Origin of the sequence: Caballeronia sp. LZ029, assembly GCF_031451275.1 — a bacterium.
Taxonomy (GTDB): domain Bacteria; phylum Pseudomonadota; class Gammaproteobacteria; order Burkholderiales; family Burkholderiaceae; genus Caballeronia; species Caballeronia jiangsuensis.
In genome coordinates, this window is the sequence record NZ_JARUXO010000003.1 from 1 (window position 1) to 57,040 (window position 57,040).

Here is a 57,040-nt window from a genome sequence, read left to right on the forward strand (position 1 = left end):
CGTGGAGATCGTGAGCGCGGATGGGTGGATCAATCTCACCGCCGCCAAGGGCGTGCGCATCAATGGCGGTGGGAGCGTCATCGAGATCAGTCCGCAAGGCCTGCGCGGCTTTACCGGTGGAGAGTTCCGGGTTCATGCGGCGAGCCATGCGACAGACGCGCCGCAGGAAAAGCCGATGAAGATGCCGCTGACCGATACCGAAGATGCGAAGGTGGCCGAGGCGTTCGCGCTCGTGGATAACCGCTCGGGGTTGCTTATCGCCAATCAGCCGTATCGCATTACGCTCGAAGATGGACAAGTCATCGAGGGGCGTACTAACGACGCCGGTGAGATGACGCTTGTGCTGGCTGAATCGGTGCAAGCGGCGACGGTGGAAATTCTGCATAACGATGGAACAGGTAACCCGGTTGCGGTTATGTCAGTGATGCTCACTCAAGCCGCCGATCAAAGCGTGCCGCCCAGCATCGTTTCCGAGAAGAGGACACAGCGGGTTGGGGACCGCGTTCTTCAGGTGAACGATGTCTCGCCCGCGCAATCTGGTCACGGCATGTTCTATGCGTTGTGCCAGCCGTACAACTGGGGAATGCGCTACAGCACTGCGAGCATCGACAATCCCAAGCAGCTCGATTTCCCAATTGCCCGCCAATATGCACTTGATCTCGCAGATGCGCTGATCCAGCAGGTTAAATATGGGCCGAACTATTTCGGCGCGGGAACGCCGACAATTGAACTCGACAGTCTTCCCCTTGGACCACGGAACTGCTTGGATCTTAGGCGACTTATACGGCCAATTGTTGAGAGCGTGCTCACTTCGAGTGCTTCGGGCCGCTTCGCGCTGCCTACGCAAGCAGTTCCAACCGTTATCGTCACCGATGACTCGCTTGTCGGTAATGCGAAAGGGGTATTCGGAGGAGACACGTGGAGGCTTTCAATTAACACTGCGGCGCTTGCAAACTTGTTTGAGCCATGCAAAATCACGGGTACCGTCCAACGTGGAACGTATGCTCGAAACAGTTTGATGGATTTTGCAGACACGATCTACCATGAAACTCGGCATAGCCAGCAGTATTTTTGGATTTGCGCGCTGGTGCAGCAGAAAAAGGAAAGCTTTCAAGAAACATCGCGCATTGCTGAATGGCCAGGCGTGTGTGCGAGTCCCGCGGAACTGCCATCACTCGAACCCTCGCTGGCTCAAAAAATGGTGAGCCTTACCGCTGAGATTCCGATCCCGGATGATACGTTAGCCTTGACCGGGATCAAGCAAATGGCGGTTGGCATGTATGTACGGACCCTCGCGGCTTGGAAGCAATATAACGTTTCGGGAAAACCCAAGTGGTATCCGCCGTTTGGGCCGAATGATGCCACCTTAGAAACCGAATATCAGCGGGCATTTAAAGAGGCGCAAACAGTGCTCCAAAACGTGGGGGCGGGAGGTAATGCAATTGACATCGACGATATGGTGGCAGAGGGCGTGGGCGAGGGCTACACATCTCGCCCTTGGGAGAACGACGCCTTTTATTGTGGCGAAGTTGCGGGGTCGTATTGGGCAAACGGTCATGCGCCTGATGGCCTGTCTGATGCTCAGTGTAGCCATCAGTATTCCATCGCTTACCATAGCAACCAGCAAAACGGCAGACCACGCAAAGGCTAAGTTAATGAACGCGCAATCCGACTTCGCGTCGCGTAAAGAAAGAGACTTAACATCCGAACAACGTGAACAATTGATACGCGTGGCGAATATAGGGTTACAGTGGACCGCTGGCAACATCACGATTGAAGATGTTTTTCATGAACTCGGACGCCCCCAAAGTACATGGCACACGGACGGCGACAGCTATATCTACGATTTCACCGATTTTGCGGCTAGCTTCGATTGGCATCAAGACCGGGAGCGGCAGAAGGATGGCTTCGCACGAGTTTTCGACATCCAACTTGCTGTTTGGATCAAATCGAATATACCGCGCGAAATATTCGATGAGAGGCTCAAGCTTCGTCGACTCGTTCCTGGTGATGTTGTCGACGGAGAACGGAAAGTTGGCAGTCCATACTTTATTCCGGGCGGCCTCTCTATCGACTCAGATCCCAGTCTGGGCTATTTTTTTTATCGCCTTCCACTGGCCGACGACTCGCCATATGATGTCACTGCGGAACTTACTTATCGCGCCAACTATAAGGAACAGAACCTCGAAGATACGATGAATCTTCGGCAGTTGAATTTCAACCGCATCTACCTTTCGCCTAAAGAACTAGGGCAGCGCAATCTGGCCAAGCGCCAGAAGTACGGCTACATGAACTTGCGCACAGGCATGGTATGTCCGGAGACCGGTTGGTGGGAAGGATGGACGGCGCAGGGCCATATCGATAAGGAGGTCGTGCGCGCAGGGCAGACTTTTCCCCAAGCCAACGTACCGCGAAGCGCCGATGCGCCGCAAGGCGCCTGGTTTGCTGATGCACAGTGGATGTGGCGTAGCCCCTACGACGAACAACCAGGTCATTAAGCGTTAATCAGGGCTTGCTTCGGCTGTAATCGCGAGTGAGTACGAGTGCACCCCGTCACGGTGGCGGGATAAGTGTCACCCGCTCCAGTGTTCAAGTGCAGCCGTCAGCATGCACTCGCTTACAACGGCCGCCAGCGAAACAGTAGCGCAAGCAATAGAGACGAACGCAATGAACTCGCCCTCAAACGCTACGTTGCATAAAGAACGAGGTTTTTGATTTCACTGATTTAGCGGGCAGCTTTATTGGCTTCAAGACCGAGAAAAACAGAAATATTGGTTTGCACGTTTAGCCAATATCGGGCCTTCCGTTTGGATCAAGCCGGAAATACCGCGAGAAATGTTTGATGAGAGACTAAAACTTCGTCGACTCACTCCCGGTACGCTTGTTGACGGGGGCGTAAAGTAGGCAGCCCGTATTTCGTGCCTGGTGGCCTTTTCATAGGTTCAGATGCGAATTTGGGTTACTTCTTCTATCGCCTCCCATTGCCGTATGATTCCCTATTCGATGTAACTGCCGAGTCTGTTAATCATGGGGACGACTGAACAGCGCGACGATTGAGGGCGGATCAGGATCTACTCCATCTATAGCCGCGTGTGACTACGCGCGGCGTAGTCCTTTTCAGGTCTGAGCGCTTGAAAGTTAATTTCCTGTTGTTCCATCCTTCTAGCTACAAACTCGTCATTGCCGCGCGCTTCGCCTTCAGCAGTGCCAGCATGACTTGATCACGCTCCGTCTCCATCGACGCCGACGACCGGCCATCGAGCGCCGTCTTCATCTCTTCGACCACTTTCCTCTGAAGTTCCGGCGTCAGTCGCGGCGTGCCGAGGTCATCCCACCAATCCTGCATGGGCGGGCCGAGATGATCGAGGGTATGCGCAATGCCTGCTTCGCCACCCGAAAGATGCAGGTTGGCGAACGGTCCGGACACCGCCCATCGCAGGCCGGGACCGTAAGCGATGGCATCGTCGATATCCGCGACACTCGCCGCGCCGATCGACACGAGATGAAACGCTTCGCGCCAGAGCGCCGCCTGCAACCGATTGGCAATGTGGCCCTTCAGCTCCTTTCGCGGATGGATGGGACGCTTGCCGATCGCCGTGTAGAAGGCCATCGCGCGTTCGAGCGACTTGGCCGACGTGCCTTCGCCGCCGATCACTTCGACGAGCGGAATCAGATGCGGCGGATTGAACGGATGCCCGAGCACGACACGTTCTGGATGAAGGCATGCGCGCTGCATGCGGCTCATCAGGAGACCGGACGTGCTCGACGCGATCACGACATCTTCGGGCAGCGCCGCATCGATTCGCTTGAGCAGATCGAGCTTCAGGTCTTCGCGCTCGGGCCCGTTCTCCTGCACGAACTGCGCGCCGGACAGCGCGCTTTCCAGGTCGTCGTGGAACGTGAGATTCGCGATGGAAGCACCTTTCTCCAAACCGATCTCTTCGAGCGTCGGCCAATGCCGTGCGACGGCCGCAATCAGCCGCTCGCGCGCGCCGGGCGCAGGGTCCGTCGCCGACACCGCGAGCCCGCGCGCCAGAAAATACGCGGCCCAGCTCGCGCCGATGACGCCCGTGCCGACGACCGCCACGCGTTCGATACCGTTCGCCGTCATGTTCAATGCTCCAGGCAGGCAACGCCCGCTTCCGCGCGCAAGGGCTTGAGCCCGATGATCTCGCGTGCCTCTTCGGGCGTGGCCGGTTCGTATCCCATCTCGCGCACGAGCCGCACGAGCCGTTCGACCAGTTGCACGTTCGTCGCCAGTTGGCCGTGCCGGTAGTACAGATTGTCTTCGAGCCCGACGCGCACGTGCCCGCCCAGCAACAGCGAGTTCATCGCGGCGGGCAATTGCGCCGCGCCGATCGCGCTGACATTGAACACGGTGTGCGCCGGAAGATGATCGACCATCGTCTGCAACAAACGCGGCGTGTAAGGCAGCGCGCCCTGAAAGGCATTCGCGCCGATGACGATGTTGATGAAATGCGGCGCATCGCCGAGGCCTTCGTTAAGGGCGCGCTGCACGTCCTGAACGATATCGGCGAGGCCGAACACTTCCCATTCGGGCTTGATGCCGCGTTCCTTCATCATGCCGGCGATCTGCCGGATGCGCGACGGCGGCGTCGCAACGAGAATCTCCTTGCCTTCGAAGCTTGCGATCACGGTTTGCGCATCGAGCGTGCACATTTCGACGCCATCGCCCTGCATGCCTTTCAGGCGCTCTTCCCACATGATCTCCCACAAGCCGTTGTCCAGCTCGCGAACCATGTCGCCGTTGATGCCGCCGCCCGTGGAGTTGTTCAGGATGATGTCGCATCGGTCGCGGATCAGCCGGTTGATCTCGCTGTAGATCGCGGGATCGCAGGTGGCCTGATCGTCCGGACGGCGCGCGTGCACGGCGACGACGCTCGCGCCCGCGTTGTAGCAGCGGTAGGTATCGTCGGCGATTTCGCGCGGCTGCGTCGGCAGGTTCGGGTTCATCGTCTTTGTCGCCATGCCGCCCGTGGGCGCCACCGTCACGATGACTTTGGGTTTGCTCATGATCTTTCTCTCCGGAAATAGGTTTTGATTCGTGGACGCTTCAGTTCGCGCCCGGACCGACGCGAAGCGCGCGCTTCGGCAAACCGATCAGCGTGGTCAGGCAACCGGCGAGCACGACCGCGGTCAACGCGAAGAGACCGAGCTGAATGCTGCCCGTCGCGCCCTTGATCCAGCCGATCAGCGTCGGGCTGACGAAGCCGCCGAGAATGCCGAGCGAGCTGATCACCGCGATGCCCGCAGCCGCTGCATTGCGGCCGAGGTAGGTCGGCGGGATCGACCAGAAGAGCGAGCCGCCGCCGAAAATGAAGAACGATGCGATGCACAGCAGCGTCATCACCGCGCCGACGCCCAAACCGGCGAAGGACGTCGATGCCAGCGCGATCACCCCGATGGCGAGCGTGCCGCCCACATGCCAGCGGCGTTCACCGAAACGATCCGAACTGCGGCTGACGATGAGCACGCCGAGCGCGCCGAAGAAATACGGCACCGCGGTGAACCAGCCGATCGTCGACAGACTGGCGATGCCGATGCCCTTGATCATCGTCGGCAGCCAGAAGGTCATCGTGTAGACGGCGCATGCGCAGCAGAAGTAGATGAAGGCGAGCACGTAGGTCATCGGGTCGGCCAGTGCTGCGAGGAGCTTGCCGTGGCCGCCGTGTGCGGCGTCGTCCTTGTGATCGGCGCTCATGGCCGCGCGCACCGTTTCCTTCTCGGCAGCGTCGAGCCACGACGCTTCGGCGGGCTTGTTCGGCAACATGCGATACAGCAGGAAACCCATGAGCACGGTCGGCAGTCCTTCGACGATGAAGAGCCATTGCCAGCCGTGCATGCCGCCCAGTCCTTCCATGCCGCTCATGATCGTGCCGGACAACGGGCCGCCGAGCACGCCGGTAATCGGCATGCCGAAGAGAAAGAGTCCCGTCACGCGGCCGCGTCGCTGGCTCGGATACCAGTACGTGAGATACAGGATGATGCCGGGAAAGAAGCCGGCCTCGAAGATACCGAGCATCAGGCGGATCGCGTAGAACTGCCACGGCGCCGAGACGAACGCGGTGGCCGCCGAGGTGAGGCCCCAGAGCACCATGATTCGAAGGAAGGTCAGCCGCGCGCCGATCTTTTCGAGCAGCAGATTGCTGGGCACTTCGAACAGCAGATAGGTGACGAAGAAGATGCCCGCGCCGAGACCGTAAACGGCATCGGAGAACGCGAGGTCCTGCTTCATCTGCAATTGCGCGTAACCGATGTTGATGCGGTCGAGAAACGCGAACACGTAAGCGATCAGCACGAGCGGCATCACACGCAGGCTGATCTTGCGAAAGACGGCGTCTTCTTCCGAGCGGCCGGCTGTACTTTCGATAACCGCCGCGCTGCTCAGCGAACGAATGCGATTCATTGCGTGTCTCCCTGTCTTGTATGACACGCATTATTTCGACATCCGTTTTTGGCAACTGTCGATCGGGCGACAGTCCGGGTCAGCGTATACGCGAAGCACTCATTGCGCGATGTCCTGCAACCCCGGCAGGTCGAGTATGACGATTTCGCCGTATTCGGCGCGCACGAGGCCGGCGCTCTTGAAGCGGCTCATCGCCTTGTTGCAGGTCTGACGTGACACAGCCGCGAGGTTCGCGAGTTCCTCCTGGGAAATGCGCAAATGATTCGTGCCGCCCGGATTCGACAGCGGATGAATCATGCCCACGAGCGCCCGTGCCACGAGGCTATCGGTATCGAGCAGTCCGTGCGCGGCGGCGACCGCCATGAACCAGTGCAGGCGTTCGTTGACCTGCAACAGCAGGAACTCGTTGAACGAGGGCTGACGTTCGCGCAGCCAGTTGAACGTGGCGGACGGAATCTGTGCGACGCGGCTGTCGCGCAGCGCGATGAGATCGGACTGGCGCGGCGCATTGCGAATCAGCGTGCCTTCGCCGAACCAGCTTCCGACGGACTGGCCGCCGAGGGTCACGGTCTGTCCGTCGCGCGCGGTGATCGACCACTTGATGAGGCCTTCGAGCATGCCGAACCACATGTGCTGCCGCTCGCCATGATGCCCGAGCACCTGACCCATCGCGACGACGCGCTCCGACGCCTCCGCACGCACGCGCGCTTGCGCGGATTCGTCGAGCCGCGCGAACCACGCCGACTGCGCGAGCAGTTCGTCGAGCGTGAGCGATGGAACCGGCAAGCGCTTGGGCCGCGTCATGGGATCGCGCTCACGATTGTCGCGGGATCGACAGTGTCGCGAAACCGGGACGGGCACAATGAAGGTAATCGAAGGGAGGCCATGAGCTCATGAGCAAGGAAACTATCTACCGTATCGACGTGCAGTTCGGCGATTGCGACCCGGCGGGAATCGTCTTCTTCCCGAACTTTTCGCGCTGGATGGACGCCGCCTCGCACGATTATTTCATCCAGTGCGGCCTGCCGCCGTGGCGCGCGATGACGGACCTGCCGAACTGCATCGGCGCGCCGCTTCTGGAGATGCATACGCGCTTCCATACTTCCGTTACCTACGGGGAAACCGTGGAGGTTCATAGCAGTATCGAGGAATGGCGCGGCAAGGTGTTCATCCAGCAGCATCGCATCATGCGCGGCGACACGCTGATCTGCGAAGGCCGAGCGACGCGCGCATTGTGCGTCAAGCACGCGGACGGACGCCTCAAAGCCGTTCCCATCCCCGAGTTCATCCGCGCTGCCTGCGCCTGATGGAGACTTCCATGACGATATCGACGGCTCAACGCGTGCTGGTGACCGCCGGCGCGAGCGGCATTGGCCGTGCGATCGTGCAGGCGTTCGTGTCCGCGGGCGCGAAGGTCTGTGTCTGCGATCTGGACGAAGCCGCGCTGGAGCAATTGCGTGCGCAGATGCCGGACGTCGTGACCCTGACATGCGACATCGGCGATCGCATCGCCGCCGCGCGCATGGTCGACGAGGCCGCGGCCGCGCTCGGCGGCCTCGATGTGCTCGTCAATAACGCGGGCATCGCCGGTCCCGCCGCCAGTGTCGCGGACATGGACCCGGACGCGTGGGAAAGCGTGCTGCGCGTGAATCTCACCGGCACCTTCATCGTGACGCAACATGCGATTCCTCATCTGAAGCAGTCTCCCGCGGGCGCCATCGTCGTCATGTCCTCGCTTGCTGGCCGGTTCGGCTATCCGAACCGCAGTCCTTATGCCGTGACCAAGTGGGGACTCGTCGGGTTCACGAAGACGGTGTCGCGCGAGCTCGGCGAATTCGGCATCCGGGTCAACGCCATTCTGCCCGGCGCAGTGGAAGGTCCGCGCATTCAGCAGGTGCTCGCGGGACGCGCGTCGGTGAGCGGCCGCAGCGTGGCCGAGGAGGAAGCGGCGGCGCTCGCGAATCAGTCGATCAAACACTTCGTCGATCCGGCCGATATCGCCGCGCTCGCGGTATTCCTCGCATCGAGCGCGGGACGATCCATCTCCGGTCAGATCATTCCCGTCGATGGAGACTCGCAAAGCGCCTCGTGAGTCAGCGCGTGTGCTTCGCCCGTCCGAGAATCAGATGGGCGAGCGTGCCGAACACGATCCCCCAGAACGCGGAACCCAGCCCCAGAAAACTCATGTTGGACGCCGTGGCGATGAACGTGATGAACGACGCCTCGCGGTGCGCCTCGTCCTGCACCAGCCCGACCACGTTCGCCACGATCGCGCCGAGCAGCGCAAGCCCGGCGAGCACGGCGACGAACGCATTGGGCAGCGCGGCGAACAGCATCACGACCGTTCCCGCGAAACATCCGCCCACGAGATAGAAGAGCCCGTTCGCGATGCCCGCGATATAGCGGCGCTTAGGATCGCGATGCGCATCGGGCCCGGTGCACAGCGCCGCCGTGATCGCCGCGATGACAATCGTGATGCCGCCCGAGAACGCGACCAGCATTGACGCGAGGCTGGTCGTGAGGAGCACAGGCCGCGTCGGCGTGTGATAGCCGGAGGCTCGCAGGATCGCGAAGCCGGGAAGGAACTGACCCGTCAGGCTGACGATGACGAGCGGCACCGCGAGACTCACGGTCGATTGCCAGGTCCACGTCGGCATCGTGAAGACGGGCCGCGTGAGATGAATGCTGACCGACGAAAAATTCGTCAGGCCGAGCGCCACGGCGAGCGCGCCGCCAGAGAGCAGAACCAGAATGAGGCAGTAGCGCGGCGCCCATCGGCGGAAAACGAGGAAGCTCGCCACCATCCCGAGCGCGAGCCACGGCGTGAGCGCCACCGACTTGAACACATTGGTGCCGAACTGAAACAGGATGCCGGCCATCATCGCGCAGGCGATGCCTTTCGGTATGCGCTTGACGATCTGGTCGAACCATTTCGACACGCCGAGCGCGAAGATGCACGCCCCCGCGACGATATACGCGCCGATCGCCTCGCTCACCGGCATGCCGGGGAACAGCGTGACCAGCAAGGCCGTGCCGGGCGCGGACCACGCCGTGATGATCGGCTGCTTCAGCCACCAGCTCAATGCGATGCCCGAGACGGCCGCGCCCATCGAAATGGACCAGACCCACGACGCGACCACGTCGTTGCCGACATGCGCCGCGTGCGCAGCCTGAAAGAAGATCGCGAGCGGCCCGGCATACGAGATGATGACGGCAAGCAGCCCGGCGCTCACCGCCGCCACGGACCCGCTGCCCTTCGGCGCGGCCGACATCAGACCGGGTTCCGGGTCGCGCTTCATGAAATCCTTTCGCCGTGTCAGCGGATGGACGAAGGATGACGCGCGAGCGCCGTGACCTTCATCGTCATAAAGGGAAACAAGGGCAGGCCCGAAAGGATGGTGTGCAGTTCATCGTGCGAATCGACATCGAAGACGCTGTAGTTCGCATACTCGCCGACGACGCGATGCAACTGCTGCCACTTCCCTTGCCGTTGCAGTTCCTGCGAGTATTCCTTCTCGCGCGCCTTGATTTCATCGGCCTTCGCGGCGGGCATGTCGTGCGGCAGATGTACGTCCATTCTTACGAGATAAAGCATAGTGTCCTCGATCAGGTGTTGAGTGTGAGCGTTCAGTGCTTGTCGCGGCGATAGAACGCGAGCTTTTCTTCGTCGATCTGAAGACCGAGGCCCGGTCCTTCCGGCATGTGCAGATCGAAGTCGCGATACTGCGGCCGCGCCGTCACGATGTCGTCCTTCAAGAGCAGCGGCCCGAACAGTTCGGTGCCCCACGCGAGTTGCGGCAGCGCGCTGAAACCATGCGCCGATGCAATCGAACCGATGCTGCCTTCGAGCATCGTGCCGCCGTAGAGCGATACGCCCGCCGCATCGGCGATGGCGGCCGTGCGCATCATTCCGTAGATGCCGCCGGACTTCGCGATCTTCAGCGCGAACACGTCGGCGCATGCATGACGCACGAGTTCGAGCGCGTCTTCCGGGCCCGTCACCGCTTCGTCGGCCATGATCGGCACGATGAAGCGCGCCGAAAGCCGTGCGAGTGCGCCGCGCTGCTCACGCGGCGTCGGCTGCTCGATCAGGTCGATGCCCGCCGCTTCCAGCGCTTCGATGCCGAGCGCCGCATCGGTTTCGTTCCAGGCCTGGTTCACATCGACGGTCACCTTGGCGCGGTCGCCGAGCGCGGCCTTGATCTTCGACACATGCGCGACATCGTCGCGAACGCCGCGCCGGCCGATCTTCAGCTTGAACGTGTTGTGACGGCGTTCGGCCAGCAGCATTTCGGCTTCTTCGATATCGCGCTGAGTGTCGCCGCTCGCGAGCGTCCAGAGCACGGGCAGCGTCTTGCGGACCGCGCCGCCGAGCAATTCCGACACCGGCACGCCCAGGCGCTTGCCCTGCGCGTCGAGCAGCGCCGTTTCGATCGCGGACTTGGCGAAGCGGTTGCCGCGCGCGATCTTGTTCAGCCTGAGCATCGCGCCGTTGATATTGGTCGCATCCTGTCCGACGAGCGCGGGCGCGAGGTAAGTATCGATGGTCAGCTTGATCCCCTCGGGACTTTCATCGCCGTAAGACAAGCCGCCGATCGTCGTGGCTTCGCCAAGGCCCTCGATGCCGTCGCTCGTGCGCAGACGGACGATGACGAGGGTTTGTTGCTGCATCGTCGCCATGGCGAGCTGATGCGCGCGAATGGTCGGGAGGTCAACCAGAATCGCTTCGACGGATGTGATTTGGGCGTTCATACCTGGAATGTCGGAATGGAAGGGTTGCTGAAGTATTGCGCGCCCATTTGCCGCCTGTCCAACACCGTTGACGTCTAGTGCCATACCCCGAAGGTATGACGCGCGTCATCACCCGCGATCGGTGCGCGGCGTATAGCTGATGTGCTCCTCCTCGTACAGCCGGTAGACGAGTTCGAGCATTTCCTTGATGTCGCGCGATTCGTCGAGCGCGCGCATGCTCATGATGACGGGCGAAGTGAGCGTCGGGTCGTCGAGTTCCCGGTAGATCACGTCGTCGCGCTTGAGGCCATTGACGCTGCTCGGCACGATGGAAATGCCTTCGCCCGCCGCGACCAGACCCAGCGCGATCTGCAACTCGCGCACTTCGTAGATCTTGCGCGGCGCGAGCGCGCGGTCCTGGAAGGCCGCGAGCACCTGATCCGCATAGCTTGGGCGCGGCGCCTTCGGGAAAATGATGAGGGTTTCGTTGGTCAGGTCGCGAAGCGAGAGAATGGGCTTGCCGAGCGAGAGCGCATGACCGACGGGAAGCGCGACGATCATCTGCTCCTCGCGCAGAATCACGCGGCGGATATTCGCATCCTCATGACGAATGCGGCCGAAGCCCACGTCGATGCGGCCATCCTTGAGCGCGCGGATCTGGTCCATCGTCGACATTTCGTGCAGACTGAGTTCGACGGTGGCGTTCTCGTCGCGAAAGCGCCGAATGATCTTCGGCAGCATCCCATATAGGGTCGAGCCTACGAAACCCACCGAAAGACTGCGTTCGATATTGCCTACGCGTCGCGTCATCGATTCCAGCTCGGCGGTCTGCGCGAGCAGTTGCACCGCGTGCGAATAGAAGAACTTGCCCGTCTCCGTGAGCTTGAGCGGCCGGGAGTTGCGTTCGAATAACTGCACGCCGAGCGTCTCTTCGAGCTGCTGTATCTGACGGCTCAAAGGCGGTTGGGCGATATGCAGTCGCTGCGCGGCGCGCGTGAAATTGCGTTCTTCTGCCACCGCTACGAAATAGCGGAGATGCCGCAGCTCCATCTCTATACCTCCTGGATATGGCCCAATACTAAATCAGTGTTGGACTGGCCTTCTTTGCGTCCATTATCCTGCCTTCACGCTCTGTTTCAACACCCGACCATACCTTCCGAGCATATTCGTACCGGTGTTGAAGCAAGGGTTAACCCCCACCATAAAATTGCGAGATTCAGGAGCAGACATGAGCATCAAAGTGTTCGATACGAAGGAAGTGCAGGACCTGCTGAAGGCTGCTGCCAACCTCGGAAGTCAGGACGGCAGTGCTCGCGCGAAGGAGATCACGCATCGCCTGTTGAGCGACCTCTTCAAGGCGATCGACGACCTCGATATGACGCCCGATGAAATCTGGGCCGGCGTCACCTATTTCAACAAGCTGGGTCAGGACGGCGAAGCGGCGCTGCTCGCCGCCGGCCTCGGTCTGGAAAAGTATCTGGACATCCGCATGGATGCCGAGGACCGCGAGGCGGACATCCACGGCGGCACGCCGCGCACCATCGAAGGCCCGCTGTATGTGGCCGGTGCGCCGGTGCGCGACGGCGTGTCGAAGATCGATCTCGATCCCGATGAAGACGCTGGTCCGCTCATCATTCGCGGCACGGTCACCGGCGCGGACGGCAAGCCCGTCGCGAATGCGGTGGTCGAATGCTGGCACGCCAACTCGAAGGGCTTCTATTCGCACTTCGACCCGACCGGCGCGCAGAGCGACTTCAACCTGCGCGGCGCAGTCAAGACGGGCGCCGACGGCACCTACGAATTCCGCACGCTCATGCCCGTGGGCTACGGCTGCCCGCCGCACGGTGCGACGCAGCAATTGCTGAACACGCTCGCACGTCATGGCAATCGTCCGGCGCACGTGCACTTTTTCGCGACGAGCGAGAACCATCGCAAGCTGACGACGCAGATCAATATCGAAGGCGATCCGCTGATCTGGGATGACTTCGCCTACGCGACCCGCGAGGAACTGGTGCCGCACGTCGTCGAAAAGACCGGCGGCACGGCGCTGGGGCTCAAGACCGACGCTTACAAGGAAATCGCGTTCGACATCCAGTTGACGCCGCTGTTGCATGGCAAGGACAACCAGCTCGTCCATCGCCCGCGCGTCTCCGCCACTGCGTAATCGCCCGGCACGCGCCCGGAGCGGCGACAGTTCTGTCGCCGCTCGACACTCCGCAAGAATCATTCGACACCGATGCAAGCGCTCCATGACCGGAGCCGCATAGGGAGAGCACACATGTCCGCCATTACCAACAAAGTCAGCCAGCTCGACGAACTGCTGCAAACGGCCGTTCAGGACGACAAGGAAAACGGTGTATTCCGTTGCCGCCGCGATATCTTCACCAACGCCGATCTGTACGAACTCGAGATGAAGCATATCTTCGAGAGCAACTGGGTGTATCTGGCGCACGAAAGCCAGATTCCCAACAACAACGATTACTACACGACGTGGATCGGCCGCCAGCCCGTGGTCGTCACGCGTGACAAGACCGGCGAACTGCACGCGGTGATCAATGCCTGCGCACACAAGGGCGCGATGCTGTGCCGCCGCAAGCACGGCAACAAGGGCAGCTTCACGTGCCCGTTCCACGGCTGGACGTTCTCCAATACCGGCAAGCTGCTGAAGGTGAAGGACGAAAAGACCACCGAATACCCGATTCAGTTCAATACGCACGGCTCGCACGATCTGCGAAAGGTGCCGCGTTTCCAGAGCTATCGCGGTTTCCTGTTCGGCAGCCTCAACGCGGATTCGATGCCGCTCGAAGACTATCTCGGCGAGACCAAGGTCATCATCGATCAGATCGTCGATCAGGCGCCGGACGGACTCGAAGTGTTGCGCGGCAATTCCTCGTATATCTACGACGGCAACTGGAAGATGCAGATGGAGAACGGCTGCGACGGCTATCACGTCAGCACCGTGCACTGGAACTACGCCGCGACGATGGGCCGCCGCAAGGTCGAAGGCACGAAAGCCGTCGATGCCAATAGCTGGAGCAAGTCGGTCGCGGGCGTGTATGGCTTCGATCATGGTCACATCCTGTTGTGGACCAAGACGATGAACCCGGAAGTGCGCCCGGTCTATCAGCATCGCGAGGAAATCAAGGCGCGCGTGGGCGAAGAGAAGGCGGACTTCATCGTCAATCAGACGCGTAACCTGTGCCTCTATCCGAACGTGTTCCTGATGGATCAGTTCAGCACGCAGATTCGCGTGGTGCGCCCGCTGGGTGTCGACAAGACCGAAGTCAGCATCTTCTGCTTCGCGCCGAAGGGCGAGAGCGCCGAGGACCGCGCGATTCGCATTCGTCAGTACGAAGACTTCTTCAACGTCTCGGGCATGGGCACGAGCGACGACCTCGAAGAGTTCCGCGCCTGCCAGTCGGGTTATGCCGGCATCACGGCGATGTGGAACGATCTGTCGCGCGGTGCGCCGCTGTGGGTTCACGGTCCGGACGACAACGCGAAGAACATGGGTCTCAAGCCGCTCATCTCGGGCGAACGCAGCGAGGACGAAGGCCTCTTCGTCGTGCAGCATGAATACTGGGTGAACGTGATGCGCGACGCCCTGAAGAAGGAACAAGCGGAGGCACTGGCATGAGCTTCGATTACCACACAATCTGCGCGACGCTGTATCGCGAAGCACGCTTTCTCGATGACCGTCAGTGGGACGAATGGCTGGGCTGCTACGCGGAAGACGTCACCTACTGGATGCCCGCCTGGGACGACGACGACCGCATCACCGACGATCACGAAAGCCAGATCTCGCTCATGTATTACCCGGATCGCGGCGGCCTCGAAGATCGCGTGTTCCGCATCAAGACCGAGCGCAGCGGCGCATCGATGCCCGAGCCGCGCACGAGCCATAACGTCACCAACGTGGAAGTGCTCGCCGAGCGCGAGAACGAAGTGGATGTGCGCTACAACTTCGACACGCTCAGCCATCGCTACAAGATCACGGACCATTTCTTCGGCACGATCTTCGTGACGCTGCGCAAGGTCGGCGACATTCTGGTGATCGCGCACAAGAAGATTGTGCTGAAGAACGACTATATCCGTCAGGTGCTCGACGTCTACCACGTCTGATGCTCCCGGTGATGAGACAGTAAGTAGGAGGCAACATGTCCAGCTACAACATTGCACTGAATTTCGAAGATGGCGTCACGCGGTTCGTCGAATGCAAGGCGGGCGAGAAGGTTCTCGACGCCGCTTTCCGCGCGAAGATCAATCTGCCGATGGATTGCTCCGACGGCGTGTGCGGCACCTGCAAGTGCCGGGCCGAAAGCGGCAGCTACGATCTCGGCGACGACTACATCGAAGACGCGCTCTCCGAGGACGAGAAGGAAGGCGGTCTCGTGCTCACCTGCCAGATGGTGCCGTCGAGCGATTGCGTGATCGCGGTCCCGGCGTCTTCCACGGCATGCAAGACGGCGCAGAGCAAGTTCGCCGCGGCGGTCACGAAGATCGAGCCGCACAACGATGCCGCCGTCGTGCTCGAACTGGACGTGGATGCCGCCACACCCGCACCGGTTTTTCTGCCGGGCCAGTACGTGAATATCGATGTGCCCGGCAGCGGCCAGCATCGTTCGTATTCGTTCTCGTCCGCGCCGGGTCAGACGAAGATCAGCTTCCTCATCAAGAAGATTCCCGGCGGCGTGATGAGCACGTGGCTCGAATCCGCGCAGGCGGGACATGCGGTGGAACTGACCGGCCCGCTCGGCAGCTTCTATCTGCGCGCGGTGGAGCGGCCGCTCTTGTTCCTCGCGGGCGGCACGGGCCTGGCGCCGTTCCTCTCGATGCTCGAAGTGCTCGCGCGCACCGGCTCGCAGCAGAAGATTCACCTGATCTACGGCGTGACGCGCGATCTCGATCTGGTGCAGGTCGACGCGATCGAGGCCTACACGGCGAAGCTGCCGAACTTCACGTTCAGCACCGTCGTCGCCGATGCGGATTCGAATCATCCGCGCAAGGGCTGGGTGACGCAGCACATGCCGGCTGAATCGTTGAACGACGGCGATGTCGATGTGTACCTGTGCGGTCCGCCGCCGATGGTCGATGCGGTACGCAAGCACTTCGACGATAACGGCGTGAAGCCCAACAGCTTCCACTACGAGAAATTCACGCCCAACGCCGCGCCGGTGACCGCATGAGCACACAACGATTTGCCGGCAAGGTGATGGTCGTCACGGGCGCGGCGCAGGGCATCGGACGCGGCGTGGCGCTGCGTGCGGCTGCCGAGGGCGCGAAAGTGCTGTTCGTCGATCGTGCGGACTTCGTATCCGAAGTGGCGGCCGAAGCAGAGGGCGCGGATACCGCCGGTTTCGTCGCCGACCTTGAGACTTATGAAGGCGCGGCATCGGCGATGGCGTTTGCGGTGAGCAGGTTCGGCGGCATCGATATTCTCGTGAACGGCGTCGGTGGCGCGATCCGCATGCGGCCGTATGCGGAGTTCGAGCCCGCGCAGATCGACGCCGAGATTCGACGCTCGCTCATGCCTACGCTCTACGCCTGCCATGCGGTATTGCCGCATTTGCTCAAACGCGGCGGTGGAACCATCGTGAATGTGTCTTCGAATGCTACGCGCGGAATCCGACGCGTGCCGTATTCGGCCGCGAAGGGCGGCGTCAACGCGATGACGCAGGCATTGGCGATGGAATACGGCGAGCGCAATATCCGCGTGGTTGCGGCAGCGCCCGGCGGCACCGAAGCGCCTGCCCGACGCGTGCCGCGCAACGCGAGCGGCGACAGCGAGCAGGAAAAAATCTGGATGGGCGAAGCGGTGAAGCAGGTCACCGAATCGACCTTCTTCAAGCGCTACGGCACCCTCGAAGAGCAGGTTGCGCCGATTCTATTCCTCGCTTCGGACGAAGCGGGCTATATCACGGGCGCGGTGCTGCCGGTCGCTGGCGGCGATAACGGTTGATAACGTTTGAGTGTGCAGGAGACGCATGCCATGAGTGAACACAAAGCTATCGTTCCACCGGGAATGGAAGCGGTGTACGAGAAGATTCGCTACGCGCCCGCAGTCAGGGCCGGCAATACGATTTACGTGTCCGGGCAGATCGGTCGCGATGCGGCGATGCAACTGGTCGAAGACCGCGAAGCGCAGATCGCGCAGGCCTTCGAGAATCTGAAGCTGGTGCTGGAAACGGCGGGCGCGTCCTTGAGCGATGTCGTCGACGTGACCACGTTCCACACCGACATGCGCGATCTGCCCTTGTTCATGCAGGTGCGCGAGCGCTATCTCAACACGCATCCGCTTCCCGCGTGGACGGCCGTCGGTGCGCACATGCTGGGCGGCGCGGCGGGTTATATCGTCGAAATCAAGGCGGTCGCGGTTTTGCCAGAAGCGGGGAAATGAACGCGCGCGGCGGGGCATTGCATGAGGTCGTGTCCGTGCTGCCGGATCGCGCGGACGACATGGCGCGTCTCGCGATCCTGCTCGCGGACGGCGAGCCGATCGTCACTGTCATCGGCAAATACAATCACGGCAAGAGTCGTCTGCTGAACGAGTTGATCGGACGGGACTCGTTTGCCGTCGCGGACAAACGCGAGACGGTGAAGCTATCGGACAGCGTCCATCAGGGCGTGCGCTGGCTGGATGCTCCGGGGCTCGATGCGGATGTCGGCACCGAAGACGATCGTCACGCGTTGCACGCTGCGTGGCTGCATGCGGATATCCGCCTGTTCGTGCATGCCGCGAAGGAAGGGGAGCTCGACGCGAAGGAACTGGCCTTGCTCGCCGAACTCTGCGCGGACGGTGATCGGTCGAAACGTCAGACGCTCTTCGTGCTGTCGCAAGTGGACCAGCTTGCCGACGATGCCGAGTTGCAGAAAGTCAGTCACGCGATCGGTGCGCAATGGCCTGATATCGATTTGAACGCCGTATCCTCGACGCGTTATCGAAAGGGGCGGGACGAAGGCAAGAAGCTGATGCTGGAAAAGAGCGGCATGCCTTCGCTGCGCGCGACCATCGACGCCGCGCTCGCTCGCGTGCCGGAAGCACGCGCGCATGAAGCCGCGCTGTTGTTCGACGAAACCCGCGAGGAACTGACGCAGCTTCTGATCGCGCAGGAGAAGTTGCTCGGTGATTTGCGTGAGACGCAGCGGCAACAGCGTGTGGACTTCGATCACGGATTGAAAAGCGTCATCGACAAAGTAAGCGGCGATATCGAAGCGATGCTGAACGCGCTCGGTACAGACCACGCTTCAGTGCCGGATACCGCGAAGGACGCTTATGCGATCACCGCGGGCAAGCTCGAACGCGCGCATATACAGATCGCCTATTCGCGTGCGTGTATCGCAATCGATAGCTTTCTCGCGGGGCACGGCGTCATCGGCTTGCCATCGGAACAGGAAACGGTGGCGCGTGCGCTCAATTCCGTGATGGTGGCGGTCATGGGCGTGTCGGTGAAATTTCGCAAGGACTTGCGCAGGATATTCTGTACGGACGCGGGCCGCGAACGGATGCAGCGCGACTTCGTTCATTACTTCGAGTTGTCGTCAGACAGGAAAGTATTGGCGGCGCGGATTGCGCAAAGCGAATCGATGATTGATGCTTTAAATAAGGCGTCGAATGCATTGCGCGCGCTGGAAGGCGCCACATGAAAGCGGACGCGAGCAACGAGCAACGCTTTATCGCCGATGTCGATGCGTTCGAGTTCATCGCGCATGATCTCGGGCGCATTCTGCATTCGATGGAAGACTGGCTCGCGCAATTGGGCGCGAATCTTCAATCCAGCCGTCTCTTGTGCCAAGGGCTGAACGAGCAGGGCGCGCTGGCGAAACATGCGGCGACGATCAACGCCGTAGTGCATAAAAGCATGCTCGCCTGGACGCAGCAATGGGCGCATCTCGAACCCGCGCAGGCGCTCGCCGAAACCTTCGACGATAAAGTTCTGCTGCTCGTATTCGGCAAGTTCAACGCGGGCAAGAGCTCGTTCTGCAATCTGCTTGCCGATCGATTCGCGGCGCACGGCAAGACCGTGGAGTACTTCTATCTCGATGCGGGGCGAATCGTCGAGACGCTGGAACGTTTCAGGGAAGGCGTGACGGAAACCACCGCGCGACTTCAAGGCGTACGTCTCGCGGGAAAGCTGGTTCTCGTGGATACGCCGGGATTGCATTCGGTCACGCCGGAAAACGCGGCGCTCACTCAACGCTTCACCGATAGCGCCGATGGCGTGTTGTGGCTGACGAGTTCCACATCGCCGGGACAAGTGCAGGAACTGGATGAACTCGGCCGCGAACTGCATCGCAACAAGCCGCTGCTGCCCGTGGTCACGCGCAGCGACGTGTACGACGAAGACGAGATAGACGGTGAAATCGTCAAGTGTCTGCGCAACAAGACGCCGGAGAATCGCGCCGAGCAGGAGGCTGACGTAAAGATGCGCGCTGAAGAAAAGCTCGTGTCGATGGGCGTGTCCACTAGCCTGCTAAAGACTCCTGTGTCGATCTCCTCATATCTCGCCCGCGAGCAGCGACAAACACAGGCGGCAATGAGCGACGCGGGATTCGAAAAGCTCTACGCGGCGCTGATGGCGATTGCCGAAGAGACGTTGGCTTATAAGCGGCGCAAGCAGGCCGAAGTGTTCCTGCATCATCTGGAAGAAAACGTGATGAGCGCATTGTGCCGCGACGTATTCGCGTTGCTCGCAAATCTGCGCGCATTATCGGATGCGGCTATCGTGGCGCTCGAACAGCGGCAGGAGCAGATCGCGAATGCCGTGTGGCGCAGCGTCGCTCCGACCTTGCCGGCATTGCTCGATGCGCATTCGTCCTCACGCGATGTGAAAGCTATCGTCGATTGCTTATCGCAGGCGATCTTCGAATCGTTTTCGCGCGAGGCGAACGAGCGGCTTCATGATTACGTCGTCGAGCCGGATGCCTCGCTCGCGCTTATTCACCTCGATGACGATGCCGCGTTCGAAGACACCGTCGCCGGTATCGACTATCAGCGCCTGCATGCCGCGCTGGGCAATGCGATTCGTCAGCATATCCTGCGCCTTTGCCGCAACGCGGCCGCGCAATGCGAGGCTTCGATCGAACGATTAATCGTTCAGGCCGCGCGATTGCAGGACGTTTTGCAAACCCATGAAACGAACCTGCTCCATCTGAAAGACCGGCTTCGCGCCGAATTCAACTGAGCGCAAGCGGATAGCTTCTTTCATTCCCGAAAGGTATAGCCGGGCACCAATTCGGTATTGGACGGTGGATAACCGGCTCGCCTATCCTGAGCCGACTAACACATAAGAACGTCAGCGCAGGAATTCATCAGCCAGCCTCGACTTTTGCTGTTCTTCGAATGCGGCAAGGGAAACGCGCGCGCGTGCATCGAGCCGTCGAATCAATCGAATTAGAAAACGCGGATTTAAAGCAAGTCCTACATTAAAGGAGACACCATGCGTCATATCGACGTTCAAAAGTTATGCGACGAAGCCCGGTTCAGGAAGTTTCATTTGCTGCTTCTCTGCTGGTGCGCGCTCATCATTATTTTCGATGGATACGATCTCGCCGTCGTTGGAATCGCGCTTCCATCGATCATGAGCGATATGGGCATTCAACCGACGAGCGCCGGATTCATGGTCAGTTCCGCCTTGCTCGGCATGATGCTCGGCGCGGTGTTCCTCGGAACGATAGCCGACAGAATCGGCCGGGTGCCCGCAATCGTGATTTGTCTACTGCTGTTCAGCGTATTCACGGCGGCCGCGGGATTCACACGCGACCCCGTGATCTTCGGCATTGCGCGCTTTCTCGCGGGACTCGGCATCGGCGGTGTCATGCCGAACGTCGTCGCGCAGATGACGGAGTATTCGCCGCGCAAGATCCGCAGCACGATGGTGACAGTGATGTTCAGCGGATATTCTATCGGCGGCATGCTTGCGGCGCTCGTCGGCAAGGCGATGATCGAGCGCTACGGCTGGCAATCGGTGTTCATTGCCGCGGGCTTTCCGGCTCTGCTCGCGCCCGTGATCCTGAAGTACATGCCCGAGTCGCTTGCGTTCCTGATTCGAAACAATCGCGCGGATAACCTGAAACGGATTCTTCCGCGCGTTGACCCCGCATACGTGCCGCAGCAGGCCGACAGCTTTGCGCTTTCCGACCGCGAAGCCGTTCCCGGCTCGACGATAGCGCGACTCTTTGCCGAAGGTCGCGGCCTGAGCACGGTCATGTTGTGGATCGCGTTCTTCATGTGCCTCTTCATGGTCTACGCGCTGAGTTCATGGCTCACAAAGCTTATGGCGAGCGCAGGACATAGCCTCGGCTCGGCCCTCACGTTCGTGCTCGTCCTGAACTTCGGCGCGATGATCGGTGCGATCGGCGGCGGATGGCTCGCCGACCGCTTCAACATCAAGTACGTCCTCATCGCGATGTACGCGCTCGCGGCCATCTCTATCAGCCTGCTGGGCGTGAAGGTTCCGATCGGCGTGCTGTTCTTCCTCGTCGGGCTGGCGGGGGCATCGACCATCGGCACGCAGATCGTCACCTATGCGTTTGCCGGCCAGTTCTATCCGATGGCCATTCGATCGACGGGCATCGGCTGGGCGTCGGGCATCGGGCGCAGCGGTGCGATTCTCGCGCCCATCGTGATCGGCTTTCTCGTGAGCCGCGCGTTGCCGCTTCAGCAGAACTTCGTCGCGATTGCCATTCCTGGCGTTATCGCGATGCTGGCGGTATGCCTGATCGATTCGCGCCGATCACCGCAGAAGGCCGGCGCTATCCCCGCTGCGCAAGCCGATCCGGTTTGAAGCAATTGCACGAGCGCGCGCCGCAATCATTCCTTTCGGGGTTTGGGCTGCCGGGGCTTCTGTGGCTCGGACGGGGCGCCGCGTTGCGTCGGCGCCCTCGTGCATGCATCCGGCGGCGTGGAATAAGGCACGTCGTCGCAACAGCACGCGTAGACCGGAAAGCCGTACGCGTTCGTGCGGACGATGGTCGTCGGCCCGTGCAGCGGGCATACCGCTTTCATGGCGCCTCCTGAAATCCGATAGTCGACGTCTCTATCGTACACGGCGCACATCAATGCGACATCAGCACCGGCACGGTCATCGATTGCAGGAAGGTGCGCGTCGCGCCGCCGAGCACGAGTTCGCGCCAACGCGCATGACCGTAGCCGCCCATTACGACGAGATCCGCGCCGAGATCGGCGGCGCGCGATAGGAGGATGTCGCCCGCCGATGCATCCGCGCCGCTCGCGGCCGACACGATATCGACCTCCACGCCATGCCGCGCGATGCACGCGGCGATGTCCGCGCCCGCGATGCGTTCGTCCGCTTTCTCATCGACCCTGACGATGGTCGCGCGCCCGGCCGCCTTCAGCAACGGCAACGCGTCGTGGACCGCGCGGGCGGCTTCGCGGCCGCCATCCCACGCGATCATCGGAAACCGGCCGATGGAGGGAAAGAAACCGGTGCAGGGCACGAGCAGGACCGGACGTCCCGCGGACAGGATGAGATTTTCGCGAAAGCCGTCGCCGATATAGGACTCGGGATCGGAGGGATCGTCCTGGCCCGCGATCACGAGATCGGCGCAGCGCGCGTGATGCGGCACCGCATGATCCGCCGGTTCGCCCGGCGCGAGCCATTCGCCCGATACGCCCGCACGGTTCAGCTCCGCGTGAAAGAGCCGTTCCAGCGCGCCGGCCTGTTCGCGGCGCACGGCCGCCCGCGCTTCGTAATAGGCGGCGGTGCCGGCCATCACATTGAACGCGCGCGCGTTCGGCTCGAAAACCGAAAAGAGGCCGATTACATACGCGTCGAACTGCCTCGCGAGTTGCAGCGCGGTTTCCAGACGGGGATGGGCGCGCACGCTCGTATCGAGGTGCACGAGGATGGTCTTGTAGCTCATCGAATGACTCCTGGAGTCCGCTGAGAGTTGATGGCCCCGAGTCTAAGGAGACGCCGCCATTGTTCGCTTGACTCAGATCAACGGAAGCGGGGTCGCGCGCCGATGCGCTTGCGCTTGATTCAGGTCAATTGCGCAGACAAGCACCGCGATAGAGTGAGTGCGTTGGCCGCGCCGTGTGCGCGAACGCATCGCACAGACGTGAAGGACGAAAGACGATGTACCGCAATATCCTGGTTGCGCTCGATGGCAGTGAATGCTCGCAACGCGCGCTCGACGAAGCGATCCGTATCGGCGCGCTCGCCAGGGTGAACATCGTCTTCGTCATCGACGTGGCCGCGCTTTCGTCGTATCCCGCGCAGTATCGCGTGAGCGTGCGCGAGGACGGCACGCGCACGCTGGAGATCGCGTATGCGCGTGCAATCGCGGCCGGCATCGACTGCGAAACCGAACTGGCCGAGACGCGCAACGTGACCGACACCATCGCGAAATGCCTGCAGCGACGCGCGGCGCAGATGCCCGCCGATCTCGTCGTGATGGGCACGCATGGCCGGACCGGATTGCGGCGGCTTGCGCTCGGCAGCGTCGCCGAAGCTTTCGTCAGACGCTCGACGTGTCCCGTGCTGCTGATGCGGGCGCCGAATGGTGAGGGCAAGGATGGGTGAAGATCAGCGGCCTGACAGGAGAAACAATCACATGGGCCTCGGAATGCAGATCGCCTACCTCGGCTTTTCCGGCTCGAACGTGATCGAACGGGAAGCGGGCGTCGAACTCGTGCGGCTTGCGGGCGTCGCGACGGATATCGTCGATTGCCGCCTCACGATCAAGGCCTGTCCCGACCCGTCAGGGCAACCCGTTTACGACGCGCAACTCGTGCTCCTCACGTGCGACGCCGAGCAGGTCACGGTGCAACGCCATGCCGACGCCGACCCGACCGTGGCGATGCATCACGCCTTCGACGACGCCGTGCGGATCCTGCGCGAGCGGTATTGATCCAGATCAATACGCAGCGCGATTTCATGGCAGAGACTCAGTGGATATGCGCCGCAGGTCGAAACCATTGCGAGGTATCGGCATGAACATCACCTTTCCCAGCCAGCCGCCCGTCTATCAGGGCGATGTCCCTTCACTCACGTTCGCCGCCTTCGCCGATGGCGAGCGCATCGCGTGCACCATTTCCGCCGAGGCGCTGGAAGATCACTTCGGCGCGGCGTCGTGGCGGGAGGAAGATTTACAGCAGGCTTTCGAGAGCCATCGCTCGTCGATCGAAGGGGCCGCCGAGCATGTGCTGAGCCGCGTCGGCGGTACATCGGTCATGCTGCGCAGCGGATTTTTCCGCTTCCGCCAGGCGCGCGCTCAGACTTCTTCCAGCCGGGCCTGATCGAGAATCCGCACGTCGCGGCCACGCGCATCGATCACGCCCGCTTTCTGCAGCCTGGAGAACATGCGGCTGACGGTTTCGATCTTCAGGCCGAGATAGCTGCCGATTTCCTCGCGCGTCATGCGCAGGACGAACTGCGCCGGCGAATAGCCGCGCGCTTTCATGCGCGTCGAGAGATTGAGCAGGAACGCCGCGACGCGCTGCTCCGCCGTCATCGTGCCGAGCATCATCATGAGGTTGGATTCGCGCACGATTTCACCGCACATCACGCGATGTACGTGATGCTGGAGCGCCCTGACTTCGCGGCACAGCAATTCGAGCAGGTCGAACGGAATGATGCAGACGACGCTGTCTTCCAGCGCGATCGCATCGCACGTGTGACGATCGGCGCTCACGCCGTCGAGCCCGAGCGCATCGCCCGGCAGATGAAAACCCGTGACCTGCTCGTGGCCTTCTCGGTGCATGACGACGGTCTTGAAGCAGCCGCTGCGCACCGCGTAGAGACTCTGGAACGGATCGCTGCAACGGAAGAGCGTTTCGCCGCGACGCACGGAACGCGTCGAGCAGATGATCGCGTCGAGGCGTTCGTATTCGACCGGCGATAGATCGGACGGCATGCAGATGCGCTGCATCGAGCATGTCGAACAGCGTGTGGTCGTGCGCTTTGCGTCGGCTCGCGCGCCGAGCGTGTCTGCGCTCGCGGGAATCATGCTGCGCCTCCTGTCGGGCGGATCGCGCATCGATGCGCGATCCTGAATGCCACGCATCGAATTATTGAGCGCTTCATCTCGAAAATAAATCGGCGCAGGCGGATCGTGCTGTAGGCGTTCGGGAAGCCGTGTAGGGAAAGGCTGACAGGCGTCGATCGGGATCAGGCGCCGTCGTCGTCGAAAAGTTGATGGCGCATGGCGTAGCGCACGAGCGCGGCTTCGTGCGGCATGCGCATCTTGTCGAGGATGCGCGCCTTGTAGGTGCTGACGGTCTTCGCGCTCACGCACAGCGCCTCGCCGATATCGCTGATCGATTCGCCCGCGCACAGCCGCCGGAACACCTCGAACTCGCGGTTCGACAGGCGCTGATGCGGCAGCGCGTCGGCGGGTTCGCTGAGGCTCTGCGCGAAGCGTTCGGCCATCGCGAGGCTCACGTAGACGCCGCCCGACGCGACCTTGCCGACCGCCGCGACCAGTTCCGCGCTCGCGCTTTCCTTGGTGATGTATCCCGACGCCCCCGCCTTGAAGGCGCGCGCGGCGTATTGCTGTTCGGCGTGCATGGTGAGCACGAGAATGCGCATGTCGGGCTTTTCGTCCTTGATCTGCTTGAGCAGGTCGAGGCCGCCGCGCCCCGGCATCGAGAGATCGAGCACGAGGACGTCGGCATCGGTCGCGCGTGCGAGCGCGAGGGTGGCGGGTCCGTCGCTCGCTTCGCCGGCGACCTCGAAGCCGTGTGCGTTCGCGAGAATGTGGCGCAGGCCGTCGCGCACGAGTGCATGGTCATCGGCAATCAGCACTCTTATCGTCATCGATGCGATTCCTTTTGTCGATCGACTCGCGCGGAGTTCGAGTTTACCGACGACAGCCTCGTAGCGCTTGACTCAAGTCAAGGGAGGCCGTCGGCGGCGCGATACCCGAGCGGAATCTCCACGCGAATGCGAAAGCCTTCGCCGGGCGCGCTGCGAAACGCGATGACGCCGCCCAGTTGACGCACGCGCTCGCCCATGCCGAGCAGGCCGAACGCGCCGGCGGCGCGGCCGCGCGTGACATCGGCGCCGCAACCGTCGTCTTCTATGGTCAGCGTGCAGCGCGACTGCGTGCAGACGATCGCGATGCGCGCCTCGCTGGCCCGCGCATGGCGCACGATGTTCGTGAGCGCTTCCTGAACCAGCCGGAAGACCGAGGTGGAGGCGGTCGTGTCGAATCCGTCTTCCTCGCCTTCGAGATCCAGAAGAATCGTCAGATCGTAGCGGCGGCGAAAGTCGCAGGCGAGCCAGTCGATGGCGGCGAAGAGACCGAGGTCGTCGAGCACGGGCGGGCGCAGGCCTGCCGCGATGCGCCGCACCGATCCGATGATCGTGTCGATCTGCGCGAGCGATTGCTTCGCGATATGCGCATCGTGCGCGCCGGTGTCGAGAAGGGAGATCTGCATCTTCAGCGCGGCGAGTTGCTGGCCGAGATCGTCGTGCAGTTCGCGGGCGATCGACGCGCGCTCGTTTTCGAGCGCGCTCTGCACGTGCGCGGAGAGTTCGCGCGCGTGTTGCAGTTCGGTGAGCCGCAAGCGGTCGGTCATGTCGCGCGTGACCTTGGCGAAGCCGAGCAGATTGCCGTGCGCGTCGTGCAGCCCGGTGATGACGACATTCGCCCAGAAGCGGCTCGCATCCTTGCGAATGCGCCAGCCTTCGTCCTCGACGCGCCCGGCCTGCGCCGCTATCGCGAGTTCGCTTTGCGGTTTGCCTGCCGCGATGTCCTCGGGCGGATAGAAGACGGAAAAATGACGGCCGACGATTTCCCGCGCGTCATAGCCCTTGATCCTTTTTGCGCCGTTGTTCCATGTCGCGACGTTGCCGTGCGCGTCGAGCAGGAAGATCGCATAGTCTTCGACGGCCTCAACGAGAAGCCGGAACGACGCATCCGTCTGCAGCGAGGGCGAGAGCGGCGCGCGGGGATCGTCGGGTTCGGTCGCGGGTGCGTTCGTCATCGTTGCAAGGGGCAGGCGCGCAGGCAACGTGCGACGCGTTGCAATGCTATTGCGTAGTCAGCCGGAAAGGCGGCATGGGCAGTTCGTCGCCGTCGAGAAAGGCGGTCGCGCAGCGCACCGCGAAACCGAGCGCGCCATCCTTGCTTGCGAACGCGCCGAGATTGCCGAGCGAGGTGGCGTGGCCGTCCTCTTCCAGAATCGATGCGGTCGCGACGAACGCATTGCCCACACGAGTGGCGGAGGGCTGAAAGGCCGCTCCCCGATGATAGATGATCATAGGTTTGACTTGTCGGAATGGTCGGAGGCGCGGGCGGCGTGCGTGCCGCGAAGTGCGCCCGGGATCAGGCGTGCTGGTCAACGCGGGCGCCGCTCGAATGGCGCGGGTGCTGCATGGACTGCCGGTGATCGATTTCGGCCATGCCATATGCAAACGCGTAGCGGACCGCGCCGGTCGCGCTGGCGAATTCGCCGAGCATGCCGCTCGAGCGGCGCGTGCCGTCCGGCTCCCGGACGATGAGCATCGCCGCATAGCGGTCCTGCTCCAGCACGGCGGTCGCGCTCAGCACATGGCCTTTGTAGATGACATTTTCTGATTGGGTCATCGTTCTCTCAGGTTCTATGTTTTCGATGAAGCGGCACTTGTGATGCCCTTCATTCCGTAAGCAATAAGCCTAACCGTTCAATTTTTGTCGGCTTATCCGATTTAAGCTTTTTTACTTTTCTCCGGCGTGTGCTTAACTCAGAGGGAAGGGCGCGCCGAGCGAAACCGACTGGTCCGCCAAATCATAGCCGTCCCCCGACGATCTTTTCCCGTATTAAGCCGCCGCAGACAATAATCGCGAGCACCGGGGACCGGCCGCTCGTCCCGAAACGGAGATCCGCAGATGAAAGGGCATTTATCGGTTGGCGTGACCGCAGTTGCCATTGCAGCGATCATCGGCGGATGCAGCGGAGGCAGTTCCAGCTCCGATCCGTCCGCGACTTCCGGAGGCGCGGCGTCGGCATCATCGCCGGCCGCGGCGTCGAGTCCCGCGACGCCGGTATCGCCGGCATCGTCGGCGTCACCCGCATCGTCGGCATCGCCGGCAAGCGGCGCGAGCGCACCGTCCGGCGCGAGCACGCCCGCGACGACCCGGCCGTCCGCATCGACGCCGATGGACGTCACCACGTATCACAACGACATCCGCCGCACCGCGCAGCAGCTCGCCGAAACCAAACTCACGCTGGCCAACGTCAACAGCTCGACATTCGGCAAGCTCGGCGTCTATACCGTCGATGGCGCCGTCGATGCCCAGCCGCTCTTTCTCGGCAACGTGCCGATCGCGGGCGGCACGCATAACGTGCTGTATGTCGAAACGGAGAACGCAAGCATCTACGCGTTCGATGCCGACACGGGCACCGTGCTCTGGCACGTCTCCACGCTGCTCGCGGGTGAAGTTCCGAGCGACGATCACGGCTGCGACCAGACCACGCCGACCATCGGCATCACGGCGACGCCCGTCATCGATCGCACGCGTGGGCCGAATGGCGCGATGTATGTCGTCGGCATGTCGAAGGACAGCGGCGGCGCGTATCACCAGCGCATTCACGCAATCGACATCGCGACAGGCGTCGAGCTCTTCGGCGGCCCGACCGAAATCACCGGTTCGTATCCCGGCACCGGATCGGGCAGCGTGAACGGCGTCGTGCCCTTCACGCCCGGTCAGTACATCGAGCGCGCGTCGCTGCTGCTCATGAACGGCGTCGTCTATACGGCATGGAGCTCGCATTGCGACGCCTTGCCGTACACCGGCTGGGTCATCGGCTACAGCGCGGATACGCTCAAGCAGACAGGCATCGTCAACGTGACGCCGAACGGCCAGATGGGCGGCATCTGGATGGGCGGCGCGGGCCTCGCATCGGATGGCACGTCGATCTATTTCCTCGACGGCAACGGCACCTTCGATCCGACCACCAACGCGCAGGAGATGCCCAACAAGAACGACTTCGGCAACGGCTTCCTGAAGGTCACGCCGACCCCGACGCTGGCGCTTCAGGTGAGCGATTATTTCGAGCCGTCGGATACCATCGCGGAATCGAACGCGGACCTCGATCTCGGCTCGGGCGGCGTGCTGGTCCTGCCCGATGTCACCGATATCAACGGCAACGTGCAGCATCTCGCGATAGGCGGCGGCAAGACGCGCGTGCTCTACGTCGTGAATCGAGACTCGATGGGCAAGTTCGATTCGAACGCCGATCACATCTATCAGCCGCTGTATTCGACGATCACCGGCCCCGTGTTCACCGCGCCCGCGTTTTACAACAATACGATTTATATCGGTCCGGCAGGCGATCACCTCAAGGCGCTGCCGGTCGTGAACGCGGTGGTGGCGACGGTCGCGTCGAGTCAGACCACGAGCCCGGCGGGCAACTGGAATTTCCCCGGCCTCGCGCCCGTCATCTCCGCGAACGGCAACACGAACGGCATCGTATGGGGCGTCGAGAACACCACGCCCACCGCCGTGCTTCATGCGTACAACGCGGGCAATCTCGCGACCGAGCTCTACAACAGCAATCAGGCGGGCACCCGCGATCAGTTCGGCAACAACAAGTTCATCTCGCCGACCATCGCGAACGGCAAGGTGTATGTGGGCACGAAAACGGGCGTCGTCGTATTCGGCTTGCTGTGAAGCGTTCCGCGCGAGGAGGTTCCGCATCGGGATAAGATCGCGGAACTTCAACCCGTGGAGCGTTTTCATGCAACTGACCCGTCTTCTCGTTCCGACCTTCGTGCAGACGCTGAAGAATCTGTCGACATGGCTCGACAAGGCCGCCGCGCATCAGCAGGAAAAGGACGCGAATACCGATGCGCTCGTGACCCTGCGTCTCGCGCCCGATATGTATCCGCTCGCGGCGCAAGTGCGCTTCGTGTGCTTTCAGGCGCAGGAACCGGCGTATCGATTGCGCGGAGAAGTCGTGCCGCCGACCTTGCGCAATGTGCGTGAAGAAGGATGGAAGTCGAACGAGCAGCCCGGCTCGTTCGCCGACGCGCAGGCGCGCATCGCGGAGGCGATCGCGTTTCTTTCGGGCCTTGCGCCCGATGCCCTCGATGCCGGAGCCGATGCGCAGATCGCGCTCGATCTGCCCAACGGCATCGTGTTCGATATGACCGGCGAGCAATACGCACGCGACTGGTGCTTGCCGCAGTTTTACTTTCACGCCGTGACCGCGTACGCGATCCTGCGCAATCACGGCGTGCCGCTCGGCAAGCCGGATTACGTAGCGCACATGTTCGCGTATATCCGGCCCGGCACCTTGCCGCAAGGTTGAAGCGTCGGCGTATTACGCGTTCGACATCACGCCGCGTTTGTCGTCGGCGCAATCCTCGTTGCCGTGACGCAGGCGCGTGCTGCACACCGCGGCGAACAAGAGCGCGATCGCGAGACACACGAGCCCGTTCATCGCGCGGCCGGTCGTCTGCTCGATGATGCCCATCACCGTCGGTCCGACGAAACCGCCCAAGAGGCCGCACGAATTGACGAGCCCGAGACCGCCCGCGAGCGCACTGCCCGACAGGCGCGATTGCGGGAACGTGAAGATGATCGACTGCACGACGAAGAACATCAGCGCCGACAGGCACACGCCGAGCAGTCCGATCACCGGCGACGCCCATGCCGCGATCAGCATCCCCGACGCCATGATGACGAGTCCGGCGATCAGGATGCGACGGCTCTTCGACGAATCGCTCGCGAAGCGCGGCAGCGTGGCTGCGCCGATCGCCGCGGCGACCCAGGGCGTCGCGCTGAGCAGGCCGATCGTCAGCGGAGAAAATTTCCCCGACGCGCCGATGATGCCCGGCAGGAAGAAGATCACCGTGTAGATCGTCAGCTGATGGCAGAAGTAGACCAGAATCGCGAGCCACACCTGACGATCGCCGAGCACGCTGCGCAATGCGCCCGCGCCGTGGCCGCCGCCTTGCGCGTCCTGTTCGGCGGCGAGTCGGCGTTCCAGCGCGACGGCTTCATCGCGTGAAAGCCACGACGCGCTCGTCGGACGATCGGGAAGCATCTTCCACACGACGAACGCCAGCAGGATCGCGGGCACGCCTTCGATCACGAAGAGCCATTGCCAGCCGTGAAAGCCGAGCCGGCCGTCGAGTTCGAGCAGCGCGCCGCCGAGCGGGCCGCCGACGATATTCGCCACGCATACGCCGAGCAGGAAGTAGCCGGTGGCGCGGGCGCGTTCCTCGCGACCGAACCAGTACGTCAGATAGAGCATCACGCCGGGGAAGAGTCCGGCTTCGGCCGCGCCGAGCAAGAGGCGCATCACATAGAACGACGTCTCGCCGGTGACGAAGGCCATCGCGACGGACAGCGCGCCCCATGTCACCATGATGCGCGTGATCCAGAAACGCGCGCCGACCTTGTGCATGATCAGGTTGCTGGGAATCTCGAAGGCCGCATAGGTCAGGAAGAAGAGACCCGCGCCGAGTCCGTATGCGGCGGCGGAGATGCCGAGATCGATGCTCATCGAATGCTTCGCGAGCGCGATGTTCGTGCGATCGAGAAAGCTGATCACATAGACGATCACCAGCAAGGGCATCAGCTTGCGCAGCATCAGGCTGTTGAGCGATGCGTGCGACGCGCTCGTCGTGTTGGGCTTGGACATGATGACTCCCGGAATCAGAAGGGGCGCGCGAGGCGCGCGGGCAATGCGGTGTCGGGAAGGCGTTTCAAGAAAGTGTCTCCGTTAAGCGTTGTATTTTTAATGGCGAGCGCACGCGCCGGTCACGCGGCGCGTGCGTTTGAAAATCAGAAGTTCACGTTGTCGCCGCCTTTGAGCGACAGCATCTGCCGCGCTTCGGCAGGCGTCGCGATGTCGAGCGACAAACCTTCGATCACTTGACGGATCTTGCGCACCTGCGCCGCGCTCGACTCGGCGAGCTGACCCGGCCCGATCCACAGCGAATCTTCGAGACCCACGCGCACGTTCGATCCCTGCGCGACGCCGATCGAGCCGAGCGGAATCTGATTGCGGCCCGCGCCGAGAATCGACCACACATAGTCGTTGCCGAACAGGCGATCGGCGGTGCGCTTCATGTGCGCGAGATCTTCCGGATGGCCGCCGATGCCGCCGAGCAAGCCGAATACGCTCTGCACGAAGAACGGTCCCTTGACGAGCCCGCGATCCACGAAGTGCGCGAGGTTATACAGATGCGAGATGTCGTAGCACTCGAACTCGAAGCGCGTGCCGTTGGCCGAACACGACGTGAGGATGTATTCGATATCGGCGAACGTGTTCTTGAACACGAGATCGCGGCTCTTCTCCAGATGCTGGCGTTCCCAGTCGTGCTTGAGATCCTTGAAGCGGTCGAGCATCGGATAGAGACCGAAGTTCATCGAGCCCATATTCAGCGACGCCACTTCCGGCTGAAAGTGATGCGCGGGCTTGAGGCGCTCCGCGACGGTCATATGCGGACTGCCGCCCGTCGTCAGGTTGATGACGGCATCGGTTTCAGACTTGATGCGCGGCAGGAAGCGCTGGAACACGGCGGGGTCTTGCGTCGGGCGTCCGTCTTCGGGATCGCGCGCATGCAGATGCAGAATCGCAGCGCCTTCCTTCGCGGCCGCGAGCGCGGCTTCGGCGATCTGGTCGGGCGTGACCGGCAGATGCGGCGACATCGACGGCGTATGGATCGCGCCCGTCGGTGCGCACGTGATGATGACCTTGCGTTTCGTTGCCATGTTTTCCTCTTGCTTCAAAGCGTTTCGACGTTGCCGCAGACGGAGAGCGCCTGACCCGAGATAGCGCTGCCGGCGGGCGAGCTGAGATACAGCACGCTCGCGGCGATTTCCTCCTGCGTGACCATGCGGCGCAGCGAAATTTTCGCGAGATACTGCTTCTCCATTTCCTCATAAGCGATGCCGAGCTGTTTCGCGCGCGCGGCGATCACGCCTTCCATGCGCGGACCCTTGACGATGCCCGGCTGCACCGCGTTCACGCGAATGTTGTCCGGACCGAGCTCGATGGCGAGACTCTTCGCGAGGCCGACCACGGCCCATTTCGTCGCGGAATAAGGCGTGCGAAAGCCATAGCCGAGACGTCCCGCCACCGACGACATGAACACGATCACGCCGCCATCGGTCGCGTCGCGCAGCATCGGCACCGCCTCGCGCGAGAAGTAGTACTGGCTGTTCAGATTCACGTCGATGGTCTTTTCCCAGTCGTCGGAATCGATCGCGTCGATGCCGCCCGTCGGGCCCGCGATACCCGCGTTGTTGATCAGCACGTCGAGGCCGCCGAGCTCGCGTCGCACGTCTTCGAAGACGCGCTTCACATCGGCCTTGCTCGCGACATCCGCACGCGTGCCGGTGATCGACGGTGAAACGGTCGACACCGCGTCGATGGCTTTCGGATCGACATCGCAGACATGCACGCGCGCACCCGTCGATACGAACGCCTTCGCGATCGCGAGACCGATGCCCGACGCGCCGCCCGTGATCAGCACACGCAGGCCTGCGCGCGGGACGAGCATTTTGGTGAAATCCATCGAAAGACTCCTTTCTGGTTATGTTTTGCGGGACGTGCGCCGTCCTCGCTCAAGCGATTAGTGATACTGATGATCGTATGAAGAGGCGCGCGTTGCGCCTTCGTCGTTCAGCTTTGCGCGTGACGCCGCATACGCGGTTCCTGCGAACGCAGACGCGCTTCGAGGTCGCTCGCCGCGTCGCGAATGTCCTTCGCGATACCTTCGCGCGCGGCGGCGCCGTCGTGTTTCCACAGCGCGTCGATGATCTGCCGGTGCGCCTGCATCGACACGCGCATGTGCGCCACGTCGGGCGCGACCATGTTCAGGAACGGACCGATGCGCATCCACATGTTCTGGATCGTCGCGAGCGTCATGTCGCTTGCGCCGTGCCGGTAGATGCTCGTATGGAACGCGAAGTTGCAGCGCAGATAGGCGCGGGCATCGTCGGCTTCGACGTGGGCATCCATTTCGTCGAAGATGCGCTGCACGGCGGCGACGTCGTCGTTCGTCATGCGCGCCGTCGCGCGTTCCGCGACGCAGCCTTCCAGCGCGATGCGCACGTCGCGCAGTTCTTCGAGCAAGTCGAGCGTCATCGGCGGGACCATCAGGCCACGCGACGGGCCGTCGACCAGTGCGCCTTCCGCGCGCAGTCGCGTGAGCGCGGCGCGCACGGGCATCGTCGAGAGGCCGACTGCTTCGGCGACGCCGCGCAGGCTCAGCGGCTGGCCGGCGGCGAAACTGCCGCTCATGATCGCTTCGCGCAGTTGCTGATAGACCTTGGTCGCCATCGTTTCCGTGGCGATGACTTCGAGTTGCGGCATGGGTTGCGTCAGGGATCGGGGCGACACGTGCATTTCCTTGCTGATCTTTGATCTGTGATCACAGTTTGATTTCGGCATCGTTTTAAGTCAATGCGGAGCGCATCAGGGATAACCCGACATGGCCCGCGACACATTCAAGCCGAAAGCGCGATCGTTGGGCACAATGCTTGCGAAATCCCGAACCGCGACATCGTTTCCATCCAATCCGCAATGCGACCCGCCGACCCCGACGTTTCTCCCGCCCTCGAATGCCGCCGCCTCTCGAAGAAGTACGGCAGCGGCCGCATCGTGCTCGACGCGCTCGACTTCGCGCTGGGTGCGGGCGAGTTCGTCGCGATCATGGGCGATTCGGGCGTCGGCAAATCCACGCTGCTCAATCTGATCGCGGGTCTCGATACGGCCGACAGCGGCGACGTGCTGATCGACGGCACATCGATCTCCACGCTCTCCGACGACGCCGCCACGCGCTTGCGCCGGCAAAAGCTCGGCTTCGTGTTCCAGGCGTTCCATGTTCTGCCGCATCTGACGCTCTATCAGAACGTGGCGGTCCCGCTTCTGCTGAACGGGATGCCGCCCGCGCCGGCGCGCGCGATGCTCGCGGCGGTCGGCCTCGACGGACGCGGCGACGACATGCCGCGCCAGCTTTCCGGCGGCGAACTGCAACGTGTCGCGATTGCGCGGGCGCTGGTGCATCGGCCGCGCCTCTTGCTCGCCGACGAACCCACGGGCAATCTCGATCCGCAGACCGCGCACGAAGTGCTCGAATTGCTGCGCGCCGAAACGAAGGCGACGCAAGCCGCGACCGTGATGGTCACGCATTCGGAAGCGGCCGCCGCGTTTGCGGACCGCATCGTGATTCTGAGCGACGGCGCATTGCACGCCGCGACGCTCGCACGATGAGCGCTGTCGCCGTCACGCGCCGCGGTTTCGACACGCTCACGCGCTGGCTGCTTGGCGCGCAATGGCGCAGTCATCGGGGCCGCGCGCTGGTCGCCATGCTGACCATCGCGCTGGGCGTCGGGCTGGGATATGCGGTGCAGCTCATCAACGGCGCGGCGTTCAACGAGTTCTCCGCCGCCGCGCGCAGTCTCTCGGGGCAAGCGGATTTGCAGGTGCGCGGCGCGCAGCCTTTCATCGACGAGAACGTTTATCCGCTACTCGCGACGCATCCGGGCGTCGCGCTCGCGAGCCCTGTGCTCGAAGTCGATGTCGCCGTGCCCGGCAAGAACATGCCGCTCAAGGTGCTCGGCATCGACGTGTTCCGCGCGAAACGCATTGCGCCGGATCTGACCGGCGTGCCGAGGCCGGAAGCATCGCTCGATGTGCTCGACGGCGACGCCATCTTTCTTTCTCCTGCCGCAGAAACCTGGCTCGGCGCGCGCGATGGCGGACATGTCGAGTTGCAGAGCGGCACTTCGCCGGTGACGCTGCGTGTCGCGGGCGGCATCGCGCGCACGCGTGCCGGGCAGCGCATCGCGGTGATGGACATCGCGGCCGTGCAGACTCATTTCGCGCTCACGGGCAAGCTCTCGCGCGTCGATCTGCAACTCGCACGCGGCGTCGATCGCGATGCGTTCCGGCAGACGCTGCAACGCGAACTCGGCGGGCGGCTCGTCGTCACGGAGACGCAGGATATCGAAAGCCGCACCGACCGGCTGTCGCGCGCGTATCGCATCAACATGAACGTGCTGGCGCTCGTCGCGCTGTTCACCGGCGCGTTTCTCGTGTTTTCCACGCAGGCCGCGGGCGTCGTGCGCCGTCGCGCGCAGTTCGCGATGCTGCGCGTGCTCGGCATGACGCGCGCGTCGCTCGTGCGGCAGATCATGCTCGAAGGCGCGCTGCTCGGCGTCGTGGGCGGCGTGCTCGGCATCGCGCTCGGCTTCACGGTCGCGGCGCTCGCGCTGCGCTTTTTCGGCAGCGATCTCGGCGGCGGATATTTCCCCGGTGTCGATCCGCGCATCGCCTTCGAGCCGGTCGCCAGCGCGATCTTTCTCGCGCTCGGCATCGGCGTCGCGCTCGCGGGCACGCTCGTTCCCGCGCTCGAAGCGGCGCGCGCGCGTCCCGCGCCGGCGTTGAAGGCGGGCAGCGAGGAAGCCGCGCTCGCGCCGCTCGGCACGCCGTGGCCCGCGCTCGTGTGCCTCGCGGCCGGGGCCGCGCTGACGCAGGCGCCGCCTGTCTTCGATACGCCCATCGCCGGATATGTCGCCGTCGCGCTGCTGCTCGTCGGCGGCATCGCGCTGATGCCGCGTCTCACGGCGCTCGTGTTTCGCCGCGCGCCGATGCCGCGCAACGCCGTCGCGGCGCTCGCGCTCGCGAGGATCGCGAATGCGCCGGGCCAGGCGTCGATCGCGATGGGCGGCGTGCTGTCGAGCTTCACGCTGATCGTCGCGATGGCGATCATGGTGACGAGCTTTCGCGTGTCGGTGGAAGACTGGCTCGCGCATCTGCTGTCGGCGGATCTCTATGTGCGCATGGCGTCGAGCGGCGACACGGGCGGCTTGCGGCCCGATCAGCAGATGCAGCTCGCCGCGGCGAACGGCGTCGCGCACGCGGCGTTCACGCGGGCGTCGAAGCTGACGCTCGATGCCGCGGAACCGCCCGTCGCGCTGATCGCCCGCGAGCTCGACGCCGCCGATCCCGGCGCGACCTTGCAGATGACCGGCGACGTGTTGCCGCCGTCTGCATGGCGCGCCGACGAGACGCCGGTCTGGGCTTCGGAAGCGATGGCCAATCTGTACGGTTATCGCGTGGGCGAGCGCGTGAGCTTGCCTGTCGGCGGGGCGAACGAACGCTTCGTCGTCGCGGGAATCTGGCGCGACTATGTGCGGCAGACGGGCGCGCTGCAAATGCGTATCGCCGATTACCGGCGGCTCACCGGCGACACGACCGCGACCGATGTCGCGATCACGTTGCGCGCGGGTTCGAGCGCGGCGCAGGTCATCGACGCGATCAAGAAGCTCCCGTTCGGCGACGCGCTCGAATTCTCGCAGCCCGGCGAGATTCGCGCGCGCACGCTGACCATCTTCGATCGCAGCTTCGCCGTGACGTACTTGCTGGAAGCGGTGGCGATCGTGATCGGCCTGTTCGGCGTCGGCGCGACGTTCTCGATGCAGACGCTCGCGCGTTCGCGTGAATTCGGCATGCTGCGGCACGTCGGCGTGACGCGCGCGCAGATCCTCGCGTTGCTGGCATCCGAAGCGGGCTGGCTCACGCTGCTCGGCATCGCGATGGGCTGCGTGCTCGGCTTCGCGATCAGCCTGATTCTCGTGTTCGTCGTGAACCCGCAGTCGTTTCACTGGAGCATGTCGCTGCATGTTCCGTGGACGATGATCGCGATCATCGCTTGCGTGATGCTGGCGTCGTCGTGCGCGACGGCGGTGCTGTCGGGCCGACGCGCCGTATCCGTCGATGCGGTGCGCGCCGTGCGGGAGGACTGGTGATGCGCGTCCTGCTGCTCGCGTGGCTGCTTTCGTCGTTGGCCGCATTCGCCGACGAACCGGTGTTCGCGCCCGTCGTACCGGGGCACGCGATCGAATGGCCGAAGGATAGCGGCGCGCATCCGTCGTATCGCACGGAATGGTGGTACGCGACCGGCTGGCTCGAAACGCCCGATCATCGGCCGCTCGGTTTTCAGATCACGTTCTTTCGCTCGAACACGGGAAAGAAGCAGGGCGCGAGTGCGTTCGATCCGTCGCAACTGATCATCGCGCACGCGGCGTTGTCCGATCCCGCGTACGGACGGCTCGTGCACGATCAGAACGTCGCGCGGCAGGGCTTCGGCCTCGCGTATGCGAAAGACGGCAACACCGACGTCAAGCTCGACGCGTGGCGCATGACGCGCGAGGCGGATGGCCGCTATGCGGTCATCGCCGATGCCGCTGGTTTCGCGCTCCATCTGACCTTCACGCCGACGCAGCCGCCGATGATCCAGGGCGAGCAGGGCTATTCGCGCAAGGGTCCGTCGCCGGAACAGGCGAGCTACTACTACAGCGAGCCGCAGTTGCAGGTGACGGGCAGTGTCACGCGGCCGTCGGCATCGGGAAAGGCGAATGCGAGCGTCGCCGTGACGGGCCGCGCGTGGCTCGATCACGAATGGTCGAGCACGCTGCTGTCATCCGATGCGGCGGGCTGGGACTGGCTCGGCGCCAATCTCGACGACGGCGCCGCGCTGATGGCCTTCAAGGTCCGCGCCCGCGACGGCCATGCGGTCTGGGCGCACGCCGCGCTGCGCGAGCGCGACGGTCGGACGCGGCAATTCGGCCCGGGCGATGTCGAGTTCACGCCCGAGCGGCAATGGCGCTCGCCGCGCACGAACACGGGTTATCCGGTCGCGATGAACGTGCGCGTCGGCGGGATGCGCTGGCGGCTGACCCCGCTCATCGACGATCAGGAACTCGACTCGCGCGATTCGACCGGGGCGCTCTATTGGGAAGGCGCGGTGACGTTGAACGGCGATGGCGGGAATGGGCGCGGGTATCTGGAACTTACCGGGTACGCGAAGACGGTGAAGGTGGAGAAGCGCTGAGTTCGATGCCGAAATGCGGTATCATTTGAGCTATCAGTAAGCATCATATGATGCCGAGGTGGTCAGAATGATACTCGTATCCCCCGAAAGAATCGCCGCAGTGATGGCGCTCAAGCCCGTTCCTCATTCCGTCGCGGAACTGGACGAGCAGATTCGTGGCGGATTGCCGAAATCCGCGTTGAAGGAAGGGGTCGAACATGCGACGCGCAGCGCCGAAGAACGTCGCGCGCTGCTGGCGCGCATCGTTCCGGAGGCGACCTTCAAGCGTCGGCGCGATCGTTTGAGTCCCGATGAATCGGAGAGGACGGAGCGGCTCGCGCGCGTCGTCGCGACCGCGCAGTATGTGTGGGACGACGAGGACGATGCACGCGAATTCCTCAATGTTCCCCATCCGATGCTCGAAGGGCGTACGCCGCTCGAGGTGTCGCTCACGGAACTCGGCGCCCGGCGCGTCGAAGAGTTGATGTGGAAACTCTTCTACGGGCTGCCTGCGTGAACGCTGCAAGAAAGCAAAAGGAACAAGGCGCGGGTCAGCGGCGGCTGTTCCGCATTGCCGATGGACGCTACCCGGTCTGGAACGGCACGGGAGCCATGCTGGTCGGGGGGCGCTTCAATAGTCCGGGAAAGTTCGCCATCTATGCCGCGCTGAATTTCGCGGGCGCGATGCTCGAAGTGCTGGTGCATGCACGCATCGGCAAGGTGCCGAAGACGCATGTCTGGGTCGAGGCGACCGTGCCCGACGATGTCGGCATCGAGCGCATCGAAGCCGCCGATCTGCCCCGAGGATGGGACGGCACGGATTTGCGCATCGCTCGTCGAATCGGCGATCAATGGCTCGATGAAGCGAGGTCGGCCATCCTGTTCGTGCCATCCGTCGTGGCGCGCGCGGAGTACAACGCGATCGTGAATCCGGCGCATCCGGATGCCGCCAGGTTCGACGTGTCGAAACCGCGCCCGGTGCTGTGGGATCGGCGGTTGTTTGACGATCGTGCCTGAGAAGTCGCACCCTGAGCGCCTGACGACTCAGGCAACAAGCCCAAGCGACTCCCTCACCCCCGCCGAAACCCAGCGGCTCTTGCCCGCGCGCTTCGCCCCATAGAGCGCGTTGTCGGCATCGCGCAGCACGCCGTCGAGCTCGTCGTGGTGATGGTCGAACATCGCAATGCCGATGCTCACGCCGATTTCGAGCGTCACGCCGCCATCGGTGAGAAACGGCTTCGACAGTTCGCGCACGATCACATCCGGCAGCGCGAGCGGATCGGCGTGCGGCGGCGTGACGATCACGAACTCGTCGCCGCCGAGCCGCGCGACCAGCGATCCTTCGCCCGACAGATGCCGCAAGCGCCGCGCGACGAGCGCGAGCAGCGTGTCGCCGACTTCGTGGCCGTGCGCATCGTTGACGGCCTTGAAGCCGTCGAGATCGAGATAGAGCAGAGCGGTGCCCGCGCTGTCGCGCGCACGTCCCGGCTCGCGCGAACGCACCGCCTGAAAGAGGCCCGCTCGGTTCAGCAGGCCGGTCAGTTCGTCGTGGCGCGCGCGGCGGTCGTTTTCCTGCTCGGCTTTCATCGTCGAGACGAGCATGCCGTTCAGGCGCCACGCGGCGGCGCTCATCGCGAAGAGATAAAAGGGGATTTGCAGCAGCGTGAGCCAGAGCGTCGGCTCGCCCGCCAGCACCGCGCCGATGCAGCACGGCCCGAGCGACAGAAAGATCATCACCGCGACGAGACGCGGCGCGCCGAAATTGCGGAAGCAGATGCCGCCGACCATCGCGGCCGCGGATAGAAACGAGAGCGTCGAGGCGATCCAGTCGCCCGATAGCACGGAGACGAGCGCGCCGTAGCCGACCGTCGCGCCCCACAGCGGCGCGAGCAGCACGTAGGTGTCGGTCAGCGTGGATTTGCGCGCGCGCGCCCGACGCCGGGCGACGACGAGCACGCACAGCCGCACGAGGCACACGGCGATTTCGAGCGCGAGCCAGATGTGGAACGCGGCCGTCGGATGCCGGCGAGCCAGCACCCACGCGACAGCGACCGTATTCAGCACGCCGCCCGCAAAAATCGGCAGCGTCCCGAACAGGCTCCCGACGAGGGCGACACGAATCGCGCGGGGGATATCGGCGCCCGCGTGCAGCAACCACGTTGCCGCACGTCCGCGCGGCAGGGTGAACACCTCAGTTTGTTGGTCCATGTTGGATTCCGGCGGCGGTCCGGCGATGGCTGAACCCTCGCGGGAAAGCCGGACCACACATCGGATAACGGTCGTTCGGATCGAAACTTTAGGCAGGCCGCTGCTCCCGAAGGCATGCAATGGACATTCCATGCGCGATAAAAATTATTGATTCGACGGACGTTCTTGACATTTTGTCCGCCTCGCGAACTCCCGCGCCCACGCAGGGAATGCGCCGAAGTCGCGCATAAACTTACAACCTGCTGACGCGCAGGGGCTATGTTGAGAATGATTCGCGTTTACGCTAGCTTTGCGGCTCCTACGAAAGTGGAGCACGATTTATGGCTTACATGCGCGTCCAGCCGGCATCGTCGAAGCGTTCTTCGATCTCGCCGCCGCCTTCGAATCTGTCTCTCGATGCGTACTGGCATCGGCTCGATCCGGTCACGCCCGACGCGGCGCCCGAGCGTCCGTCGGTCGGACCGAGCCTGCTCGATATCGCCGTCGCGAACCGGCAGATGCTCGTGAACATGGCGCGCGGCGTCGTCGGTTGCGCGAGCCGCGCCGAGGACGTGGTGCACGACGTCTTCGTCAATCTCATCGACTTGCCGCAACAGGACGCGGTGCGCCAGCCGATGGGCTACATCGCGCGCATGGTGCGCAACGCGTCGATCGACGCATGCCGCCGGCAAAGCCTCGAAAACATCTATCGCGCGGACGAGGAGGACGGCTTCGACGTGCCCTCGCAGGAACTCACGCCCGAAGCACGCGTGCAGGCGCGCGACACGCTGCGCCGCGTCTGCGATGCGCTCGCGCAGTTGCCCGATCGCAGCCGCACCGCGTTCGAAATGGTTCGCCTCGGCGAAGAGACGCTGCAGAGCACGGCGCGCGCGCTGAACGTCTCGCAGACGCTCGTGCATTTCATGGTGCGCGACGCGCAACAGCATTGCGCCGATTGTCTCGATGCGCGCGAACGCAATGTCGCGTGTCCCGTGTTCGTCGGCGGACGGGCGCGTCGGCGGTAAAAAAGCGCGCGCCTCGAACGTCTATTCGATGAAGGCCCATTTCGCACCCGAGAGACCCATCACCATGACGCAACAGCAAAACCAGAATCAAGCAGCGGACGATCTCGTCTACACGGTCGTCATCAACGACGAAGAGCAGTACTCGATCTGGCCGACCTTCCGCGAAGTCCCGGCGGGCTGGCGCGAAGCCGGCAAGCGCGGCGCGAAGGCCGATTGCCTCGCGTATATCGAGAGCGCGTGGACCGACATGCGGCCCGCGAGCCTGCGCCGTCACATGGACGCGCTCAACGCGCAGGCGAAGGCGCGCCTCAACTGATTCGCACGCTTCGAGGATTCAGCATGACCGAACTATCCGTGACCGCGCCCGATCTGGCCGATCTGCGCATCGAGCCGGGCCTGCCGGTCGTCGTATCGCCGCGCGCCGACGCCGACATGACACTCGCCGACGCCACGCCGCTGCTGCAACGAATCGTCGCCGAGTCGCTCGAACGCGCGGGCGGCGCGCGCTTCACCGGCTTTCGCGTCGAGTCGATCGAGGCGTTCCAGCGCTTCGCCGCGTCGTTCGGCGATCCGCTGATCGGCTATGAATTCGCATCGACGCCGCGCAGCCAGGTCGAAGGCGCGGTGTACACGTCGACGGAATATCCGCCGCATCGCTCGATTCCGCTGCACAACGAGCAGTCGTACACGCGCGAATGGCCGATGCGCATCTGGTTCCACTGCGCGCTCGCCGCGCGCTCGGGCGGCGCGACGCCGATCGCCGACAGCCGCGCGGTGTATCGCGCGTTGTCTCCATCGCTCGTCGAACGCTTTGCGAAGCGCGAACTGCTCTATGTGCGCAACTTCGGGCAAGGGCTCGATCTGCCGTGGCAGAACGCGTTCGGCACGGAAGATCCGCGCGAGGTCGAGCGGATCTGCCCGGCGCGCGGCATCGCCTGCGCATGGCGCGACAGCGAGGACGGCGAACGGCTGCTGCGCACGGAGGAGCGTTGTCAGGCGGTCGCGCGCCATCCGCGCACGGGCGACATGGTCTGGTTCAATCAGGCGAATCTCTTTCATCTTTCGACGCTCGACGAAGACATGCAGGAAGCGCTCGTCGATGCAGTCGGTCTGGAGAACGTGCCGCGCAACGTCTTTTACGGCGACGGCGCGCCGCTCGAAGCCGATGCGCTCGCCGAAATCCGCGCCGTGCTCGACGATGAGCGCATCACGTTCCCGTGGCTCACGGGCGATGTGCTGATGCTCGACAACATGCTGAGCGCGCACGCACGCGATCCGTTCGAAGGACCGCGCAAGGTCGTCGTCGCGATGGCGCAGAGTTACCGCGAGGCGCGATGACAGTTCGTCCGGCGCTTCGTGCGCGTTCATTGACGGTCGGTTATCGCGACGACGTCGTACTGGAGAACCTCGATATCGATATCGCCGCGGGCCGCGTCACCGCGCTGTGCGGTCCGAACGGCTGCGGCAAGAGCACGCTTTTGCGCACGCTCGCCGGATTGCAGCCCGCGCGCGCGGGCATCGTCGACGTGAACGGCAAGCCGGTCGCATCGATGCGCCGCCGCGAGCTTGCCCGCACGCTCACGATGCTCGCGCAGTTCAACCAGATTCCGGCGGGGCTCACGGTGCGCGAGCTGGTCGCGTATGGCCGCTATGCGCACGGCGGCTGGATGCGCGGCCTCACGCGCGCGGACCACGCGGCGATCGATGCGGCGCTCGATGCGAGCGGACTCACCGACGACGCCGCACGCGATGTCGCCGCGCTCTCGGGCGGCGAGCGGCAGCGCGCGTGGATCGGGATGGCGCTCGCGCAGGAAGCGCCCATCGTGCTGCTCGACGAGCCGACGACGTATCTCGACATCCATCATCAACTCGACATCCTCCAGGAACTGCGACGGCTCAATCGCGAGCGCGGCCTCACGATCGTCTGGGTGCTGCACGACCTGAACCAGGCGGCCGCGTTCTCCGACGAGATCGTGTTGATGCGCGCGGGGCGCATCGTCGCGCAGGGCTCGCCCGAGGCGATGATCGATCCGCGTCATTTGCAGGAGACCTTCGGCGTGCGCATGCTGCGCGTCACGCATCCGCAGACCGGCGCGCCGATGTGCGTGCCCGCTTACGAAGGCATCGGGCAAAGGGATATCGCTGCATGACGACGCTCGCTACCCGGCGCCGCTGGCGTCACAAGGCTTCGTTCTGGCGGCGCGTGTCGCTCGTGATCGAGCTGATCGTCGGACGGAAGACCGCATGACGACGCACGCTTATGCCAGCGCATCGCCGCATCGCGTGGCTGCGCGCAATCGCGTCGGCGTGATCGCGGCCGCGTTGATCGCGACGATTCTCGCGCTCGCCGCATGGCGTCTCGGCCCGCAAGTTCACGCATGGCTCGATGCGCCGACGGGCAGCGATGCCGCGCAGCTCGCGCATGTGTTCCTCTTCGATCTGAATGCGCCGCGCGTCGCGGCGGCGCTCGTCGCGGGCGGCTGTCTCGCGGTCGCGGGCGCGCTCTTTCAGGCGCTGACGCGCAATCCGCTCGCCGCCCCCGATCTGCTCGGCATCACCGGCGGCGCGCAACTCGGCCTGCTCGCGGCGATGATCGTGCCGCAGATCGTCGGCGCGGCGTCGGTGCCGTTGCTGTTCGTGTGCGGACTCGCGGCGGCGGGCTGCGTCGCGGCGGCGGCGGGCGGCTGGCGCGCGACGCCGTTGCGGCTCGTGCTCGCGGGCAGCGTGTGCATGCTGCTCTTCTCCGCGATCTCGACGCTCCTGCTCGCGTTGTTCGAGCAGACGGTCGTCGGGGCGTCGCTGTGGGCGAGCGGCAGTTTGTACCAGCCGGGCGCGTCGGGCTTGATGTCGGCGCTCGCGTGGCTCGTGCTGCCGCTTGCCGCCTTGCCCTTCGTGATGCGTCCGCTCGATCCGCTCGCGCTCGGCGACGATGCCGCCAGAGCCGCCGGCGTGAGCGTCGATGCGACACGCCTTTTCGCGATGACCGTCGCGGTCGGCTTCGCGAGCGTCGCGGTGGCGATCGCGGGGCCGTTGTCGTATGTCGGGCTGATCGCGCCCAATCTGCTGCGCATGATGCGCGGCGCGAAGTCGTCGAAGCTGGCGGCGCTCGTGCCGCTTTCGGCGCTCGCGGGCGGCGCGCTCGTGCTCGCCACCGACAGCGCCGTGCTCGCGCTCGATCTCGATTCGACCTTGTCGACGGGCGTCGCGATCGCGTTCGTCGGCACGCCGCTGATGCTCGCGATGATCCGCAGCGGCGCGGCGTGGTCCGGCGCGCTGCATGGGGGCCAGGCGGGTGAATCGGTGAAACGCGGCATGCGCGCGGTGCGGATGTTGTCGGCGCTGCCGTGGCCCGCGCTCGCGGCGCTGCTCGTCGTCATCGGATGCGCGGTGCTCGTCATCGGCGCATCCATCGGTCCGACGATGCTCGGCCCCGCGCGCTGGATCGATGCCCTCACGCATCGCGACGACATCGCCCGCATGCTGCTCGAACTGCGCGTGCCGCGCCTGTTGTGCGCGCTTCTCGCGGGCGGGTTGCTCGCGGCGAGCGGCGTGCTGATGCAGAGCATCGTGCGCAATCCGCTCGCCGGTCCCGAAGTGCTCGGCGTGACGCAAGGCGCGGGACTCGCGACGCTCGCCGCGCTGATGATCTGGCCGCTCGCCGGTCATCTCTTTCTCGCCGCGGCCGCGCTCGTCGGCGGCGGTGCGACGCTCGTCGTCACGCTGCTTTTCAATCGACGGCATCAGTACGCGCCGCTCGCGGTGGCGTTGACGGGCATCGTCATCGGCACGCTGTGCACGACGCTCGCGCAATGGCTCATCACGCAGCAGAGCGTGCAGCCGGCGCGCTTCGTCGTGTGGCTCGTCGGCGGCACGTATGGGCGAAGCTGGGGCGAAGTCGCGACGATCCTGCCGTGGTGCGTGCTGGCGCTGCCGGTGTTCGCGCTGATCGCGCGTCCGCTCGATCTGCTCGCGCTCGGCGACGATCAGGCATCCGCGCTCGGATTGCCGATCGCGTTGCTGCGTCCGCTCGTGCTGACCGTGGCGACGTTCGCGGCGTGCGCGGCGGTGGCGGCCGTGGGACCGGTCGGATTCATCGGTCTGATGGCGCCGCATCTCGCGACGATGCTCGGCGCGCGCTCGCACGGCACGCGGCTCTGGCTCGCGGCGTTGCTGGGCGCGCTCGTGCTGGCCGCCGCCGATCTCGCCGCGCGCACGCTGCTCGCGCCGCACGAGATTCCGGCGGGCGTGCTGACTGCGCTGATCGGCGCGCCTTACATGCTGGCGTTGCTCGTGATCGAAACGCGCCGCGACAAGGGACGAGGCCGCGCGCGATGAAGCCCGAAGCGCGCAGCTTCGCCGCGTTCGCGCCGCCCGAACTCGCGCCGTATCTGCAAAACGTGTGGCTCGGCACGCCGGAGGAATCTCCCGGCGATGACGCCGTGCGCATTCCGCTGACAGCGCTCGTCGATCATCGCGACGCATTGCTCGCCGCGATGATCGCGCTCTACGGCGGCGATGCCGGTCTGCACGCGCGCGCGTTGCTGTCGCAGTGGAGCAAGTACTACTTCGGCCTGGCCGCGCCCGCTGGCGTGGCGGCGGCGCGGCTGCTCGGCCGTCCGCTCGACATGTCGCCCGAACGCACGTATCTCGTGCTGAAGGAAGGCATGCCCGTCGCCCTTCATTTCGATGCCGATGCATTGCGCTCTCCCGACACCGATCCCGCGCGCCGCTATGAAGGTCTCGTCGCGCATCTGGACGGCGTGATCGGCATGATCGCGGGCATGACGAAGATCGCGCCGCGCGTCTTGTGGAGCAACGCGGGCAATCTGCTGGATTATCTGCTCGCGCATTGCCCATCGATTCTGAACGATGCGGACATCGACGCGACATGGCTCTTCCGCGCGACCGATGACAACCCGCTGCGCGCGCCGCTCCGTGACACGACGCCGCGTTCGCCGCTGCTGCCCAACCCGTTCCGCGCGCGCCGCGTGTGCTGCGTGCGCTATGAAATTCCTGGAGAGACGCAACTGTGCGCAAGCTGCCCGCTGCTTTTGACGATGCGCGACGACGAACTCGCGATGCAGGACGCGATCCGCTGAAGCGCGCGGTATCGTTCGCGGCTTGTCTGTGCATCGCGTTCGCGGGCCGTCATGCGTTCGCTGACGAAAACAAGACATGCGCGCCGCTCGCCGGCAATCCGACGGTCTCGCAGTTCAGCAAGACGATGCCAGCGCATCCGACGCGCATCGTCGTGCTCGAATTCATGTTCGCGGAGGACGTGGCCGCGCTCGACATGACGCCGGTCGGCGTGGTCGATCCCGAGTATTACGACGGCTGGATCGGCTACGACAGCGCGCGCTTCAAGGGCGTGCCGACGGTCGGCACGCGTCAGGAGCCGAGCTTGGAAGCGATTGCATCGACGCGGCCGGATCTGATCATCGGCGTGGGATACCGTCATGCACCGATTTTCGCGGCGCTCGATCGCATTGCGCCGACGGTGCTTTTTCAGTTCAGTCCCGATGTCGAGAACGGCAACGGCGACGGCGCGCGCACGCAACTCGAATGGACACGCAGCATCTTTCACACGATCGCGTGCATGACGGGGCGTGAGCAACAAGCGCGCGATGCCGACGCGAAACTCGATGCGGGTCTCGCGCGCGACGCGGCGCGTTTGAAAGAAGCGGGCTTGTCGGGCACGCGCTTCGCGCTGTTGCAGGAACTCGGCTTGCCCGACCGATACTGGGCCTATACGGGCAACAGCACGGCGGCGGGTGTGGCGCGCGCCCTCGGCGTTCGTCTGTGGCCGGAGAAGCCGACGCGCGAGGGCACGGTGTATCTGACGTCGGCGGATTTTTTGAAGCAGCCGGATTTGGCCGTGCTGTTCGTGACGACTTCGGATGCGGACGCGGCCGTCGATACGAAACTCGATTCGCCCGTGTGGCGCTTCGTGCCCGCGATGAAGGAAGGGCGCGTGACGCTCGTCGAACCGAATATCTGGGGATTCGGCGGGCCGATGTCGGCGTTGAGGCTGGGGGATGTGATTACGGAGAAGTTGATGGCGTTGCCGCGAACTGCTCCGTAGCGGGCGAAATAGGTCGAAGGCCGGTTATTCGGCGGGGTGCGGCGCGGCCTGCATATCGCGCGTATTCTTCTGAACCGCGATCGCGCCGAATAGCGTCAGCGCGAAGGACATCGCATAGAAGCCTTTCTCGCTGAGCGCGAGCGTCGCATTCATCAGGCCGACTACCAGAAGCAGGATGGCGAGCGAAAGAGACAGCCAGCTCAACCCGTAGTAGATCGTGGTGACCGGAACGCCTTCCACGCGATCTCGAACGCTCTTTTGAAGCGAGACCGCCGCAAAGAGCCCATATGCCAGCACGGTGAAGTAATAGCCTTTCTCGTTGAGCTGCATGCCTGCATTCCAGAGGCCGGCGAGATAGGCGCAAAAGCCGGCGAGCAATGCGCCCCACGATGCGGATACGAAAGCGAATGAAGGCTGTTGAGAAGAGTTGCGGGCCATTTTGTTTTCCTTATCGATAGAGATATTGAAGCGTTCAGCTTGCGTGCATCGCGAACGAGGATTCGCACTCTATCAAAGAAAAATTTCGAGATACATGGCGGCGGCGTGTCTCGCCTGCGCAAAAAAACGGGGCATCGCGCCCCGTTCCTTCACCCCATCGTCCCATTAGCCGCCACATCCACCACCGCCGACCTCACCCCACTGCGCGTCTCATTCACCACCATCCCGTTCTCCAGCTTCAGCACCCGATCCGCGAGCGAAAAATACCGGTCGTCATGCGTCACGACAAGCACCGTCTTCCCACGTGCGCGCAACTCGGGCAACAACTGCTCGTAGAACACCGCCTTGAACGCCGGGTCCTGATCCGCGGCCCATTCATCGAAAAGATAAAGCGGCCGGTCTTCCAGATACGCGACCACCAGCGCGAGCCGCTTGCGCTGACCGGTCGAAAGCGAACGCGTGGAGAACGCGCCATCGATCACCTTCACCTTGTGATCCAGCGCGAGGCGCGCGACGAGCGCATTCGCGCGCGCATCGGCGGCGGCGCGCGATGCATCGTTGGGATCGACGATGCCGAGCAGCGCATCGAAAAGATGGAAGTCGTTGAACACGGCCGTGAAGCGCTCGCGATACGCGGCGCGGCTATCGGCATCGACAGCGTTGCCATCGACTTCGATCACGCCCGACTCGGGCTCGTAAAGCCCCGTCAGCACTTTCGCGAGCGTGGTCTTGCCGCTGCCATTCCCGCCGACGATGAACACGAGCTCGCCCGGCTTGAACGTCAGATCGACGGGACCGATGCGGAACATGCGCTCGTCGCGCTCATGAAAATACGAGTGCGTGACGCCGCGCATCGTGAGCGTTTCGAAGCTCGCATCATGTGTCGATGAAACCGGCGACGCCTGCACGCGCAGACTGCCGAACTCCGCCATGACCTTCTCGATGCGCGCGAGCGAAACACGCGCCGCGTTCAGTGTGGGAATGTTGTTGAGCAGACCATCGAGCGGCACGAGCATGAAGAGAAACACGACGACATAACCCGCCGTCGAGCCTGCATCGGCGCGCACGCCGAGCGACGGCCAGAACGCCGCCGCGCCAAGAAAGCCGTAGAACAGAAAGATGATCCAGCCCACGCCGACCGCATACGCGCTGAACGCACGCCGGCGATGATCGCGAACTTCACCGATCGCCGCGCCCAGTTGCCCGTCGACGAACTGTTGCGAGCGCGTGCGATGCAGCTTCAGTTCCTTCGCCCCCGCGAACAACGCGCCGAGATAGCCGAAGAGTTTGTCCTGCGATTGCCCCGCGGCTTCGAGCGATGCGATCGCGCGCTTGTCGCCGAGGTGATAGCCGAGCGAGCCCGTGACGATGGCCGCAAGCGCGAGCAGGCACACCGGCCACGACAGCCACGCGAGATAGCCGAGGCAGCCGAACACGATCGACCCATGCATGACGATGTTCGGCAACGCGAAGAAGAGCATCGATACGTTGGTGGCATCGTCGGTCAATACGGATTGCACGGGCGCCGCGCCGATGCGCTCGACATCGCGCAACTCCGCCGCCGCCACGCGTCGCGCGACGTGTTCGCGCAACTGCGCCATCGTGTCCTGCGAGAGCCGCGCGAACAGCACGCCCGATATCACGCGCGTAAAGAGCGCGATCACCGCGCATAACGCGAAGCGCCAGGCGAGCGCGCCATCGGCGGAAGAGGGCGTCGACAACGCGCGATTGAGCGTCGCGACGAGCATCACGCTCGCGATGCCGTTCATCACGCAGGCGGCGAGCGCGGTTGCGAACGCGCCGCGCGAGCGCCTGAGCAACGCAAGGATCAGGCGCACCGCGGGCTTCTGCGCGGCGGAGGAATCTAAAGGCTCGTTGATGGCAGTCATTGGCAAGGCGTCACTGAAGTCGGGAAAGCGGTGCTGAGGGCACCTCTACATAGAGACGTTTCAGCGCGGCGAATCTTTAGCACCAGAAAAGCGGTAAATATTTTTTCGCGCGAATCGTCATCCCGAGTGAAGCCGCACTTTCAGCGGCCCACCGTTCATGCCGCAGCTTTTTCCGATGCGGCCAGAACCGAAGGAATTCATGCCGATGACGAGTTTCCCGACCGCGCTGCATCTTCGTATCAAGAACCTTGCGCGCCTTCAACCCGATGCGCCCGCGCTCGCATTCAACGCACATGACGACGCGCGTCTCTCGCGCGGCGAACTCGACGCTCGCGCGTCCCGGCTCGCGGCGCGATTGCGCGCGGCAGGCGTCGGCGCGGAAGTGCGCGTCGGCGTGTGCGTCGAGCGTTCGTGCGAATTGTTCGTCGCGTTGCTTGCCGTGCTGAAGGCGGGCGGCGTGTTCGTGCCGCTCGATCCGCATCATCCCGCCGCGCGCCTCGACTGGATCGCGAAGGATGCGGGCCTCGCGCACGGCATCGTCGATGCCACCGCCGACGAAGCGATGCGCGCACGCTTCGCGCAATGTTTCGATGTCCATCACGATCACGTCGATGCGCCCGCGCTCGATGACGACACGCCCGTGCATCCGCGCGCCGCCGCATACATGATCTACACGTCGGGCTCGACGGGCTTGCCCAAGGCCGTCGTCGTCGAGCATGGTCCGCTCGCCGCGCATTGCGATGCGCTCGCGACCGCGCTTTGCATCGGCGAGGGCGATAGCCTGCTTCATTTCGCATCGGTCAATTTCGATGCCGCGCACGAGTGCTGGCTTGCGCCGCTCGCGGTGGGCGCGCGCATCGTCATCACTGCGCCGCCGCCGTTCGCGCCTGAAGCGGCGTACGCGTTGATCGAGCGCGAAGGCGTGAACGTCGCCGCGTTTCCGCCCGCGTATCTGCGCGAATTCGCGGCGCTTGCCGAACGCAAGGGCGTGCCGGCCACGTTGCGCGTGCTCGCGTTCGGCGGCGAAGCGCTCTCACGTGAGGCGTTCGCACGCGTGCGGCGCGTGTTCGCGGCGCAGCGCCTCATCAACGGTTACGGGCCGACAGAAGCCGTCATCTCGCCGATGCTGTGGCCCGTCGAGCCGCATGTCACGCCCGATCTGAGCGATGCCGATGCCTACGCGTCGCTGCCCATCGGACGCGTGATCGGTCCGCGTGTCGCGCGCATCGACGATGGCGAGCTGCTGCTCGGCGGCGTGTGCATCGCGCGCGGTTATCACGGACGCGCGGCGCTGACCGCAGAACGCTTCGTGCCGGATGCTTCGGGCGAGCCGGGCGCGCGCATCTATCGCACGGGCGATCTCGCGCGCGAACGCGCCGATGGCGGCTATGACTATCTCGGACGCATCGACGATCAGGTGCAGATTCGCGGCGTGCGCGTCGAGCCTGCGGAAATCGCGGCGTGCTTGCGCGCGCATCCATCGATTCGCGATGCCGCCGTGCTTGCCGAATCGGCGAATGGTCGCGCGCAACTAACCGCCTGCCTCGTAGTCGCTCATGAAGCTGCGAGCGATGCCGCATTGAAGACGTATCTCGCGGAACAGTTGCCCGCAGCATGGCAGCCACATCGCTATGTGCGGCTCGCGCGCCTGCCTTATACGTTGAACGGCAAGCTCGATCGCGATGCGTTGAAGACTCAGATCGCGTCAGCGTCGGCTGTGCGTGGCGCGGACTACATCGAACCCGCGACCGATACCGAACAACGGCTCGCGCAAACCTGGCAACGCATTCTCGACGATGCCACGCCTATCGGCCGCGCGGATCGCTTCTTCGAGCGCGGCGGCGATTCGCTCGCGGCGATGCAGTTGCAAGCGGCGATTCGCATGGACTGGCGCGTGAACCTGCGTCTCGACGCGATCTTCGACGATCCGTCGCTGGAAGCACTCGCCGCGCTGATCGACGCAAGCGATGCAGAGACGAGCGATACGGTCATCGTGAGAAGCGCGGCATCGACGAACGCGCGTTACATCGATCGGCCGGCATCGTTCGCGCAGCAACGCTTCTGGGTGCTGGCGCAAACGCGCGATGCGGGCTCGGCGTATCACATCGCGGGCCATTGGGGTATCACCGGCAAGCTCGATGCAAACGCCTTGCAGCGCGCACTCGATCATGTGATCGAACGTCACGAGGCATGGCGCACGACGCTCGTCGAGAACGACGACGGCATCGTCATGCAGCGCATTCACGCGTCGTTGCCGGTAACGATCAGGCGCGTGAACGCCGATGCAATCGACGATGCACAAGCGCTTGCGCAACGTCACGCGAGCGACGCGTTCGATCTGTCGAACGGTCCGCTGTTGCGCGCGACGCTCGTAACGTTCGGCGAGGAGTCGCATCGCCTGATGTTGACCGCGCATCATGCGATCACCGATGGCTACAGCTCGCGCATCGTCTTCGAGGAACTCGCGCACGCGTATGGCGCTTACGTGCAAGGCAAAGCGCCGTCGCTGCCCGCGCTGCCGATTCAATACGCGGACTACGCGCAATGGCAGCGCGATCTGGTCGACGGCGCGGAGGGCGAGCGTCAACTCGGCTTCTGGCGCAAGGCGCTCGATGCGGCGCCCGAGCCGCTCGCGCTGCCATACGATCGCACGCGTCCCGCTGAACGCGATCATCGTGGCGGACGTGCGTCGTTGCGCTTGTCCGTCGAGACATCGAATGCGCTGCGCGAACTCGCACGCGAGAAGCACGCGTCGCCGTTCGTCGTGCTGCTATCGGCGTTCGATGCATGGCTTCATCGGCTGACCGGCGCAAACGATTTCGTTGTCGCGACGCCGGTCGCGCATCGGCAGCGGCCCGAGACTGCATCGCTCATCGGGCTGTGTCTGAATACGCTGGCGTTGCGCGCGCGCGTCGATTCTCGTCAATCGTTTTCCCGTTTGCTCGACGACGTGCGCGCACATGCGCTCGATGCATTCGCGCATCAGGACGTGCCGTTCGATCGCGTGCTCGATGCAGTGAAGCCGCCCGTCGCGCGTGGCGATGAATGGTTGCGCGTGAAATTCGCCCAGCAGTTCGATGCCGAATTGAAGGCGACTCTGCCGAATGCCACGGCAATCGCGACGCCCGGTCCCGATCTCGCGGCGCGCTTCGATTTCGCGCTCGATTTCACCGACGATGCGCGCGGCATCGAACTCGTCGCGGCTCATGCATGCGATTGCATCGATGACGCCACCGCGCACGCATGGCTCGCGAGCTTCGCGACGCTCGTCGCGGATGCGGTGCGCGATCCTTCGCGTGCGATCGCGTCGCTCGATTGCACGACGCAACGCGAATCGCAACGCGGCCGCGCGCTGACGTTCGCCGCCGACGATATCCTCGCGCTGATCGCACAACACGCGGGCGCGACGCCGCATCGCATCGCGCTCGCCGATGCGCATACGCAAATCAGCTACGCCGAACTCGACGACGCATCGAACCGCGTCGCGCTCGCGTTGCGTCAGGAGGGCGCGCAGGGCGAGCGCGCGGTGGCGGCGTGCATCGAACGTTCGGTGCGCTTTGTCGTCGCGCTGATCGGTGCAATGAAGTCGGGCGCATACGCGGTGCCGCTCGATCCGGCGATGCCGCAAGCACGCCTCGATGCCGCTATCGAAGCGTGCGGCGCGCGTCTCGCGCTCGTCGCGATGAACGACGACAACGCGCCGCGTGCACTCGGCAACGCGCAATTGCTCGATGTCGATACGCTCGCGCACGATGCATCGCTCGCGAATGACGCCGTGCAGCGCGTGCAGCCTGCGCCGGAACAAACCGCCTACGTCATCTTTACTTCGGGTTCGACGGGCACGCCGAAGGGCGTCGCCGTATCGCATCGCGCGCTTGCGGACTATGTGCAAGGCATGCTCGACGAACTCGCGTTCGCGCCCGGCGCATCGATGGCGATGGTCTCGACCGTCGCCGCCGATCTCGGTCACACCACGCTCTTCGGCGCGCTGTGCTCGGGGCGCACGCTGCATCTCTTGCCCGCTCGATGCGCATTCGATCCGGACCGTTTCGCCGCCGAGATGCGCGCGCGCGAAGTCGGCGTGTTGAAGATCGTGCCGAGTCATCTGCATGCGCTGCTCGAAGCTCAGCATCCCGCCGACGTACTGCCTTCGCATGCGCTCGTAACGGGCGGCGAGTCGTTGCCGTGGACGCTCGTCGATCGTGTGAGGAAGTTGAAGCCATCGTGCCGCGTGATCAATCACTATGGTCCTACCGAAGCGACGGTCGGCGCAATCGCGTGCGAGGCATCCGCGTTCGCCGGCGATGAACGCAACGCGCAAGGCGCGCCGCTCGGCGGTCCGTTGCCGAATGCGTGCGCTTATGTCTTCGATGCATCGGGCGCGTGCGTGCCGCCGGGCGGTATCGGCGAGTTGTATCTCGGCGGCCCGGGCGTCGCACGCGGTTATCTCGGACGTGCGGCCGCCACCGCCGAGCGTTTCGTGCCGCATCCGTTCGCGCATGGCGAGCGGCTTTATCGCACGGGCGATCGCGCGCGTCTGCTCGCCGATGGTCGCATCGCGTTTCTCGGGCGTCTCGACGATCAGGTCAAGATTCGCGGCTATCGCGTCGAACCGGGCGAGGTCAGCGCGGCGTTGCGCGCGATCGAAGGCGTGACTCAGGCCGAGACCTTGCCGATCGATCGCGATGGCCGTCTGCAACTCGCATCGTTCGTGAGCGGCACGCCGCGAAGCGAAGGCACGCTGCGCGACGCGCTCGCCGCACGCTTGCCCGACTACATGGTGCCCGCGACGATCATCGTGTTCGACGCGCTGCCCGTGACGGCCAACGGCAAGATCGACCGCGCCGCGCTGCGGGCTATCGCGATGAAGCCAGTCGAAGCCGCCGCGACGAGCGACGCACCGCAAGGCGAAGTCGAAGAAGCGATCGCATCCGTGTGGAAGGACGTGTTGAAGGCGCAGCATATCGGCCGCGACGATAACTTCTTCGAACTAGGCGGCGATTCGATTCTCGTGCTGCAAATCATCGCGCGCCTGCGCAAACGCGGCCTGCGCGCGACGCCGAAACAGATCTTCGACAACGCGACGGTCGCGCAACTCGCACGCGTCGCCAAGCCGATCGAGACTGCCGAAGCGAAAGCGCCCGTCGCTGCAACGAAGCAAGCGGACGAAACCTCGGCGCTCACGCCCGCGCAATCGCGCTTCTTCGCGCTCGACATTCCGCAGCGCGGCCACTGGAATCAGTCGATCGAATTCGATGCCCACGCATCATTCGATCTCGACGCCTTCGCGCGCGCCTTCGATGCGCTGCTGACGCATCACGAGATTTTCCGGCAACGCTTCGAGCGCGACGCCGCGACGAATGCGTGGCGCATCGTGCAGGCGTCGAAGGCGGTCGACACGCTGCCGCTCGCCGCCGTCGCCGCACACGACGAAGCCGATGCGCTCGCGCAATTCGATGCGATCCAGCGCACGCTCGACATTTCACGCGGCCCGCTCGCCTGCGCGCTCGCCGCATCGCTGCCCGACGGGCGCACGAAGCTGTACCTCGCGATCCATCATTTGATCGTCGATGGCGTGTCGTGGCGCATCCTGCTCGATGATCTGTTGAATGCCTATCGCGCGGCGGAAACGCGCGGCATCGCGAGCCTCACGCGCACCGGCGCAACGGCGTCGCAATGGGCCGCGCGGCTCGCGAAGGCGGCACGCGATCCGCAATCGCCGTTCGCCGGAGAGGTGCAATACTGGACGACGACGCTCGCGACAGGCGATGACCTGCATCTCGATCACCCGCAAGTGAAGGCGACGAACGCCGATGCCGCCGTTATCGAACAGACGCTCGATGTCGCGCTCACACGCGCCGTGCTCGCCGAAGCGAACGCCGCGTATCGCACGCAGACGGTCGAGTTGCTGATCGCCGCGCTCGCACATGCTATCGGCAAGACATGCCGTATCGAGCTGGAAGGACATGGCCGCGAAGCGCTCTTCGATGACATCGACGCAAGCCGCACGCTCGGCTGGCTGACGAGCCACTATCCGGTGTCGGTGCCGGTGGAAGCATCGCCGGTCGCCACGCTCGCCGCCGCGAAGGACACGTTGCGCGCCGTGCCGCACAAAGGTCTCGGCTTCGGCGTGCTGCGCCATTACGGCGACGCCGCGACGCGCGCCTCGCTCGAAGCATTGCCGCGCCCGCGCGTGACCTTCAACTATCTCGGCCAGTTCGAAGCACAGAACGCGCGCGACGCCGCGTTCACGCCGCGCTTCGGCGGCGCGGGCTGTGAGCGCGATCCTTCGGGCCCGCTCGGCAATGCCCTCGCGATTCACGCTTACGTGGACGACAGCGACGAACGCACGCTCAAGCTGCACTGGGTCTACGGTTCGACGCAACTGGAGCGCGCGACGATCGAAGCGCTCGGGCAGCGCTTCGAGACCGCGCTTACCGAAATCGTGAGTGCGTGCGCGGAACGCATCGCCACCA

52 protein-coding genes (1 of these 52 cut by a window edge) are annotated in these 57,040 nt (G+C 63.8%); 31 read left to right on the forward strand and 21 right to left on the reverse strand.

Features of this window, described 5'->3' with window-relative positions:
* Both QCE73_RS19410 and QCE73_RS19415 read left to right on the forward strand, forming a co-directional pair.
* Positions 1-1,651: DUF2345 domain-containing protein (locus QCE73_RS19410; RefSeq protein ID WP_309883165.1), on the forward strand; the 1,651-nt coding region annotated here is incomplete at its 5' end.
* 4 nt (positions 1,652-1,655) lie between these two features.
* Complete coding sequence (locus QCE73_RS19415; protein ID WP_309883166.1) at positions 1,656-2,498, forward strand: hypothetical protein; 843 nt, start codon at positions 1,656-1,658, stop codon at positions 2,496-2,498.
* Positions 2,499-3,166: 668 nt separating this feature from the next.
* Here QCE73_RS19415 and QCE73_RS19420 read toward each other — a convergent pair.
* The 4 genes from QCE73_RS19420 to QCE73_RS19435 form a co-directional block, all read right to left on the reverse strand.
* Positions 3,167-4,111 (reverse strand): 3-hydroxyacyl-CoA dehydrogenase NAD-binding domain-containing protein, encoded by a 945-nt coding sequence (locus QCE73_RS19420; protein WP_309883167.1) that lies wholly within the window; start codon positions 4,109-4,111, stop codon positions 3,167-3,169.
* A 2-nt stretch (positions 4,112-4,113) separates the two neighbouring features.
* Entirely contained in the window at positions 4,114-5,034 is a 921-nt protein-coding gene (locus QCE73_RS19425; protein WP_309883168.1) for a 3-keto-5-aminohexanoate cleavage protein, read from the reverse strand.
* Positions 5,035-5,074: 40 nt separating this feature from the next.
* On the reverse strand, positions 5,075-6,427 hold the full coding sequence (locus tag QCE73_RS19430) for an MFS transporter (RefSeq protein WP_309883169.1): 1,353 nt from the start codon (positions 6,425-6,427) through the stop codon (positions 5,075-5,077).
* Positions 6,428-6,526: 99 nt separating this feature from the next.
* The gene (locus QCE73_RS19435; protein ID WP_035505074.1) at positions 6,527-7,231 is read right to left on the reverse strand and encodes a Crp/Fnr family transcriptional regulator; all 705 of its coding nucleotides are present in this window, start codon (positions 7,229-7,231) and stop codon (positions 6,527-6,529) included.
* An 89-nt stretch (positions 7,232-7,320) separates the two neighbouring features.
* Here QCE73_RS19435 and QCE73_RS19440 point away from each other — a divergent pair, with 89 nt between their 5' ends.
* Both QCE73_RS19440 and QCE73_RS19445 read left to right on the forward strand, forming a co-directional pair.
* Positions 7,321-7,734 (forward strand): thioesterase family protein, encoded by a 414-nt coding sequence (locus QCE73_RS19440; RefSeq protein WP_035505072.1) that lies wholly within the window; start codon positions 7,321-7,323, stop codon positions 7,732-7,734.
* A gap of 11 nt (positions 7,735-7,745) precedes the next feature.
* Complete coding sequence (locus QCE73_RS19445; protein ID WP_309883170.1) at positions 7,746-8,519, forward strand: SDR family oxidoreductase; 774 nt, start codon at positions 7,746-7,748, stop codon at positions 8,517-8,519.
* 1 nt (position 8,520) lies between these two features.
* Here QCE73_RS19445 and QCE73_RS19450 read toward each other — a convergent pair whose 3' ends face one another.
* The 4 genes from QCE73_RS19450 to QCE73_RS19465 all read right to left on the reverse strand — a co-directional run bounded on the left by QCE73_RS19450 (position 8,521) and on the right by QCE73_RS19465 (position 12,208).
* Positions 8,521-9,726: a benzoate/H(+) symporter BenE family transporter gene (locus QCE73_RS19450; protein ID WP_309883171.1), complete on the reverse strand. Its 1,206-nt coding sequence runs from the start codon at positions 9,724-9,726 to the stop codon at positions 8,521-8,523.
* Between the two features lie 17 nt (positions 9,727-9,743).
* Positions 9,744-10,022 (reverse strand): muconolactone Delta-isomerase, encoded by a 279-nt coding sequence (catC, locus tag QCE73_RS19455; protein ID WP_309883172.1) that lies wholly within the window; start codon positions 10,020-10,022, stop codon positions 9,744-9,746.
* A 32-nt stretch (positions 10,023-10,054) separates the two neighbouring features.
* Positions 10,055-11,179 (reverse strand): muconate/chloromuconate family cycloisomerase, encoded by a 1,125-nt coding sequence (locus QCE73_RS19460; protein ID WP_035505068.1) that lies wholly within the window; start codon positions 11,177-11,179, stop codon positions 10,055-10,057.
* Between the two features lie 108 nt (positions 11,180-11,287).
* Positions 11,288-12,208, reverse strand: coding sequence for a LysR family transcriptional regulator (locus QCE73_RS19465; RefSeq protein ID WP_035505065.1), 921 nt, complete (start codon positions 12,206-12,208; stop codon positions 11,288-11,290).
* Positions 12,209-12,386: 178 nt separating this feature from the next.
* Between QCE73_RS19465 and catA the strand changes: the two genes are divergently transcribed.
* The 9 genes from catA (at position 12,387) to QCE73_RS19510 (ending at position 21,942) form a co-directional block, all read left to right on the forward strand.
* Positions 12,387-13,322, forward strand: coding sequence for a catechol 1,2-dioxygenase (gene catA / locus QCE73_RS19470; protein ID WP_035505063.1), 936 nt, complete (start codon positions 12,387-12,389; stop codon positions 13,320-13,322).
* 114 nt (positions 13,323-13,436) lie between these two features.
* Positions 13,437-14,795 (forward strand): Rieske 2Fe-2S domain-containing protein, encoded by a 1,359-nt coding sequence (locus QCE73_RS19475; RefSeq protein WP_238215227.1) that lies wholly within the window; start codon positions 13,437-13,439, stop codon positions 14,793-14,795.
* Entirely contained in the window at positions 14,792-15,280 is a 489-nt protein-coding gene (gene benB, locus QCE73_RS19480; RefSeq protein WP_250485994.1) for a benzoate 1,2-dioxygenase small subunit, read from the forward strand. The genes QCE73_RS19475 and benB overlap by 4 nt, the downstream gene beginning before the upstream one ends.
* Positions 15,281-15,315: 35 nt before the next feature.
* Positions 15,316-16,344, forward strand: coding sequence for a benzoate 1,2-dioxygenase electron transfer component BenC (benC, locus tag QCE73_RS19485; RefSeq protein WP_309883173.1), 1,029 nt, complete (start codon positions 15,316-15,318; stop codon positions 16,342-16,344).
* Positions 16,341-17,117 carry a benzoate diol dehydrogenase BenD gene (benD, locus tag QCE73_RS19490; protein ID WP_309883174.1) on the forward strand — a complete coding sequence of 259 codons (777 nt, stop codon included), beginning with the start codon at positions 16,341-16,343 and terminating at the stop codon, positions 17,115-17,117. The genes benC and benD overlap by 4 nt, the downstream gene beginning before the upstream one ends.
* 30 nt (positions 17,118-17,147) lie before the next feature.
* Positions 17,148-17,555, forward strand: a complete 408-nt coding sequence (locus QCE73_RS19495) for a RidA family protein (RefSeq protein ID WP_035505049.1) — start codon at positions 17,148-17,150, stop codon at positions 17,553-17,555.
* The gene (locus QCE73_RS19500) at positions 17,552-18,802 is read left to right on the forward strand and encodes a GTPase (protein ID WP_309883175.1); all 1,251 of its coding nucleotides are present in this window, start codon (positions 17,552-17,554) and stop codon (positions 18,800-18,802) included. The genes QCE73_RS19495 and QCE73_RS19500 overlap by 4 nt, the downstream gene beginning before the upstream one ends.
* Positions 18,799-20,340 (forward strand): dynamin family protein, encoded by a 1,542-nt coding sequence (locus tag QCE73_RS19505; protein WP_309883176.1) that lies wholly within the window; start codon positions 18,799-18,801, stop codon positions 20,338-20,340. The genes QCE73_RS19500 and QCE73_RS19505 overlap by 4 nt, the downstream gene beginning before the upstream one ends.
* Before the next feature lie 255 nt (positions 20,341-20,595).
* Entirely contained in the window at positions 20,596-21,942 is a 1,347-nt protein-coding gene (locus QCE73_RS19510; protein WP_309883177.1) for an MFS transporter, read from the forward strand.
* Between the two features lie 271 nt (positions 21,943-22,213).
* On the opposite strand, the gene QCE73_RS19515 is transcribed toward QCE73_RS19510, so the two are convergent.
* On the reverse strand, positions 22,214-23,041 hold the full coding sequence (locus QCE73_RS19515; protein ID WP_309883178.1) for a universal stress protein: 828 nt from the start codon (positions 23,039-23,041) through the stop codon (positions 22,214-22,216).
* Positions 23,042-23,256: 215 nt separating this feature from the next.
* On the opposite strand from QCE73_RS19515, the gene QCE73_RS19520 reads away from it, so the two are divergent.
* From QCE73_RS19520 to QCE73_RS19530, 3 genes are all read left to right on the forward strand, one after another.
* Complete coding sequence (locus QCE73_RS19520; protein ID WP_309883179.1) at positions 23,257-23,703, forward strand: universal stress protein; 447 nt, start codon at positions 23,257-23,259, stop codon at positions 23,701-23,703.
* Between the two features lie 31 nt (positions 23,704-23,734).
* On the forward strand, positions 23,735-24,031 hold the full coding sequence (locus tag QCE73_RS19525; protein ID WP_309883180.1) for a hypothetical protein: 297 nt from the start codon (positions 23,735-23,737) through the stop codon (positions 24,029-24,031).
* An 82-nt stretch (positions 24,032-24,113) separates the two neighbouring features.
* Entirely contained in the window at positions 24,114-24,419 is a 306-nt protein-coding gene (locus tag QCE73_RS19530; RefSeq protein WP_035505033.1) for a DUF1488 domain-containing protein, read from the forward strand.
* Here QCE73_RS19530 and fnr read toward each other — a convergent pair.
* The 5 genes from fnr to QCE73_RS19555 all read right to left on the reverse strand — a co-directional run bounded on the left by fnr (position 24,395) and on the right by QCE73_RS19555 (position 27,712).
* Positions 24,395-25,129 carry a fumarate/nitrate reduction transcriptional regulator Fnr gene (fnr, locus tag QCE73_RS19535; protein WP_309883181.1) on the reverse strand — a complete coding sequence of 245 codons (735 nt, stop codon included), beginning with the start codon at positions 25,127-25,129 and terminating at the stop codon, positions 24,395-24,397. The two genes, QCE73_RS19530 and fnr, sit on opposite strands and share 25 nt — an antisense overlap.
* 161 nt (positions 25,130-25,290) lie before the next feature.
* Positions 25,291-25,938, reverse strand: coding sequence for a response regulator transcription factor (locus QCE73_RS19540; RefSeq protein ID WP_309883182.1), 648 nt, complete (start codon positions 25,936-25,938; stop codon positions 25,291-25,293).
* A 77-nt stretch (positions 25,939-26,015) separates the two neighbouring features.
* The gene (locus QCE73_RS19545) at positions 26,016-27,110 is read right to left on the reverse strand and encodes a PAS domain-containing sensor histidine kinase (RefSeq protein WP_309883183.1); all 1,095 of its coding nucleotides are present in this window, start codon (positions 27,108-27,110) and stop codon (positions 26,016-26,018) included.
* Between the two features lie 46 nt (positions 27,111-27,156).
* The gene (locus QCE73_RS19550; protein WP_035505027.1) at positions 27,157-27,387 is read right to left on the reverse strand and encodes a hypothetical protein; all 231 of its coding nucleotides are present in this window, start codon (positions 27,385-27,387) and stop codon (positions 27,157-27,159) included.
* 64 nt (positions 27,388-27,451) lie between these two features.
* Positions 27,452-27,712 carry a hypothetical protein gene (locus QCE73_RS19555; protein ID WP_238215205.1) on the reverse strand — a complete coding sequence of 87 codons (261 nt, stop codon included), beginning with the start codon at positions 27,710-27,712 and terminating at the stop codon, positions 27,452-27,454.
* A gap of 282 nt (positions 27,713-27,994) precedes the next feature.
* Between QCE73_RS19555 and QCE73_RS19560 the strand changes: the two genes are divergently transcribed.
* Positions 27,995-29,779: a pyrrolo-quinoline quinone gene (locus QCE73_RS19560; protein WP_309883184.1), complete on the forward strand. Its 1,785-nt coding sequence runs from the start codon at positions 27,995-27,997 to the stop codon at positions 29,777-29,779.
* A gap of 67 nt (positions 29,780-29,846) precedes the next feature.
* A complete protein-coding gene (locus QCE73_RS19565; RefSeq protein WP_309883185.1) occupies positions 29,847-30,419 on the forward strand; it encodes a DUF1993 domain-containing protein in 573 nt (190 codons plus the stop codon).
* Positions 30,420-30,431: 12 nt separating this feature from the next.
* On the opposite strand, the gene QCE73_RS19570 is transcribed toward QCE73_RS19565, so the two are convergent.
* The 4 genes from QCE73_RS19570 to QCE73_RS19585 all read right to left on the reverse strand — a co-directional run bounded on the left by QCE73_RS19570 (position 30,432) and on the right by QCE73_RS19585 (position 34,439).
* The gene (locus QCE73_RS19570; protein WP_035505022.1) at positions 30,432-31,757 is read right to left on the reverse strand and encodes an MFS transporter; all 1,326 of its coding nucleotides are present in this window, start codon (positions 31,755-31,757) and stop codon (positions 30,432-30,434) included.
* 143 nt (positions 31,758-31,900) lie between these two features.
* Positions 31,901-32,833, reverse strand: a complete 933-nt coding sequence (locus QCE73_RS19575; RefSeq protein ID WP_309883186.1) for a 3-keto-5-aminohexanoate cleavage protein — start codon at positions 32,831-32,833, stop codon at positions 31,901-31,903.
* 14 nt (positions 32,834-32,847) lie between these two features.
* On the reverse strand, positions 32,848-33,639 hold the full coding sequence (locus QCE73_RS19580; RefSeq protein ID WP_309883187.1) for an SDR family oxidoreductase: 792 nt from the start codon (positions 33,637-33,639) through the stop codon (positions 32,848-32,850).
* Positions 33,640-33,746: 107 nt separating this feature from the next.
* On the reverse strand, positions 33,747-34,439 hold the full coding sequence (locus tag QCE73_RS19585) for a GntR family transcriptional regulator (protein ID WP_309884168.1): 693 nt from the start codon (positions 34,437-34,439) through the stop codon (positions 33,747-33,749).
* Positions 34,440-34,649: 210 nt separating this feature from the next.
* Between QCE73_RS19585 and QCE73_RS19590 the strand changes: the two genes are divergently transcribed.
* From QCE73_RS19590 to QCE73_RS19610, 5 genes are all read left to right on the forward strand, one after another.
* A complete protein-coding gene (locus QCE73_RS19590; protein WP_187604430.1) occupies positions 34,650-35,339 on the forward strand; it encodes an ABC transporter ATP-binding protein in 690 nt (229 codons plus the stop codon).
* Complete coding sequence (locus tag QCE73_RS19595; protein ID WP_309883188.1) at positions 35,336-37,879, forward strand: FtsX-like permease family protein; 2,544 nt, start codon at positions 35,336-35,338, stop codon at positions 37,877-37,879. Before QCE73_RS19590 ends, QCE73_RS19595 begins: the two co-directional genes overlap by 4 nt.
* Entirely contained in the window at positions 37,879-38,964 is a 1,086-nt protein-coding gene (locus QCE73_RS19600; protein WP_309883189.1) for a carotenoid 1,2-hydratase, read from the forward strand. Before QCE73_RS19595 ends, QCE73_RS19600 begins: the two co-directional genes overlap by 1 nt.
* Positions 38,965-39,031: 67 nt before the next feature.
* A complete protein-coding gene (locus QCE73_RS19605) occupies positions 39,032-39,460 on the forward strand; it encodes an antitoxin Xre/MbcA/ParS toxin-binding domain-containing protein (RefSeq protein ID WP_187604427.1) in 429 nt (142 codons plus the stop codon).
* Complete coding sequence (locus QCE73_RS19610) at positions 39,457-39,960, forward strand: RES domain-containing protein (RefSeq protein ID WP_309883190.1); 504 nt, start codon at positions 39,457-39,459, stop codon at positions 39,958-39,960. The genes QCE73_RS19605 and QCE73_RS19610 overlap by 4 nt, the downstream gene beginning before the upstream one ends.
* Before the next feature lie 27 nt (positions 39,961-39,987).
* On the opposite strand, the gene QCE73_RS19615 is transcribed toward QCE73_RS19610, so the two are convergent.
* Entirely contained in the window at positions 39,988-41,151 is a 1,164-nt protein-coding gene (locus tag QCE73_RS19615; RefSeq protein WP_309883191.1) for a GGDEF domain-containing protein, read from the reverse strand.
* A 320-nt stretch (positions 41,152-41,471) separates the two neighbouring features.
* On the opposite strand from QCE73_RS19615, the gene QCE73_RS19620 reads away from it, so the two are divergent.
* From QCE73_RS19620 to QCE73_RS19650, 7 genes are all read left to right on the forward strand, one after another.
* On the forward strand, positions 41,472-42,155 hold the full coding sequence (locus tag QCE73_RS19620; RefSeq protein WP_309883192.1) for an RNA polymerase factor sigma-70: 684 nt from the start codon (positions 41,472-41,474) through the stop codon (positions 42,153-42,155).
* A gap of 64 nt (positions 42,156-42,219) precedes the next feature.
* A complete protein-coding gene (locus QCE73_RS19625; protein WP_309883193.1) occupies positions 42,220-42,471 on the forward strand; it encodes an MbtH family NRPS accessory protein in 252 nt (83 codons plus the stop codon).
* 23 nt (positions 42,472-42,494) lie between these two features.
* Complete coding sequence (locus tag QCE73_RS19630) at positions 42,495-43,493, forward strand: TauD/TfdA family dioxygenase (RefSeq protein WP_309883194.1); 999 nt, start codon at positions 42,495-42,497, stop codon at positions 43,491-43,493.
* A complete protein-coding gene (locus QCE73_RS19635; RefSeq protein WP_187604421.1) occupies positions 43,490-44,305 on the forward strand; it encodes an ABC transporter ATP-binding protein in 816 nt (271 codons plus the stop codon). The genes QCE73_RS19630 and QCE73_RS19635 overlap by 4 nt, the downstream gene beginning before the upstream one ends.
* A 94-nt stretch (positions 44,306-44,399) precedes the next feature.
* The gene (fhuB, locus tag QCE73_RS19640) at positions 44,400-46,490 is read left to right on the forward strand and encodes a Fe(3+)-hydroxamate ABC transporter permease FhuB (RefSeq protein ID WP_309883195.1); all 2,091 of its coding nucleotides are present in this window, start codon (positions 44,400-44,402) and stop codon (positions 46,488-46,490) included.
* The gene (fhuF, locus tag QCE73_RS19645; protein WP_309883196.1) at positions 46,487-47,254 is read left to right on the forward strand and encodes a siderophore-iron reductase FhuF; all 768 of its coding nucleotides are present in this window, start codon (positions 46,487-46,489) and stop codon (positions 47,252-47,254) included. The genes fhuB and fhuF overlap by 4 nt, the downstream gene beginning before the upstream one ends.
* On the forward strand, positions 47,194-48,237 hold the full coding sequence (locus QCE73_RS19650) for an ABC transporter substrate-binding protein (protein WP_404989803.1): 1,044 nt from the start codon (positions 47,194-47,196) through the stop codon (positions 48,235-48,237). The genes fhuF and QCE73_RS19650 overlap by 61 nt, the downstream gene beginning before the upstream one ends.
* 24 nt (positions 48,238-48,261) lie before the next feature.
* Here the strand turns inward: QCE73_RS19650 and yiaA are convergent, their stop codons facing one another.
* Both yiaA and QCE73_RS19660 read right to left on the reverse strand, forming a co-directional pair.
* Positions 48,262-48,675, reverse strand: a complete 414-nt coding sequence (gene yiaA / locus QCE73_RS19655) for an inner membrane protein YiaA (RefSeq protein WP_035508640.1) — start codon at positions 48,673-48,675, stop codon at positions 48,262-48,264.
* 149 nt (positions 48,676-48,824) lie between these two features.
* Positions 48,825-50,564 (reverse strand): cyclic peptide export ABC transporter, encoded by a 1,740-nt coding sequence (locus tag QCE73_RS19660; RefSeq protein WP_309883198.1) that lies wholly within the window; start codon positions 50,562-50,564, stop codon positions 48,825-48,827.
* 205 nt (positions 50,565-50,769) lie between these two features.
* On the opposite strand from QCE73_RS19660, the gene QCE73_RS19665 reads away from it, so the two are divergent.
* Positions 50,770-57,040, forward strand: the 5' portion of a protein-coding gene (locus tag QCE73_RS19665; protein ID WP_309883199.1) for a non-ribosomal peptide synthetase. The gene runs 3,284 nt beyond the window's last position; the window shows 6,271 of its 9,555 coding nt (coding positions 1-6,271); it begins with the start codon at positions 50,770-50,772; the stop codon falls past the right edge of the window.

What these genes read in the sequence shown, in the direction of transcription:
- QCE73_RS19460 (WP_035505068.1), bottom strand. Translation starts at nt 11,179, where the DNA reads ATGAACGCCCAAATCACATCCGTCGAAGCGATTCTGGTTGACCTCCCG.
- QCE73_RS19425 (WP_309883168.1), bottom strand. Translation starts at nt 5,034, where the DNA reads ATGAGCAAACCCAAAGTCATCGTGACGGTGGCGCCCACGGGCGGCATG.
- QCE73_RS19430 (WP_309883169.1), bottom strand. Translation starts at nt 6,427, where the DNA reads ATGAATCGCATTCGTTCGCTGAGCAGCGCGGCGGTTATCGAAAGTACA.
- yiaA (WP_035508640.1), bottom strand. Translation starts at nt 48,675, where the DNA reads ATGGCCCGCAACTCTTCTCAACAGCCTTCATTCGCTTTCGTATCCGCA.
- QCE73_RS19510 (WP_309883177.1), top strand. Translation starts at nt 20,596, where the DNA reads ATGCGTCATATCGACGTTCAAAAGTTATGCGACGAAGCCCGGTTCAGG.
- QCE73_RS19560 (WP_309883184.1), top strand. Translation starts at nt 27,995, where the DNA reads ATGAAAGGGCATTTATCGGTTGGCGTGACCGCAGTTGCCATTGCAGCG.
- QCE73_RS19435 (WP_035505074.1), bottom strand. Translation starts at nt 7,231, where the DNA reads ATGACGCGGCCCAAGCGCTTGCCGGTTCCATCGCTCACGCTCGACGAA.
- QCE73_RS19550 (WP_035505027.1), bottom strand. Translation starts at nt 27,387, where the DNA reads ATGATCATCTATCATCGGGGAGCGGCCTTTCAGCCCTCCGCCACTCGT.
- QCE73_RS19575 (WP_309883186.1), bottom strand. Translation starts at nt 32,833, where the DNA reads ATGGCAACGAAACGCAAGGTCATCATCACGTGCGCACCGACGGGCGCG.
- QCE73_RS19420 (WP_309883167.1), bottom strand. Translation starts at nt 4,111, where the DNA reads ATGACGGCGAACGGTATCGAACGCGTGGCGGTCGTCGGCACGGGCGTC.
- QCE73_RS19475 (WP_238215227.1), top strand. Translation starts at nt 13,437, where the DNA reads ATGTCCGCCATTACCAACAAAGTCAGCCAGCTCGACGAACTGCTGCAA.
- QCE73_RS19540 (WP_309883182.1), bottom strand. Translation starts at nt 25,938, where the DNA reads ATGACGATAAGAGTGCTGATTGCCGATGACCATGCACTCGTGCGCGAC.
- QCE73_RS19520 (WP_309883179.1), top strand. Translation starts at nt 23,257, where the DNA reads ATGTACCGCAATATCCTGGTTGCGCTCGATGGCAGTGAATGCTCGCAA.
- QCE73_RS19440 (WP_035505072.1), top strand. Translation starts at nt 7,321, where the DNA reads ATGAGCAAGGAAACTATCTACCGTATCGACGTGCAGTTCGGCGATTGC.
- fnr (WP_309883181.1), bottom strand. Translation starts at nt 25,129, where the DNA reads ATGATTCCCGCGAGCGCAGACACGCTCGGCGCGCGAGCCGACGCAAAG.
- fhuB (WP_309883195.1), top strand. Translation starts at nt 44,400, where the DNA reads ATGACGACGCACGCTTATGCCAGCGCATCGCCGCATCGCGTGGCTGCG.
- QCE73_RS19600 (WP_309883189.1), top strand. Translation starts at nt 37,879, where the DNA reads ATGCGCGTCCTGCTGCTCGCGTGGCTGCTTTCGTCGTTGGCCGCATTC.
- QCE73_RS19635 (WP_187604421.1), top strand. Translation starts at nt 43,490, where the DNA reads ATGACAGTTCGTCCGGCGCTTCGTGCGCGTTCATTGACGGTCGGTTAT.
- QCE73_RS19585 (WP_309884168.1), bottom strand. Translation starts at nt 34,439, where the DNA reads ATGCCGCAACTCGAAGTCATCGCCACGGAAACGATGGCGACCAAGGTC.
- QCE73_RS19590 (WP_187604430.1), top strand. Translation starts at nt 34,650, where the DNA reads ATGCGACCCGCCGACCCCGACGTTTCTCCCGCCCTCGAATGCCGCCGC.
- QCE73_RS19450 (WP_309883171.1), bottom strand. Translation starts at nt 9,726, where the DNA reads ATGAAGCGCGACCCGGAACCCGGTCTGATGTCGGCCGCGCCGAAGGGC.
- QCE73_RS19445 (WP_309883170.1), top strand. Translation starts at nt 7,746, where the DNA reads ATGACGATATCGACGGCTCAACGCGTGCTGGTGACCGCCGGCGCGAGC.
- benB (WP_250485994.1), top strand. Translation starts at nt 14,792, where the DNA reads ATGAGCTTCGATTACCACACAATCTGCGCGACGCTGTATCGCGAAGCA.
- QCE73_RS19545 (WP_309883183.1), bottom strand. Translation starts at nt 27,110, where the DNA reads ATGACGAACGCACCCGCGACCGAACCCGACGATCCCCGCGCGCCGCTC.
- catA (WP_035505063.1), top strand. Translation starts at nt 12,387, where the DNA reads ATGAGCATCAAAGTGTTCGATACGAAGGAAGTGCAGGACCTGCTGAAG.
- QCE73_RS19565 (WP_309883185.1), top strand. Translation starts at nt 29,847, where the DNA reads ATGCAACTGACCCGTCTTCTCGTTCCGACCTTCGTGCAGACGCTGAAG.
- QCE73_RS19500 (WP_309883175.1), top strand. Translation starts at nt 17,552, where the DNA reads ATGAACGCGCGCGGCGGGGCATTGCATGAGGTCGTGTCCGTGCTGCCG.
- QCE73_RS19570 (WP_035505022.1), bottom strand. Translation starts at nt 31,757, where the DNA reads ATGTCCAAGCCCAACACGACGAGCGCGTCGCACGCATCGCTCAACAGC.
- QCE73_RS19615 (WP_309883191.1), bottom strand. Translation starts at nt 41,151, where the DNA reads ATGGACCAACAAACTGAGGTGTTCACCCTGCCGCGCGGACGTGCGGCA.
- QCE73_RS19530 (WP_035505033.1), top strand. Translation starts at nt 24,114, where the DNA reads ATGAACATCACCTTTCCCAGCCAGCCGCCCGTCTATCAGGGCGATGTC.
- QCE73_RS19595 (WP_309883188.1), top strand. Translation starts at nt 35,336, where the DNA reads ATGAGCGCTGTCGCCGTCACGCGCCGCGGTTTCGACACGCTCACGCGC.
- QCE73_RS19415 (WP_309883166.1), top strand. Translation starts at nt 1,656, where the DNA reads ATGAACGCGCAATCCGACTTCGCGTCGCGTAAAGAAAGAGACTTAACA.
- QCE73_RS19625 (WP_309883193.1), top strand. Translation starts at nt 42,220, where the DNA reads ATGACGCAACAGCAAAACCAGAATCAAGCAGCGGACGATCTCGTCTAC.
- QCE73_RS19495 (WP_035505049.1), top strand. Translation starts at nt 17,148, where the DNA reads ATGAGTGAACACAAAGCTATCGTTCCACCGGGAATGGAAGCGGTGTAC.
- benC (WP_309883173.1), top strand. Translation starts at nt 15,316, where the DNA reads ATGTCCAGCTACAACATTGCACTGAATTTCGAAGATGGCGTCACGCGG.
- fhuF (WP_309883196.1), top strand. Translation starts at nt 46,487, where the DNA reads ATGAAGCCCGAAGCGCGCAGCTTCGCCGCGTTCGCGCCGCCCGAACTC.
- QCE73_RS19580 (WP_309883187.1), bottom strand. Translation starts at nt 33,639, where the DNA reads ATGGATTTCACCAAAATGCTCGTCCCGCGCGCAGGCCTGCGTGTGCTG.
- QCE73_RS19630 (WP_309883194.1), top strand. Translation starts at nt 42,495, where the DNA reads ATGACCGAACTATCCGTGACCGCGCCCGATCTGGCCGATCTGCGCATC.
- QCE73_RS19525 (WP_309883180.1), top strand. Translation starts at nt 23,735, where the DNA reads ATGGGCCTCGGAATGCAGATCGCCTACCTCGGCTTTTCCGGCTCGAAC.
- catC (WP_309883172.1), bottom strand. Translation starts at nt 10,022, where the DNA reads ATGCTTTATCTCGTAAGAATGGACGTACATCTGCCGCACGACATGCCC.
- QCE73_RS19505 (WP_309883176.1), top strand. Translation starts at nt 18,799, where the DNA reads ATGAAAGCGGACGCGAGCAACGAGCAACGCTTTATCGCCGATGTCGAT.
- QCE73_RS19660 (WP_309883198.1), bottom strand. Translation starts at nt 50,564, where the DNA reads ATGACTGCCATCAACGAGCCTTTAGATTCCTCCGCCGCGCAGAAGCCC.
- QCE73_RS19605 (WP_187604427.1), top strand. Translation starts at nt 39,032, where the DNA reads ATGATACTCGTATCCCCCGAAAGAATCGCCGCAGTGATGGCGCTCAAG.
- QCE73_RS19620 (WP_309883192.1), top strand. Translation starts at nt 41,472, where the DNA reads ATGGCTTACATGCGCGTCCAGCCGGCATCGTCGAAGCGTTCTTCGATC.
- benD (WP_309883174.1), top strand. Translation starts at nt 16,341, where the DNA reads ATGAGCACACAACGATTTGCCGGCAAGGTGATGGTCGTCACGGGCGCG.
- QCE73_RS19515 (WP_309883178.1), bottom strand. Translation starts at nt 23,041, where the DNA reads ATGAGCTACAAGACCATCCTCGTGCACCTCGATACGAGCGTGCGCGCC.
- QCE73_RS19465 (WP_035505065.1), bottom strand. Translation starts at nt 12,208, where the DNA reads ATGGAGCTGCGGCATCTCCGCTATTTCGTAGCGGTGGCAGAAGAACGC.
- QCE73_RS19555 (WP_238215205.1), bottom strand. Translation starts at nt 27,712, where the DNA reads ATGACCCAATCAGAAAATGTCATCTACAAAGGCCATGTGCTGAGCGCG.